The organism is Reichenbachiella sp. (assembly GCF_039941815.1).
GTDB lineage: Bacteria > Bacteroidota > Bacteroidia > Cytophagales > Cyclobacteriaceae > Reichenbachiella.
This window is the reverse complement of the sequence record NZ_JBDVDW010000027.1, coordinates 57672-114631: the sequence shown is the minus strand read 5'-3', so window position 1 is coordinate 114631 and position 56960 is coordinate 57672. Positions and strand designations below refer to the sequence as shown.

Below are 56960 nucleotides of genomic sequence, written 5' to 3'. Positions count from 1 at the left end.
GGTGTATTATCAACTCACTTGCATTCTGAAGGCCAGCATGCAGAGGAACTTTCCCTTATAGGTCCTTCTACGACGGACTGGGTACCGAATTATATCAGTAGAAATGATCCTGAGGATATCAGATATTATCCTTATATGAATGGAAACTTCGTTTTCAAACATGCGGTTGTTCGGTTTCAGCAGGTCATACAGGAAGCACTGGCACAAAATGGCTACGAGGCAAGCGATATCGATATGCTCATACCACATCAGGCCAATTTGAGGATAAGCCAGTTTATTCAAAAGCAAATGAAGCTGGGTGACGACCAGGTATTCAACAACATTCAGAAATATGGAAACACGACAGCGGCATCTATTCCGCTCGCGCTAAGTGAGGCGGTGTCTGAAGGAAAGGTGAAAAGTGGAGATTTAGTCTGTTTGGCTGCCTTCGGGAGTGGATTTACCTGGGCCTCTGCACTGATTCGTTGGTAAAATTCTTTAGATTTTTGAGTAACCTAGCACGTTAATTGTTTTGCTTTGCGCCAAACGAAAATTTTCTATATGCTGGTAAAGAAACTTATTCTCATATGCTCACTATTTACGTTGCTGCCTAGCCTATCTAATGCACAAAATTTTTATCTGGAAGTACCCCTAGATACTACCTATTCTGCAAAAGGCCAGGTGGTGAATAATAATAGAATAGGCAAATGGACTTTTGAAAATGCCAAGGCAAAGTCTGTTGTCTCTGGATATTATGAAAATGGGCAACCAGATAGTGTCTGGTATAAGTATCGAAACTACATTATCTCTGAAGCCATTCTCCTTGAACAAGGTCAAAAAAACGGACCTTACAATACTTATGACAAATATGGCGAGCTCGTATCATCATCACAGTTCAAAAATGATATCCTGGACGGAAAGTATTTTGAGTACTACGACAACGGTCAGGTAGGACTCTCTGGCTACTACAAAGCCGGAAAGAAGGATAGTATCTGGACGGAATATTCGGCCTTGGGAAACAAAAACTTCGAGCAGTTTTATGAAGAGGACCTCCCTGTAGGTACCTGGAAGTACTATCACCCCAGTGGTCGCTTGGCCAGAACGGAAACCTATGCATCCGGTCTGCTAAATGGCAAGGTCGAAGAATATCATTACAACCAGAACAAGACCCTATCCGCGGAGTATAAAAATGGGTTGCTTGACGGTAAATACGTTGAATATTTCAACGATGGTTCATTGAGCGTGGAAGGCAGTTACAAGTCAAATTTGAAAACTGGAACTTGGGTCAGCATGACCACGGCAGGTGGCATGTTTTCCATTGGGGAATATAGGGCCGGCCAGAAGCAGAAGCTCTGGAAATACTTCTATGAATCAGGAGGACTACAGCTGGAAGGTAAGTACAAAAATGATCTCAGAGATGGACAATGGATTGAGTACTATCCCTCTGGTAAACTAAAATCCATAGGGTCCTATCAGGCGGACTTTAAAAATGGACTATGGGGTCACTTTTATGAAAATGAGCAATTGATCCAGGACGAGAATTGGAAACATGGACAACTGATGGATGTAAGTGACTACTTCTCAGAACAAGGCGAAGTGCTGCCCAAAGGCTCTTTGAAAAGTGGCAACGGGACTAGAAACATATATTATCTCAATGGTGAACTGCAGATAAAAGAAACCTATCTCAATGGGTTGGCTCATGGAGCATGGATCACCTACCATGACAACGGTAAAATTGCCTCAGAGGAGTATTATCAAAATGGTGAACCTTTCGGAAAATGGAAGTATTATAATAGGAAAGGGAAATTTAAGAGCTCTCGGAGTTTTTGATTTTGATAAGCATGACTGTGGCGATAGATCGTGCACGCTGTTTTGCCATTTCTGCTTTCTCACCTTCATACCTCTTATCTATCGTCTGACAAAACACTTCTACCCAGCGATCAAAATGTGCCTGAGTCATCGGTGACTTCTCGTGCATGGCGACATGTGGTGTGATCGGGTTGCCTTTGTATTTGGCCTGATGGAATAAGGTGGTTTCCCAGAAGTCAGCAATTTTTGGAAGGTGATGATCAAGGTCCAGGCTGACTACCTCCGTAAAGAAATATCCTATCTGCGGATCGACCATGATTTTCTTGTAGAAATCAAGAATGAGTTGGTCTATATCTGCTCTGTTTAGTATGTCGTTCATAGTGTTAGGACTGCCCAAAGATAACACCGTATCCTGGACAATCCATGTAGTGCAGATGACTAAAAGTCGTTAGGTCTTTGGCATAGCTTTTAATCCAAACCACATCAAATAACTCAATATAAAGATGACCATTCCATAAATGCTTGTGATGGAAGAGACTCGAATGCCACCTGCTAATATTGCCGCCGATACAGATTCTACTTCGCTGATGTGCTGTAACGCACTGTACAAACCAATAAACTGACCCAGCAGCCCAAATATTAGTGCGAATAGGCCTATGGACTTGATCATTTCCATTTGATCTGCCGCCTTGGATTTTCGCAGTATCAGATACAAGAAAAACCCAATATTGGTGGCTAAGGTGAGCGTAAGGATGCTCATAAATAGAATACCGCCTTCAAATAATAAATCAATCATGTTGTTTCTTTTTTTGTTAATATAATATTTGTCTCAAAACTAGGCGGTGGCAGGTAGGCTACCTATGTAGAATCCGGTGCTAAACCAGTCAGTCATCGATAAACTAATGGACTGTGAAGATATTTGGCGAATTTTGAAAGAAAAAATCAATGAAGTTAAAATGGCATGCGGCTTTTTGGATTGCGGTATACGTTGCCCTGATCCTATTGTATGGCAATGCCTTCGAAGGCTATCTATACTCTATTTATTTTGTTAGCATCCTATTCCCCGTAGTGATAGGTACAGCTTACTGCTTCAATTTCTATCTCGTACCAAAATATCTTATGGTAGGCAGAAAGAAGACTTTCATACTCTATTTTGTCTATCTGCTAATCGTGGCGGCTTACTTGCAGATCGTTATGATTTTTCTCGCATTTATCTATCTGGCTAACTATCAGGTGCAGTCTATGCATCCATCTATACTTGATGTTTCCAATCTAAGTGTGACCCTTTTTGCTATTGTTTTCGCTCAAGGCTTTTTTATTCTGATCAGAAAGTATCAGAAGTCTGAGGCGAAAGTGGATGAATTGCATCTGCAACAAGAAAAAACACGACAGGGCTATTTGATTGTACGATCAGATCGAAAGCACAAAAAGGTCAATCATGGTGATATACTATATGTAGAAAGCTTTTCGGACTATGTGAAAATTCATATAGAAGATCAAAACTCACCGGTTACCACCAAAGCAAAGATCAGCCATATTGAAAACGAATTGCCAGCGAATTTTCTAAGGATACATCGATCTTTTATTGTCAATGTTGACAAAATAGCCACCTTCAATTCAGAATCCGTTACCATTGGAAATGACCAGTTGACAATCAGTCGTACTTATCAGCAAAAGGCCAAAAGCCAGCTGATTAAGTAGTCTAGCCAATTATTTTTTTCAAGTGATGGTTCATATGGACTAGGTAGTCCTCCATCAGAAACTGAAGCGTGGGCAGTTCGTCTTTTACTGGGATAGTCTTTTGCAGGTCCGAATCAGAAGTACCTTTCCAAACTACAGCGATTTGTAGGTTTAGCATTTTCCAAAGCAGCAGAATCGTATTTAAGTCTTGGGCTTGATAGTCGTTCGCTTTCACCCAAAAATCCTGATCGTAATAAAAATTAGTATGGTCTCCATATTGGATTCTTACAAATCTATGGATGTTGTTTAGTGCCGAATCTATCAAATGACCGAATACTTCTTTTTTGCTCCATTTGTCTGGAGCTGGTTTGTGATTCCAGGATTCAGTCTCTAAGGTTTCCAATTTCCTGAGCGTGCTTTCGATAATTTGATTCAATTCCTTGGATAGCAGATCAGTCATAGCGATTCATTTTTTTGTATCCAAAGATGATTGTTTTTTTTAGCCGTAAGGCACTCAATCCATGAATGAATTGAATGCCTTCTATCAAATTTTTGCATATCATCTGTCCGACTTCATGAGCAATTGCTTCAGAGAAAAGATGTGAAAATAATAAGCTATTGGTACTAGAATAGAGGGAAGAAAGATCACAGGAAACATACCGACCTCCGTATTGGCTGGCTCATTCATAAATACCCGCAGTGGGGTAGGCATGGACAGCACCGCAATCGCGAGGATGTTGGCAAGCAGGGCAAGCCCAAAAATATTCCAGCCGATAGCGAGTTTTTTGTTGAACCTGCCATTACCGAAAGCTATGTAAGCGACAAGTGGCGCGGTGAGACCCACGAGTATATCGAAATTTTTACCCTCAAAGGTCATTTGAATAGGGGTGACACCTGCCAGCAGCAACATCCAAAGCAAGATTTCGACGGGAACCCTGAATACTTGTATATTGAGGAGGTACCTAGGCGGAAGATCGCTCAGTATCTCCTTGGTAGCTGGTGATCTCATAATGAAAATCAACACGATGACGGGTATAATAACAAACAGCGCCGGTCTCGGCGGTAATGAGTCAAAGTCTGACGAGAATCCAGTCAATGACGCAATAGTGACCAACAAAATCCATAACCCCAGGAAGAGCAAAAATTTTGTTAGAATAGACTTGCGTCTCTTGGCCTCAAAATTTCTCAGACCAAAATTCAATCCTTTATAAATGAAAACTAAGCACACAAGTGTGAGTGCAACAAAAGAAACTTGAGCAATCAAATGATAGTTCATGGTAAACCTTATTTAGTACAAGCCAAAAGTAGGTAGCTAAATACAGACAAAGATGACCAAAATTGCTAATTATTAGCCTGGAGCACAGAGGGTCGTTGACCGGTCAATTGATAGATCATTCTGCTCAACGAACTGCCATTTTCGATCCCTACTTGTTGCGCAACAAGATAAAGGGGCATGTTGTTTTTTTGGATGAGTGCAATCGCTTTTTGCAAACGAACCCTCTTGAGATATTGATGAGGGGAGAGTCCGAAGATCGCTTTGAAAACCCTGAGGAAATGAAATTTTGAGAGCATTGCAACAGTGGCTAATCGGTCCAATGTAATATGCTCAGCATAGCTGGCATGAATGTAATCTATGGATAAATAGATTCTTCTGACCAGCTCGGTTTTGGTAGAAGACTTGATTTCCGAAATATTTTGGATTTGCCGAATATGAGCATTGTTGGCATAGAGTAGGTGAGCTAGTAAGTGATACAAGCTTTCCTCTTTTTTTTCGCTTTGATAAGAATCCTCAACTTCTTTGACTAACGCATTGAAATCTGCATCACGAAAATTGCTGCGGATGGACAATCCATGGTCAGTATGATTAAGAGTTGTTCGATCCAACAATCCCTCGTGAGGATTGCTCAGCGAGTGAACCACGTCCTGATAGAGTTGGTCTCCAAAATGAATGTTGAAAGTTTCGGTATTTTCTCGCTCATGGATCAACAAATCATAGTGCTGCCCACTGTTGCTTGTCACGTAAGTCTCATCACTTAAAACGATGGTTTTTTGATCACAGGTGACGACACTTTTGCCGGATTTATTTAGAAATAAAGAAAATGGGCCTTTGATGTCTTTGCGCTCTACCTGCTTGGTAGTCACATTCAAAATGGCGGTCGGCCATCCGGTATTAGGTAATGGCTTTTTATCCCACGACTCACGAAGTTCGAAATTTTGAGCGATGGCGGTCTTAAGCCAATGGATATCCGGAAATTCTTTTATAAGCATAGAATAATCAATAATACGGAAAATCCGCGAGCGGGATTAGTCGATCTGTATTTACTTGATACCAGGCAGGCCCCAGCCTCGTTTGACCGCTAAAAAACGAATGCTCATCACCACTGCTATAGATACCCAAAGACTCCAGGTTTCGGGCAGATTAGACAAGGTCAACGCATAGTACAAGGAGCCTCCTGCCAGACAGGCCGTTGCATAGATTTCTTTCCTAAAAATTAATGGGATTCTGTTAGAAAGCACGTCACGTAGTACTCCGCCAAAAGCTGCCGAAACAGCTCCCATCATAATAGCCACGCCGGGGGACAACCCGAAGGACAATGTTTTCTGCACGCCCAAGACAGCGAACAGCCCTAAGCCGATGGTATCAAACAAAAACATAGTCCTGGTGAGCCTTATAATCCACTTTTTGAATAGATAGCAGAAAACTAAAGCTGCGAGAACAGTATACAAATAGTTTGAATCTAGCATCCAGCCCACTGGCTGACTTCCGATGAGCATGTCTCTCAGCGTGCCACCACCCAATGCGGTGATCAAGGCGATTACGGCGGAGCCAAAGGCATCCATTTTCCTTTCTGAAGCAGTGAGTGCTCCAGAGATGGCAAAAACAAAAGTACCGATGATGTTGAGGGCGTATATTAAATCCACAAGTAAATATAGCTTTAGGAGGTAAAGACTTGCAAGAACTGAAACTTTTCTCCATCAAAAAAACCTAAATCACTCATTTTGGCTTTAGGTATCACAAGCAGAGCCATGAAGGACAAAGTCATGAATGGAGAGTTGAGCGGCGAACCTAATGACTTGGCAAAAGCATCAATAGCACTGTACTGCTCAGCGATCTCATAGCCGTCTTTTTCTGACATGATCCCAGCCACCGGTAGTTCTAGCAGCATTTCTTTATTATTACCAACCGCAGACACTCCACCTTTGGCCTTTATAATGAGATTGACAGCTTTGGAAATAGAATCTGCGTCTTCACCCACAGCGATTATATTGTGAGAATCATGGCCTACAGATGAAGCAATTGCGCCAGATTTCAGACCTATATTTTTGATAAATCCAACAGCTGGAGCAGCTTCCTGGTACCGGTTGACCACGGCTATTTTGAGTAGGTCCTCGGTCGTATTGGTCTGGTTAGGGTTATCGAGCAGTGCGGACTCATAGCTCAGAAGATTAGTAATCAACTGGCCATCGAGTGCCTCCATCACTTGTACCTGAGTACCTGAAATGGGCACGTTAAAATCCTCGGCTGATTTGGGTTGACAGTCAAAGTTGTTGATCACCTTGTTTTCAACACGGGTGATTTTGGATCTGCCGCTCTCTGCCATCAGTGACCCATTGATCCAGGTCTGAATGACATTAAAATCCTCCAAATTGTCTATTACTATAAAATCAGCAGGGTCGTCGGCTTGCAGCAACCCGATATTCATTTGATAGTGTTTTACAGGATTGATGCAGGCTGCCTGAAGCACCTTGAAGAGGTCGTTATTTTTTGCAAGTGCTCGTTTTACCAGCAGGTTGATATGACCCTCCACCAAATTGTCGGGATGCTTGTCGTCGGAGCAAAACATGATGTTTTCATAGTGCTCATCCAGAAGTGGAATAAGGGCCTCAAAATTTTTGGCAGCACTGCCTTCTCTGATGAGTATTTTCATTCCACACTTCAGTTTGTCCAGTGCTTCCTCCGCGGTAAAGCATTCGTGATCTGTGCTTATGCCTGCTGCAGCATAGATTTTCGCTTGCTCCCCTTTCAGCCCGGGTGCATGACCATCTATCGGCTTTCCAAGTTTTTTGGCGACCTCTATTTTGGCGAATACAGTTTCATCATTGAAAAGCACACCCGGCCAGTTCATCATTTCTGCCAGATAATTAATCTCCGGTTTTTGTAGCAGATAAGCCACGTCTTCTACATTTATTTCCGCCCCAGCGGTCTCGAAAGTCGTAGCAGGAACACATGACGGCGCTCCAAAATGAAACTTGAAGTTTACCTGCTTGCCATTTTCTATCATATACTCCACGCCTTCTACGCCAAGCACGTTGCCTATTTCATGCGGATCAGAAATGGTACCTACCGTGCCATGTACCACTGACAGTCGCGCGAACTCTGATGGCACCAGCATGGAGCTTTCGATATGCACATGCGCATCTACAAATCCAGGCAGAATATAATGCGAAGGAGCTAAGGAGATCTCTTCTACTTTAGTAATAGTGCCGCCATCGAAATGAACGACTGCGGGAAAGATTCTTCGATTTGGAATGTCAATATATTGCCCGGTGACTTGTGCCATATTATTATCATGTTGATTGAGAATCAAGATAATGAGTTATAGAATCAATAATCTATTAAAACTATAAATCATTATCTCAATACGTCTCAGTTGTATATTTTTGCGCCGAGTTTTACTCGTTTAGAGTAATAAGAAAACTCAAAGAATAAACGCAAGGCAGATGAAAATCAAATATCTGACAAAACAGGCTGTACTAAAATTTATAGACTCCGCACTGAAAGAAGACATCGGTGAAGGGGACCACAGTACCCAAGCAGCTATTCCTGATCATCTGCAACAGGAGGCGAACTTGCTGATCAAAAGTGACGGGGTCATTGCGGGTTTGCAATTGGCTGAATGGATTTTCAAAAGATTTGACCCGGAGTTGGAAGTTGTCCTACTCAAGGAGGATGGCGATGTAGTGTCCGAAGGAGAAATTGGTTTGATCGTGAAGGGCAAGGCCCAGTCTATTTTATCTACAGAACGGCTCGTGCTCAACTGCATGCAACGGATGAGCGGGATAGCTACCTACACCAGAGAATTGGCTCAAATGATAAAGCATACTCAAGCCAAACTATTGGATACCCGTAAGACTGGTCCCAACTTTAGAATCTGTGAAAAGTGGGCAGTAAATATTGGTGGTGGAGAAAATCACCGATTTGGCCTGTATGATATGGTGATGCTCAAGGACAATCACGTGGACTACGCAGGAGGAATAAAAGAAGCAGTCAAACGCACCAAGAAATACCTCGCCGAACGTAAGAAAGATTTGAAAATAGAAGTAGAAACTAGAAACCTGGATGAGGTAAGAGACGCATTGGAGGCAGGGGGAGTGGATGTAATCATGCTCGATAATATGCTGCCATCCGCGATGAGAGAAGCCATCCAATTGATCGGTGGTAAGTGTAAGACCGAAGCCTCTGGAGGCATCACAGAAAAAAATATTAAAGAGATGGCAGAAACAGGAGTAGACTACATTTCAGTAGGCGCGCTGACCCACTCTTATAAAAGTTTAGATATTAGTTTGAAAGCAGTAAAGTAGAAATAGGAATGAACGTAAAAACTAAAAAGTACCAAATGACTACTGGTACCTATGTGAAGTTGGCATTTGGGAACTTAATTAAAGATCAGTGGTGGGTAATACTCATCTATCTTGCCATATGTGCTGGTTATTTTTGGATTCCAAATCACTGGTGGATTACCGGAGCTAGCATAGCGTTGGGCTTATACATATTATTTTGGCTGATTCAGTTTGCCGGAATCTCTCAATTGGAGCAGGGAAAGTTCATGTTTGAAAAGCTTAGCTACGAAATCAATAGTCAACAAATATTGATCAAACTCAACAGCAAGCAAGGCATGCCTATGAAGTGGGACAATATCAAAAGAGTAAAAGTCACCAAGGATTATTTTCTGTTTACTATCAATAAAGCACAGCATATTCACCTACCATTTAGAATATTCAATTCCAACAATGAAATAAAATTTGTTGAGACCGTGCTCAAGAGAAAAGGATATATAAAGGAATAGATCAGATTTGAAAAGATACTAAACCACATCAGGAGCCTGATGTGGTTTTTTTTCGCCATATCTGATTGACGAAACTGCTTTAGCGCTTCCTATTAGTATTTCTGATTTTTATATTTATATCGAAAGAAGTAGCCCTTGTACGAAGACAAAAAACCAAAGCGCCATACGCCGGAAGAAGCCAAACTGAAAGCCGCCAATTTTTGTGCCTATCAGGAGAGGTCTCAAAAGGAGGTGCGCAACAAGCTTTATAATTTAGGACTCTATCCTGATGAGGTAGAAGATGTACTTGCTGATTTGATCACTGATAATTATATAAATGAGGAAAGGTTTGCCAAGGCATATGTAGGAGGAAAGTTTAGAGTAAAAAAATGGGGAAGGAAAAAAATCTTGCTCGGACTTGGGCCATATGATCTCTCCGCTTACTGCATCAAGAAAGGACTAGCCGAAATCGATGAGGACGATTATCTAATGACTTTAGAAGAAATAGTGATCAAAAAAAGTGAATCGCTCCATGAGTCAGACAATTTCAAAAAAAGAAATAAAGTGGCCACACATGCGATATATAAGGGGTTCGAATCTGACTTGGTTTGGGAGGTAGTCAAGCGTCTGGTCAACTGAACTTTTACATCTGAAATGTAGTTTAATGAGCATGCCAGACCACAATTGTAGACTATTTATTATCTTAACACACCAATTACCCGCATACTTTAATGGAAATAAAACCAGCAGTCTATAGAATTTTTGACCAACTTATTCATGTGCTCGAAAACCTGAGCAATGACGAATATAGCAGAGCATCTGTAGTACTTCATCACAACTCAATAGGGCAGCATATGCGCCATACATTAGAGTTTTTTGTCTGTCTGTTGGATGGTATGGCATCAGGTAGAATCAACTATGATGAGAGAGAAAGAGACATTTTTCTTGAAAGCAATACCCTTGAAGCTCTGAGCGCTATTGTTGAGATCAAGAAAAGGTTGGAACCGCTTAAGAAAAATATTGAATTGGAACTCGTCAGCAACATTGGAGATGAATCCTCTCAGCCACTGACAGTTGCTACCAACCTCGACCGAGAGCTACTATACAATCTTGAACATGCTGTGCACCATATGGCTCTGATCAAAATTGGACTCAATGAGGTGAACCCAGCACTTGAGCTGCCAGAAGATTTTGGTGTCGCCAGCTCTACTGTCAAATATCGCCAATCGCTAAAAGCCAGTATTTAAAATTATCTAAATGAGTGTTTTAGCGGAATCGTACGAGAAGGTCAATAACAAGTCCGCTGGAGGGGAGACCCTCTATGGAAAACTAAGCACTCATGTGGTTTGGGCAAAAATCTTCCGCTGGGAATTTTGGCCATTTTCCTTGTTCTATTTTCCGGTGATGTTTTACTGGCTGTGGCTTACCATCAGAGCAAGGTCGTTTTTTTTCTTTACCGCCTCTAATCCCACGATTGAATTTGGAGGTATGTTGGGCGAGTCCAAAGACAAGATATTTAAATTGATTCCTGACGAATACATCCCGAAGACTTATTGTTTGGAACCGGCAATAGATAAAGCCAGCTTTCTCAACCGTCTCCAACTAGAAAATTTAGATTTTCCCATCATTCTAAAACCTGATATTGGCGAACGTGGATGGATGGTTGAGCTGATCAATAATGAAGATGAACTCGCCGATTATTTGGATCGAATTAGAGTCAATTTTCTAGTGCAGGAATTTGTGCCATATGAAGTGGAGTTAGGCATCTTTTATTACAAATATCCAAACTGTGATCACGGTACCATCAGCTCTATCGTGCAAAAAGATATGCTAGCCGTGACCGGAGATGGGATCAGAACAGTCGAGCATCTGATGAACGATGACGTCCGAGCAAAAATGCACATTGAAAATCTCAAAAGGAAAACTCCGGAACTTATGGAACGGGTACCGTATGCCGCGGAGAGAGTCGAGCTAAATTCGATCGGTAATCATTGCCTCGGGACTACTTTTCTCAACGGAAATCACCTGATCAATGACAGGCTAATCAAGACCTTTGATCACATCAGCAGCCAGATCGATGGCTTCTATTTTGGAAGGTATGATTTACGATGCAGATCAATAGAGGATCTTTCAAACGAAAAAGATTTTAAAATTCTGGAGCTCAATGGTGCAGGAGCTGAGCCTGCCCATATCTACCATCCTGGCTTTTCACTACTCCAAGCTTATAAAGACATCATACATCACCTGAAGGTACTGGCTGACATCAGCATGATCAACAACAAAAGAGGAGTCCCCTACTATACATTTGGACAAGGAATACGAGAAATATTTAGGATAAATAAGTACAATCAGCAGAAAGAATCATGAGCTTGATTGCCCTATTCTTTTTTGCTTTCTTTTTTAGTTTTATTGGCTCTATTCCGCCTGGATCTATCAACATCACCACACTTCAGTATGCTTTGGAAGGAAGACGAAACGCTGGTTTGTCTTTTGCTCTGGCCTCAGCACTCACCGAATATCTGTACGCTGGTATAGCCGTACGATTTCAAATATATCTGACCTCCAACGAAAGCATCTCACAGTATTTTTCGATAATTACTGGTACCGTCCTGCTTATTCTGGGAATATATAATCTCCTAAAGAAACCTACTCAAAATCTTACTACCACCATTGGTGAACGCCGTCATGCCTTTAAAAAAGGCGTGCTGATCAGTCTAGCCAATCCACTGGCCATACCCTTTTGGTTGATGGTGACGATCTACCTGCAAAGCATGGGTTGGGTGGAGCTGACCGACCAAAATTTTTGGATCTATGTAGCTGGGGTTTCTACCGGCACATTCGTACTTCTTGCAGCTGTAATTCAGCTTGGTTCGAAATTCGCAGCCATCCAAGGCAACACCTTTATCATCTACAAACTTCCCGGCCTCATATTTATCGCTATGGGCCTTTGGAGCTTTATCCAATAATTTTTTTTGAGTTTGATGCAACTCTTCATAATTTGATCTGTCAATACTACATTTAGGAAAATAATTAATTTTGCTTAAAAATTACCAATACTACATTTAAGAGATTCAGATGAAAAAATATCAATTGGGCGAATTTGAAGAGATCGTATTGTTGACCGTTGGTGTGCTTTATGATCAAGCCTACGGTGTGGCTATCAAGGCAGACATCGAAAGCAGGTTGGAAAGAAAGGTCAGCGTGGGAGCATTGCAATCGGCTCTACGCAGAATGGAAACCAAAGGCTTTGTGGAGTCAAAATCAGGAGAGGCCACGGCAAAAAGAGGAGGCAAGCCAAAAAGGTTTTTTTATATGACCAGTTTTGGACGAGCTGCCTTAGAGTACAACCGGCAAGTAAGAGCGGAGCTGTGGAATGCGATGCCTGACATGACTATCGAAATGAAATTCTCATGATCAAAAAAATAGCAGATAGGATACTCAAAAGCTACTGCCATCCAGACTATTATCCCGACATCCAGGGAGACCTGGACGAGTTGTATTTCGATAGAAAAAATAATTCTACCGTTGCACAGTTTCGCCACCTGTTTGAAGTGATAAAACTCTTCAGGCCGGCATTAATTAGACCATTTTATAAAAACTCATTATATAACTCAACAGGCATGTTCAAAAACTATTTTAAAATCAGCTTCAGAAATCTGATCAAACAAAAAGCCTTTTCCATTATCAATATCATTGGTTTGGCCGTCGGACTTTCTGCATTTCTTATGATCAATCAATATGTAATGTTTGAGAAAAGCTATGATCGGTTTTTCTCTGACTCTGATCGTTTGTATCGACTGACTACTGATCAAGTACTTGATGGAGCAATTGGCACCCGAGATGCCATGTCGTTTGCTCCATCAGGACCAGCACTGGTCGATAGAGTTCCTGAGGTGATCAATTCGACATTAACATATCAATTCAACGAATTGGTGCTGAGGGTGGAAGATCGATCAGTCAAAGAAACAAAGGCAATTGCGGCCGACTCCAATTATTTTGACCTGTTTGACTACAAAATTCTTGCGGGTGGAGACCCCAATCAGATGCTCAAAGAGCCGTTTTCAATTGTTTTGACTGAGTCAAGGGCTAAAGCTTATTTTGGAGATCAAGATCCGGTTGGTCAAGCCATTAAAATTCTTAGCGGCTTCAATCAAAGTTTTAAGGTCACCGGTGTGATGCAAGACGTACCTGAGCAGACGCATTACAAATTCGATGTGTTGGTTTCCATCTCTAGTTTTCAGGAAGATGTTGACGAAGATGGCTGGAACTCCTTCAATTATTACACTTACTTGAAACTCGCTCCAAATACAGATATAGATGAATTGCGAGGTAAGTTTCCCAGAATGTTTGAACTATCAGGAGAGGAAGAATCAGATAGTAATCTTGAATTTAATTTACAAAAGGTAGAAGATATTCACCTCTATTCTGATTTTACCTACGAGCCTGAGGCGCATGGCAGTGCGAATACAGTGCTATTCTTAAATATCATTTCGATTCTTATCCTCATTATTGCCTGGGTGAATTACATCAATTTATCCACAGCCAAGGCCATAGACAGGGCGCGAGAAGTGGGGGTGCGAAAGGCAATTGGCGCAAATAAGATGCAACTAATTATTCAATTTCTTTTTGAATCGTTCATGCTCAATTTGCTTGCTGTTGTACTAGCTATCGTAATGGCACAACTGTCTTATTCGTACTTCAATCACCTGGTAGGAAAGGAAGTGATTGAAAACATCTGGTTAAACCAGTTGTTCTTAGTTAAGATTTTTGCCTTCGCATTTATAGGTGCAATTGTTTCGGGGCTTTATCCCGCATTTGTGCTTTCGAGTTTCCGTACTGTTGTGGTTCTTAAGGGAAGATTTAGAAATTCCGCTAAAGGTATTTTACTTCGAAAGGGATTGGTAGTCGTGCAGTTTTCTGTATCTCTGGTACTACTAGCCGCTACTTTTGTTGTGAATAGGCAAGTGAATTTTATGCAATCAGTGGATAAAGGCATCGATATGGATTTCGTCGTTGGAATGAGCCGACCCGGATATTCTTCTGGCAATCGTGAAGCGATGAGAATCAAGTTCGAACAATTCAAACAGCGCCTACTTGATCATCATGCCGTTGAAAATGTCGGCTTCACAAATTCGCTACCCGGAGGTGATTTATCAGATATTAGCTCTACTACGGGAGAAGTCCAGATTATTGGCAAAACAGATTTGATGGAAGGTACTACCTACATGCAGTGGTGTGATGATGGTTATTTTGACGCTGTAGGAATTCGTATGATTGCCGGGAGAAATTTTGATGCCGAGATGGTCAGTGATAGTGCCGCAATAATTGTCAATGAGTCGTTTTTAAAGAGACTGGGAGTCAATGACTACGAATCTGTGCTCAACGAAAAAATTCAATTTGGCGAAAATGATGACGGTCACAAATATCGTTTGATTGGGATAATGAAGGACTACAATCGTACTTCGCTAAAGAATAGAGTTGAGCCTACATCAACGTTTTACAATACCTATGCCAATCGTGTTGTAGTTCGACTTACTCCCTCCAGCTATCAAGAAGGACTGGCGCATTTGGAGGAAACTTACAAGAGTTACTTCCCTAATACTCCTTTAGAGTATGACTTTTTAGACGAGCGATTCAACAATTTATTTCAGGAAGATCAGCAGTTTGGTAATGTTATAGCGACCTTCTCACTTCTAGCCGTAATTGTTGCCTCCTTGGGCTTATTTGGCCTATCTGCTTTTATGGCCATCAATAGAGCCAAAGAAGTGGGAATCAGAAAGGTGCTAGGTGCTACTATTCCTCAGATACTGTCTATTTTTTATCGAGAGTTTATCATACTCATTGCATTGTCTTCTTTGATAGGAATTCCGTTGGTCTACTACACTATGGACGGTTGGTTGAATAATTACGCCTACCGGGTGGATTTTCCATGGATATTCGTTGGGGCCTCCTTATTGGTCGTAGGTGCCTCAGCATTTATTACGGTTGGCTATCAAACTATTAGAGTGGCTGTGAAAAACCCAAGCGAGACGCTGCGGTGTGAATAATCCATGTGTCGCATAGTAGGGATGCTTACTCTTCAGATTTCTTCAATGTATATGCGACATAAAACGATCGCAGTGCCAAGGCCAGCAACAGGGGGATCAAGGCAAAATGGATTTCCTGTGGGAGCAATTCTCTAATAACAATGAGTATGACCTGCAGGATTCCAAAGCCTAGAAAATAGAACCTAAGGCCATTGACTTTAGTCCTTTTCATTAAGAGAGCCAGTGCCAGCAAGTTTAGTGGCATCGCCCAGAGCAGGTTGTAGTTGTATTGCGACAGATGATCTGTACCAAACCATAAGAAGAGTAAAAAGCATCCTAGCAGTCCGGTGACTCCAAAGAGAATGATGTCTATAAATCTATAGGCAGAATTGTATTTTATCCCTCGATGTGTGATGAGGCCCACTATAAAAAAGAAAAGCACAAAAAAGTGAATAGGCTTAAAACCTGATTCTTCTACCACCTCACTGCTCGTACTAATGGTAGCAGACTGCCTCACCAAAGGAAGAGTCGTACTATCTGTGCTGATTGTAGCTGAGAGAAGTGCCTGTTCCAGATATAGTGGCATATATTGATAATGGTATCCACTTGCCACGGCATCTATCTCAGATCCCAGGCAGATATCTATACCCAGATCACCCCACGGCTGGTATTCCAGATATTTATCCATCAGATCCCTAAAGCTGAGCGAGTCCTCAGCAAAGCTGTAATCATACGTGACTCTATCTCCAAGCGTAAGATCGATCACATCCCTCATCCGCGTGGCGCAATTGTCATAGCAATAGTTGTAATAATAGTTAGCATTTTCTGGCTTGGCGTTGTTCACTAGAAAATCAAAAAGAGCCTGTTTGTCCGCTGGGCCCACATTCAAAATGTGTTCACGCCAGGTTCTGTCTTCAGCATAGTAGTAGTTCTTGTAGGCAGAGTAGTTGCCCGTACCGAGTTTATAATACAGTTTGCCTTTGGTAAAATTCAAATAGAAGTTGGGCTGATTGAAATCAAAAATCCCGTAGTTAAAAATCATATCTATGCGATTCAATGGATCACTCACACGAAAGGCACTATGACCAAAAGCAGAATAAAGCTCCACTTGCGTGGGGTCAAGAATGAGTACTATGATTTCGGCCTGCTCAGATAGCTGTACATTTGAATGAGCAGATTGACTCCAAAAGAGAACAGATAGAAAAATGGATATTGCAAGCCTTTGAAATGGCATAAACTCAGATTAAGATATATCGAAATAACTGTTAACCATCATAGAAGTATGCTCATCAAACTTATTTGATTTAATAATTTCAAGAGCTCTGTTTTTGTAGACGTCTTCTTGCGTGATTAAGTATGCTCTTCTCAAATAATCGATAGAAAGTAACGGTTTGGCAATTAAGCTATCCGCCATGACTCCATAATATTCGGCTTGCTCAAAAATTTGTTGAAGAAAACTATCCATTTTCTTTTCAAACGAATTATCATATTTGATATATTCAGTTCGAATAAAGTCGGAAGGTATTTTAAATTTTGGCGTTTTGATAACTACCGTTTCTTTGCCTAAAGCATTCATAAGACCAAGTTCATAATATATATTGGCGACTGTAGTTTGTTGCATGTTTTCTGAAAGAACGGCTATGCCAATAGGAGAGGATAGTGCTAGATTCCATATTTTTGATAAAAAGTCCTTTCCCGTTATTAAAGAATTCGCATCAAGTGAGTGAATTTCTTTTTGATTTAATGCAGTTTTAAGTTGAGATAAAATTTCATCCAATAGATTTGTTTTCACACCGCCTAATTGAGTCATTATAAAGGCAGATCTTGGATTATATTTAATCCTCTTGGTAAGTACGTCATTGTCGGTTGGGTTGTAAAAAATCATTAATTACGCTTGCGGGCAACAGCTACATTTTTGAAAGGGCCATCAGATTTTTTATGAGCTACAATCCTACCTTTTTCACGGTCAATTTTTACATATCTGCCTGTTTTTGGATTTTTCACCTGCACGACTTTTTTCTTTTCACTCATGTCATCTGATCTATTAGCGTATTGAAGATACAACAAAATTAGAAAGCTTACATTTATTTAACAGATTTACAAAAGATATGTTGCGGATAAATGTATAATAAGCCTTACTTTGATTCAAAATTTGTATCCCCTAAAATGCGTTTATATTAAGACAAACTCCAGTGCACATACACGATAGCCTAAATATCCTCTCTAAGCTTTCGCCTCAGAAGGTACTCAATGCATCCAGGCTCCTGACGTCCTACTATCAATCCAAGCATCTCGGGCGGTTTATCAACCCGGCACTACCGCTAAGTATGTCCATAGAGCCTACTACATCGTGCAATTTACGGTGCCCCGAATGCCCTAGCGGATTGCGTTCATTCACCAGGCCGACTGGCATGCTGGATGTAGATTTTTTCAAGGAAAAAATACTGGAGGTGCGCCATCATCTGGCCTACCTCACTTTTTATTTTCAGGGAGAGCCCTATCTGCATCCGGGGTTTCTGGATATGGTACAGCACGCCTCGGACCAAAAAATATATACAGCCACTAGTACCAACGCACACTACCTGGATATGGAGAAAGCTGAGGCTACCGTGAAATCAGGACTAGATCGCCTTATCATTTCCATAGATGGCACCAGTCAGGACACCTATGAGCAGTATCGAATAGGTGGGCAGCTCGAAAAAGTCCTCGAAGGCACCCGCAACATGGTGAGCTGGAAAAAGAAATTGAAAAGGAAAACACCACATCTGATTTTTCAGTTTTTGGTGGTAGCCCCAAACGAACATCAGATTGGCGAAGCCGGCAAGTTGGCCAAAGAAATAGGTGTAGATGAAATCCAGTTTAAAACGGCGCAGATCTATGACTATGAAAACGGCTCCGAACTGATCCCACAGAATCAGAAATACTCTAGATACGCTAAGGACGAGGCGGGTAATTTCAAATTGAAAAACCCTCTTCACAATCAATGCTGGAAGATGTGGCAGAGCTGTGTAGTGACCTGGGATGGCAAAGTGGTGCCATGCTGCTTTGACAAAGATGCCAAGCATGTGATGGGAGACTGGAACAATCAGTCCTTCCGTGAAATCTGGTACAGCCAGCCCTACGAGAAGTTTAGAAAGAGTATCCTGACCAGTCGAGACTCCATAGAGATCTGCAAGAATTGCTCAGAGGGATTAAACGTATCCTTAGGTCATGACTAAACCAGAACTATCTATGTATTTTTTGGCTTTGATCCCTGGGGGCGAGATCAAGTCGGAAATCATGGCATTTAAAGAAGAAGTGAGTCAAAAATTCAACTCAAAGGGCGCGCTAAAGTCACCACCTCATATCACACTACACATGCCCTTCAAATGGAGGACTGACCGGGAAGAAGCGCTCGTTGATCTATTGAAAGCATTCAAGTTTGAAGAATTTCCTTTGGCAATTGACCTTGATGGATTTGACTTTTTCGAGCCAAGAGTAGTCTTTGTGCATGTGGTGAAGAACGAACCTCTTCAATCACTTCATCAAGAGCTGACCGCTTATGTCAGGAAAAGTTTAAAGATTTTTAATTCAGATTATAAGGATCGTGGGTTTCATCCACATCTCACGATAGGCTTTCGAGACTTGAAAAAACCGGCCTTCTTCCAGGCAAAGGCCTATTATGAGAAACAGGATTACAGAAGAAAATTTATGGCTAAGAATATTTGTCTCTTGCGCCACGATGGTCAGCGCTGGCAAGAATGGAAGTATTTAAGTTCTTAGACAAGCATTATTCTTGGAAGGGGATGAGAATTTGTCTAGCTTTGTTATCCTGCATCATGCGTCTGGTGTTTCTCAAAAAATAGTGCTATTTTATACACATCTTTAAGGACCGGGTGCAGGATTTTTACCTCTCTTTATTGAAAATTCACTTGACCATTTGGTTCTGATTCATTGAGTTTTAGGCTTTTTGTCTCCGACGCATTGGTAATGTGCATTACATTAGACTGATCCTCAAAAATCTCCATCAGAACCTTATTGGAGACGTTTATCGATTTTACCTTTTTCACACCCTTTATCACCTGATAGCAGTACATCACAGCATCTTCTTTTTCTGACCCGAGGTAGTTGGCCGTGGCCAATTTTCCATTTATATGATAAGACGTTTTTTCGCTAAGATATTTTCCAATGAGCATATCAAGGTTTGCGGGGTCAGCTGGGTTTAGTATATCAATAGCCTGACCTGACCATGCGGAGAGCCCTTGTTCGAGATCATCCAAAAAAATACGATGAGTGATCTCCAACTGCCTTTTGTCCTCATCAAATTCGATTTCACTCACCGCCACATGGAACGCATGAGGCGCAATACCGCTCATATAATTTATCAACAAAATAAATAAATAGGTCATGATGTACTGGTTTTCCGTCGTAAGTTTACGGCCATTAGGCAGTAATGAAGAACAAAAGTAGAGATTCTTTATTGCAGCTTAAACAATATTATTTAAGTGGTACAAATCAACCAGCATGTCAGAATTTCAACTATTCTTTATACTTGGGACGGAGCATATTTTGGATATCAATGCGTATGATCACATTCTCTTTGTGATAGCGCTCAGTGCTGTGTATCAGGCAACAGATTGGAAGAAAGTTCTTATACTCGTCACCGCCTTTACTATCGGTCATTCGGTAACTCTTGCACTGGTGGCTTTGGATGTGTTCTCGGTAAACTCAGTCTGGGTAGAATTCCTGATTCCTGTGACCATTTTCATAACCGCCGCCTTCAATATCTGGCGTAGGGAGGCTTACCTATCTGCTGATATGAGTAAGCTCAACTATTATTTTGCACTATTTTTTGGATTGATTCATGGCATGGGTTTTTCCAATTATCTAAAAGGAATAATTGGCAAAGAAACTTCGATCCTGGAAGAGTTGTTCGCCTTCAATCTGGGGCTCGAACTGGGACAGGTAATTATAGTCACAGCTTTTATGGTGATAGGATATTTGATGAATAAATATATAAGTATAAGTAGGAAGGACTGGATTCTGGCAATTTCTTCGGCCGTGGCAGGGATAGCCATTACACTTATGATTGAAACGAAATTTTGGTAATATTAATTCTAACATAATGCAAAGAATACTAATAGGATTACTCGTATTAAGCCCTCTCGTAGGATTTACTCAAGGGGAGTGGAATCAGAAATTTGAGCAGCTAGGCACCAGCTTGCCCACCGCCAATTCCTACCGAAATGCCTCCGGAGCCCCGGGCAAAGACTATTGGCAGCAGCGTGCGGACTATGTCATTGACGCAGAACTCAATGACGAAAACCAGTCCTTGACAGGAAAGGAGACGATTACCTACTTCAATAATTCACCAGATCAACTAAGCTACCTGTGGCTACAGCTCGATCAAAACATGAGAAGTAAATCTTCGGATACCCCGCTCATCGTGGAAAATGAGATGACCAAAGCCATGTCAGGCCGCGACATTCAAAAAATTGTTCAAGAATATGACTTCGATGGGGGATTTAAGATCTCAAAAGTCACTGATGCCAATGGTAAGCCATTGAAATACATGATCAATAAAACCATGATGCGTGTCGATTTGCCTTCTCCACTGCAATCCGGAGAGCAGATCTCACTTAATGTTGACTGGTCATACAATATCCAGGACAGGATGCCACTTGGTGGACGATCCGGCTATGAGTTTTTTCCCAAGGATGGCAATTATTTGTATACCATCGCTCAATGGTTTCCTAGAATGGCAGTCTATGATGATATGGAAGGCTGGCAGCACAAACAGTTTTTAGGTCGAGGTGAGTTTGCACTTGAGTTCGGCAACTACAAAGTGAAATTGACCGTGCCTGCTGACTTCGTTGTAGCCTCTACGGGCGAATTGCAAAACCCAAATCAAGTGCTTACCAAGGCTCAATTGACTAAGCTTGAAGAAGCCAAACAGTCATTTGATAAGCCAGTCATTATTGTCTCCGAAGAGGAGGCCAGAAAAGCCGAGCAAAAAAGGGCTTCTGCAAAAAAAACCTGGGAGTATCATGCTAGCAACGTGAGAGATTTTGCCTTTGCAGCTTCAAGAAAGTTTATTTGGGATGCTCAAGCCGTGCAGCTTGAAACAAAGACACCACTGGCTATGTCCTACTATCCGAAAGAAGGCAATCCACTATGGGAAAAAGAGTCTACAAAGGCGGTAGCCAATACGCTAAAAACATATTCCAGACATACAGTTGAGTATCCGTATCCGGTAGCGATTTCCGTTCATTCGGCTTCAATCGGCATGGAGTATCCAATGATCTGCTTCAACTTTGGACGACCTAATGAAGACGGAAGCTACACAGATGCAGTAAAATGGGGCATGATAGGAGTGATCATACATGAGGTAGGCCACAATTTCTTTCCAATGATTATCAATTCTGATGAGCGGCAGTGGAGTTGGATGGATGAGGGGCTAGATACCTTTGTGCAATCTCTGACTGAAAAAGAACACTATCCGGCTAAGCCATTAAAAAGAGGAGAGGCAAGACTGATTGTAGACTATATGAAGGGGGATAAAGAAGGCATCAGACCTATCATGACCAACTCAGAACAAATTCTTCAGTTTGGTGAAAATGCCTACGCCAAACCAGCCGCAGCTTTGAGTATACTTAGAGAAACCATCATGGGACCGGAGTTATTCGACTATGCTTTTAAAACATATTCAGAACGATGGGCCTTCAAGCGACCAAGTCCAGCCGATTTTTTCCGTACGATGGAGGACGCTTCGGCAGTAGATCTCGATTGGTTTTGGAAAGGATGGTTCTATACCACCGATCATGTAGACCTGTCTTTGTCAAAAGTAAAGTGGTTCAAGATGGAGATACCAGAAAATGAGATCGAAAACAAAGCCAAGAAATCCAAAAAGGCTAATATATCCTCTGGTGAGAAAAATCAAAATTTGATGGACTTCGCCCAAGAGGCCGAAACTTTCTACATGACAGAGACAGTACCCTCCGCGGTCAGTAAACGGTTTAATGAATTTATGAACAAGACGGATGACCAGGGAATCATGAAAGCCAACGCGGATCGCAATTTTTATGAGCTCACCTTTGAGAATAAAGGAGGGCTGGTGATGCCAATTATCCTTCAGTGGACTTATGAGGATGGAAGTGTAGAGCGTGAGTACATTCCAGCCGAGATTTGGAAGAAAAATGAAAATGTGGTGACCAAAGTTTTTGCAAAGTTCAAGAAAGTGACCAATATTGTAATCGATCCGGAAAAGGAAACAGCTGACGTGGCTATACAAAACAATGTGTTTCCAAGAATCGAAAACAACTCTCGATTTGATCAATTTCAGAACGGAGGAGAGTAAATAAAAAATATCAAGAATAGGTTAGGTTGGGTCGCACTTTCGGGTGCGGCCTTTTTTTGTGATTATTTCGTGATCTTTTTACTGTTGATTTGTGTTGTGCTGATAGCAACGCCCCAAAATATATGAGTAAGAAAGTACTGATTATAGAAGACGACGAGAGTATCTCCGAGTTATTGTCCATCCATTTGAAGGATATGGACTGTCAGATCGAAAGCGAAAAAGATGGATTGGCCGGTTATCATGTGGCTGCAGAGAATGCATTTGATTTGATCATATTAGATATCAATTTACCCAACAAAGATGGGCTGGATATCTGTAGAGATTTGCGTGCAGGCAAAGTCAATACGCCCATACTCATGCTCACGGCTCGCTCAGAAGAAATCGATAAAATACTAGGATTGGAGACTGGTGCGGACGATTATCTTACCAAACCATTCAGCGTCAGAGAATTTACCGCCAGGGTAAAAGCCATTTTCAGAAGAGTGGAAATGCTAAAAGCGCCAACAGAGGACGAAGAGAAAGTGATCGCAAAAGGAAATATCGAAATCGATCAAAAGAAGAGAAAAGTACTGAAATCTGGCGAAAGAATAGACCTGACTCCAAAGGAGTACGACCTGCTGAACCTGCTCGCCAAAAACCCTGGCCGAAGTTATACCCGCGAAAGACTACTTTCGCTCATCTGGGGGTATGAGTTTAGCGGATACGAGCATACGGTCAATTCTCATATAAATCGGCTCAGGGCCAAAATTGAAGATGACCTCAACAAGCCCACTTATATTTTGACCACCTGGGGTGTTGGATATCGATTCAACGATGAAATAAATTAATACTCTAAGACCATCAATCATGAAAGACTCATTCTTAAGTTCTGGCAATCTTTTCCTAAAGCTTTCATTCATATTCCTGATTTTGCTCCTATCGGTTTCAGGAGTCTATTTCTATTCATCTTTTAGCATAGCAGAAAAGCATTTTGAGGAGAAAAATCAAAAACTAAATGCAGATATAGCTGGCCATATCGCATCCGAGCTCAAACCCTTTCTAAACGGCACCCTCAAAGAGGAAGCTGCTGATGAGATCATGCATAGTATGATGGCAGTGAATCCTTCCATAGAAGTATACTTGCTCGATCCGGACGGCAACATTCTAAACTATGTTGCACCATACAAAAAGGTGGTTTTGGACCGAGTCAGCCTCGAGCCTATAGAAGATTTTATAGCCAACTATCAAGACGTAGCCATTTTAGGAGACGACCCAAGAAAGGAAGGAAGACAAAAGGTGTTTTCCGCCAAGAAAGTCGAAGAAAACGGAACTACGCTGGGTTATATCTATGTGATACTGGCAAGCGAGGAATACGACTCCGCCAATGAGCAGCTTTTTGGAAGTTACATCCTGCAACTAGGTACCGTCTATGGGCTGGTAACCATTGTAGCAGCCATGTTGATCGGGGTTTTAGCCATTTGGTTGATCACCAAAAATCTGAACAAAATAATCTATACAGTCAAGAAATTTCAACAAGGGGAGATGAGCGCCAGAATAAAGGTCAGCAGCGGCGGAGAAATCAATAAACTCGCTGAGGCCTTCAACGAAATGGCGGATACGATAGTAGGCAATATCGAAAATCTCAAGTCTATGGAAAACCTCAGAAGAGAGCTGGTGGGTAATGTCTCTCACGACCTGAGGACGCCTTTGGCTGTTATCCATGGATTTATAGAAACACTCATTATCAAACAAGACCATCTCACCAATGATGAGAAGACAGCCTACCTGTCGCGTGCGCTGACTGGTACCGAGCGATTAAAAAAACTGGTAGAGGAACTTTTTGAACTGTCTAAGCTTGAAGCCAAGCAAATCAAACCATCCAAGGAAGCTTTCTTTATCAATGAACTGATGGATGACATTGCTCAGAAATACAAAATCCTGGTAGAGGAGAAAAAGATTGAAATATCGGCTGAAGGTCATGATAAACCTTTTATGGTCTATGCAGATATCAGTTTGATCGAAAGAGTCCTGCAAAACCTGATCGATAATGCGATCAAGTTTACGCCCGAAAACGGCAAGATCAAGCTTCAAATCAACGAAAAGGCTCAGGAAGTCGAAATCCAGGTTACTGATACTGGTGACGGTATTCCACAAGATCAGGTGCAGTTTGTATTTGACCGGTATCACATTGGAGACAAACGAATATCTCTTGATACTAACAGCACCGGTTTGGGACTGGCCATCGTCAAAAGAATATTGGAAATACATGACACTTCCATCGATCTTAAAAGTAAAATGGGAGAGGGGACGACCTTTTCTTTTGTACTACCGCAGCACTCCGTCTGATCTGGTACGAAGGCAATCCATTGACTTTACTTTTCTATTCTGCATGTTTTTTGAACAAAGCATAGTGTCAGGTGCCTTACGTAAAATATTGATTTAGGTAAGCCTTCTGTCAAATACCCAAATCAGTACACTTACTTTATACCGTTGTGATATTCCCGTGATACTCTCTTCTAATCTTTGTTTTAGAAATTTTAAAAACTAAGGTATAATCACATGAAAAAAGTATTATTCACATTATTAGCCGTTACTGTCGCCTTCTATTCATGCGATGACGACGATGACAACACAGGAAACTTGACATTAGATATTTCCGGATTGAGCAATTTGGGAGATGACTATTTGTATGAGGGTTGGGTTATTGTAGATGGATCACCAGTTTCTACAGGTACCTTTTCAGTAGATGATGATGGAGCGCTTTCAGCTTCAACATTTGAATTAGAATCAGCGATGTTAGATGCCGCTACTACATTTGTATTGAGTATAGAGCCATCACCAGATTCTGATCCATCACCTAGCGCTACTAAAATATTGGGTGGTGATTTTTCAGGCAACTCTGCTTCGGCCAGTATCATGCATGCAGCAGCTTTTGGAACAGGATTTAGCAGTGTCACAGGGGGGTATATTCTTGCCACACCGACTACTACTGATGATTCGGATGAAGCTAGCGGTGTTTGGTTTTTAGATAATTCCTCAGGATCTGCAGCTATAGGATTGACCAATCTTCCAGACCTAAGTAACCAAGATGGATGGACGTATGAAGGCTGGGCAGTAATTGGAGGGACTCCAGTATCTACTGGTACTTTTGATATGGCCGCTGGGTTCGATGCGAATGCTACTACCACTAGCTTCAAAGGTGATGATGGAGATGGGCCTGCTTTTCCAGGCGAAGATTTCATTCAAAACGCGCCAACAGGTATGACTTTCCCTACAGATCTCAAAGGAGCGACTATCGTGGTAAGTATTGAGCCAGTGCCGGACAACAGCACCTCACCGTTTGTATTGAAGCCTTTAGCAGGCGAAGTACCTTCAGATTTGGCAGATCATACATTCCAGACCATGGATAACATAGCCTCTTCTACTTATCCTTCAGGAACAGTTACAAGATAAAAACACACAATCTACGTTATAAAAAACCCGCAGTCGGCGGGTTTTTTTATGCCCTTTCCAGGGAATAAATATTAACTGCTTGTTGCTTTCCTTTGAGCATGATCTCCCCCATGAGTTCTTGTTTGACGCGCTCAAAATTGGCTGTCTGTTTAGCAAATAGTTCAGAGACAAGCAGACTTTTGCCCATTTGATTGCACATGGATTGAATGCGCGATCCCGTATTTAGGACATCGCCATGATAGGCAATCTCTCTTTTGATATAACCTACTTCAGCCACCGTCACAGGCCCTTCATTGATTCCGGCTTTGAACTCAGGTACAAATCCAAATTCTTTTTCGAATTTATCGGCCTTGGTGTTTAGTTTTTCCTTGAAGGCAAAAAACATTTCCATACACAATCTGGCTGCGTCAGGATCTGAAGAATCCCAGGTTAGAACCGCTTCGTCACCGACATACTGGTAGATTTGTGCCTTATGCTTGAATACGATCTCGTTGAGATAAAGAAAACAGGCCTGGATCAGATTAGAATACTTGATGTGCCCCAATTTTTCCGCATAGGCTGTAGAGTCCTTTAGATCCAAAAACATAAAAATCCTGTCTTCGATTATTGGTTTGTGGTACTTGCCGGTAAACATATTCCAGAGATTGCCCGGCCCGAATTTTTTACTCACCTCCAGTATAAAATTGACGATGATGGAGTAGAGAATAATGAATGAACTAATTGCGATGTAAAACTGATTGTCAAGAAATAAAACAACGAATTTTTCCGTCTCCTTGATTGGGGATATGCCTAGCAATTTGAGAATTAAAAAAACGCAAGTAAATACCACAACAAAGCCTATTGTATACAAGATGGTTTTAACCAACATAATTCTCCCAAAGGATTGATTCCGAAGTTTAGTATTTTCAGATAGCCAATAGATTAGGAAAAATACAGTGCCAAAGAGGAATCCAAAAAGCGAACCTTCGAGATATTGATAGCCAGAATCTATGTACTCCATAAATTGCTGATTGACGTCGGCAGTATCTATTTCAAGAAGTCTTAGGATCAAGCGTTGGAAAAACACCCCAGTGGCGGTTACGCTTAATGAAGCCAGTGTCCAAACACTGACAATAAACAACCAATCTTTAAAATTTTTATTCAAACTCATACTTCTATTAGATCATCGTGTTTTTTGTTGAACCCAGCGATACCTTGAATCCCGCCTGTGTGTACGCAGATTATACGGCTTCCGCTGTCAAACGTATTATTTTTGACTAAGTCTATAAGACCGTACATCATTTTGCCGGTATATATAGGGTCTAAGGGGATGCTGGTTTCTGCTCTAAATCTGTTGATAAAGCTAATCAGATCATGATCAAACTTGGCATATCCACCGAAATGATAGTTGTGATTGATCCTCCACCGAGAACTGTTTCCAGCCAGACTGCTAACTTCATCCTCAAGATAACTTTCACCTTTTAGGCAACTGATACCATAGGCTGTTTGGCCTTCTTCAATTCCCTGAATTATTCCGGCAAGGGTTCCGCCTGTACCTACAGGACAAATAATGTAGTCAAAATTGATGGAAATTTCTTCCGTCAATTCAGCCACTCCTTTGAGAGCCAGTGCATTAGACCCTCCTTCGGGGATCACAAAAGCAGCGTGTCTTTTTTCTAAGAATTTGAGCCAAGTAGGGTCATTGCGGTTTTTATACTGATCTCTGGATACAAATATGAGCTCCATGCCGTAGGCGCTGGCTTTTTGCAGCGTGGGATTAGACGTGCTATTGAGCTCATCCCCTCGGATGATACCAATCGCCTGGAACCCAAAACGATTGCATGCTGCTGCTGTGGCTACTATATGATTGGAATATGCACCACCAAAGGTCAATAGGGTTTTTCGCCCTTGGTTTTTTGCTTCTATTAAATTGTGTTTTAGCTTTCGCCATTTATTTCCTGAGATCTCAGGGTCGATTAAATCTTCTCTTTTGATCCAAACCTCTATTTTTCTTTCAATAAATTCTGGAAGCAGAAGGGGTGTCAGCACAGTCGGTGGTAGGCGATCAAACATGCCTCAAAAGTAGTAAGCATTAGCGAAAGCAATCTCCCAAATAGGCAGGGGATCATATTTTTTATTAATTTGTAGAACCAACATAATATTGACTGTGTTGGTTGTGAACGAACTCAATAATTGAGATCAAATTAATAACTCATCGAAATCTAAGAAATGGCCGAAAATCTTACCCGATCGATAGCGTCTAAAATAGAACAGACCAAAGCTGAACGAAGAAAAAATAGATTAAATGCCTATGAACTAGGCACTGAATTGCTGTTTAATACCAAAAAAGAATTGGACGGTTTGAAGTCAATGATTGGTGCAGAAGATGTGCGGTATCTATCAATAGGCAATCAGCTGGCAACCGAACTGCTGCAGTGTGGGATTGATTATTTCAAAGCCATCAAAGACAATTCAGATTTTTCTGAAGCTAATTCTTTAGAGATACTCAATAGCGCAAAAGAAATCAGCAGCGATGATCAAATTCTCAAGAGAATAGATGACAATATCGAAGGCATACATGATTGGGTAAGCAATCAGGCTTTGCGAGATAGCCAAAACAACATATATGATTTCAACAAGGTCTTGTTGAAAACTGCTTTTTCTTTTATGACCTGCGACGGACACATTGCGCCTAATGAAGTAGCGCTGATCAGAAAGATGGCTGAAGAGGAGAACGCCTTTGGAGATATAGATATTGATACGGAATTGGATTTTCTTATCGAAGTGATCAATTCTATGGGAATGGGTTTTTTGAAAGACTACCTAAAGGTTTTGAAAAAAGCAGACCTAAAGCAGGAACAAGAATTGCGACTGATAGAAATGGCTGTGAAAACACTCTATGCCGATGGTAGGCTGGATTATAATGAGGTCAAGTTTTTTAGGATTTTCAGGTCTCTGCTTAGTGTATCAGACGATCAAATCGTTAAGCTCAATCCAAATCTACCAGACGAATTTCTCGAAAGTGATATTTTCGGGCATAAATACCTAAGCCAGCTTTTTGATGATTATTTTGAAAAAGTAGAGATACCTACTTTCGAGAAAGTGTCTGAGCAGAGAAGGACGGAATATGTAGATCCCGATAAGTATAAACAATAAGCCAAACCTGGTGGCTGATGAACCTTATGGCCCAGTGTGTTTAAAATGCTTTTCAACAATTCCAAGCAGTTGATCTCGCGTGATCGGCTTAATGATGAAGTCTGATACATCTTGATATTTCTCGGCTTTATCTTTGTCCAGCTTGTTGAGCGAACTTGTCAACATTGAAATGACAATACCACCTTTTAGCTCCTTCGGTAATAATTTATAAGCATCCAGGAATTCAAACCCATTCATTACTGGCATGTTGATATCCAATAAAATCAGATCAGGCTTTGGATAGCTGGTTCCATTCTCAGCAAAGTCACCTTTATTTTCCAAGTAGTCCAACGCCATTTTTCCGTTATGGCATTCATGAATTTTCCCGTTGTAGTTGCATACATCTGTGAGCAGGTGCTGTTGCAAGAAGATTGAGGTGGGGTCGTCGTCCACGAGAAGCACTGTTGATATTATGTTGATGTCTAACATTATGATTTGGAATGAATAGGTAAGTGAATGATGAAAGTTGTGCCCTTATCAGGAGTGCTATGCACCTCTATTGAACCGTTATTTTTTTCTACTTGCTGTTTTACAAGATAGAGACCAATGCCCGAGCCTGGTTTGCCTGATGAAGACTCAAAGCGTTCAAAAAGCATAAAGAGCTTGTTACCATTGACTGTAAGATCAATTCCAGATCCATTGTCTTGAAAGGTAATCCTGACCATGTTCTCATGTCTTACGGATGTGATGTGAATTACCGGCTTTCGTTCTGAATGAGCATACTTGATGGCATTTGTCAGTAGATTTTTAAATATGCTAATGAGGTAGCCAGCCGAAGCATAGACTGTTGGACTCTCTGAGAAGTCGCTATAGATTTTAGCCCCGGATTGTTCTATTTCAAGCGACAAAGCCTCTTCTAATTCGGCTATGATATCAGACAATTCACAATTGTTTTGCTCTAAAGCTCCAGACTTTTCATGACGAAGTAGAGACATAAAATCTTCAAAAGTTAGAAGCCAATTATTGATTGACTCATGTACTTTGCTGAGTATTTCCGCCTGCTTGTCTTCAGGTAAGTTGTTTTTTGATTGGTGGAGAATTTCTGTTAGCGCCTTTACGTTGAGTGCCGGTCCCAGTAGATCATGCGTTATTTTATAGGTCAATGCATCCAATGATTCATTGATTTCTCTGAGTTGGCGATTGCTATCATTCTTTTTTTGATGAGATACGCCCAGCATGAATCCAGCTACTCCCAAGACTACAGGAGCAGTATCTACTACATAATGAATGACATTTCGTTGATGGATTATTGCAATACTGGTCCAAGTGAAGCTCAAATCATTGAGCAAACAATCCAAAAATTGAGAAAATAATGGAAATGAAAGGCCGAAAAGAATACCACCAATGGTATACTTTTCACGTATGCTGAGTGCTTTCATTTTCATTAGACAATCGAATAATTGGTTGCTTCTTAATCAGAAGAGCTGTTACCAAAATCAACAGAATCTGAAATGTCCTGCACCTGAGAAAGATCAAAATTTGGAAGCTTCTGTTGTTTGAAGTAGTTACTGTACAATTCTTTTATATAGATATCGGTGAGTTCATCCTTTTGAATGAAGTTTTTACCAATTTTCGGAAATTTGGCAAGAATCTTTTCATCAGGAGATTTTAGTGCTGTCCTCAATATTTTAAGGAAACTGATTTCTTCACTCTTGACCTTGTCATCTGCCGTAATGGTATGAATTGCTGACTCTAGTAATAAGATTTCCTGCTCTTCGGTCAGGCTAGAATTGTTTAATTTTTTGAAATAATCATCGAAAAAATCTAATCCTTTTAAGTTGATAAGTTCAACCATTTGATTCAATTCCTTGTCGACGTCAATTCCTTCGAGATCCACTTTTTCACGCGCCAATTCTTTGATAAAACCTATTTCTTTTGGGGCAATATGGCCATCACAGGTCATAAAAGAGAATACTGTTTTAAGAAGCAGCTTGGAAAAATCTGATTTATTTGTCATTGTATCATGTTTATTTTAGCAGCTATAAGATAATCAAAATATCTAAAACTAATACTTACCTTTGCCGACTATGCAGGAGGAATCTTTAGAAGAAGAATTATTTGAACATTTCAGAATTGTGGCTGATCCAAAGCAAGAGATTCTGCGACTGGATAAATTTCTGATGGACCGATTACCCAATGTTACACGCAATAAATTGCAGGCAGGGATAAAGGACGGTTTCATCAAAGTGAATGATCTTGAAATAAAACCAAACTATAAGGTGCACCCCGGTGATGTGGTCATAGTGGCCCTACCAGACCCGCCAAAAGACACTGATATTGTACCAGAAGATATCCAAATCAATATCGTGTACGAAGACGACGATCTGCTCGTGGTCAACAAAGAGCCAGGTATGGTAGTCCATCCTGCCTATCAAAACTGGTCTGGTACTTTAGTGAATGCACTGGCTTATCATTTTGAAAATTTGCCTACTATGCCCAACAATGACGGGCGGCCAGGTCTCGTACACCGAATAGATAAAGACACCTCAGGGCTGCTTGTCATAGCTAAAAGTGAAAAGGCCATGACCAGTTTGGCCAAGCAGTTTTTCGATCACAGTATAGAACGTACCTATTACGCACTGGTTTGGGGCGAACCATCAGATGACAAAGGCACTATAGATGTCAACCTTGGCAGAAGCCTGAAGGATCGTCGGATCACCGCAGCTTTCCCTGATGGGGACTTTGGCCGGAGAGCAGTCACCCACTATGAGGTGATCAAAAGACTGCGCTATGTATCGCTGATCAAGTGTAATCTTGAGACTGGGCGGACACATCAAATCCGTGCACACATGAAACATATCGGGCACCCTATGTTCAATGATGCTACTTATGGGGGGGACAAAATAATAAAGGGAACAACTTTTACAAAATACAAACAGTTCGTCGACAACTGTTTTAAGATTATCCCAAGGCAGGCTCTTCACGCCAAATCATTGGGTTTTATTCACCCATCAACTGATAAATTTGTTCAATTCGACTCAGAACTTCCTGATGACTTAAAAACCGTCATCGACAAATGGGAGCACTACGTCAACCACATCGAATAAATGATTGTAATAAAATATATTTGGTACTATACCATGTGGACTTTGGTGAAGATTGGACTTCATCTTTATTATTCAAAAATTAAAATCAGTGGGAGAAAAAACATCCCTAAAAACACGCCAATAATATTTGGGTCGAATCATGAAAACGCTTTTATCGATGCGCTGCTGATCACTACGAGTAATACGCGATTTGATCATTATCTAGTGCGGGCGGGCGTTTTTAATAATCGAGTAGCTAAATTTTTTCTTAATTCACTCAATTTGATGCCAGTCTATCGAGCTCAAGATGGTGTGAATCCATTAGAAGCCAATCAGCAGATTTTTAGAGCTTGTTTTGAAGCCTTGGCCAAAAAGTATGCGGTCATGTTATTTCCCGAAGGAGAGCACAATATACGACGGCACCGCAGGGTACTCAAAAAGGGGATCACGCGTATAGCACTAGGTGCTGTCAATTTTGTTGGCGGGACTAAGCAGGTGTCAGTGGTGCCCGTCGGAGTCAATTATTCGGACCATACCGGTTTTAGATCTGCAGTCCATATCGTTTTTGGTGAGCCCATTATCGTAAAGCAGCAAGAAGAGAATCCGGTGAATTACAATAAGTTGACCACAGAGATTACAGATGCAATAAGCAAGGTGCACGTCTCGCTGGATCGAGATGAATATAGCGGATTAGATGCTGTTTTTTTCCACGATCTAAATTCGCATGACCTGATAGAGCCAACAGCAATTAATCAAAGAGCCTCAGAAATACAGGATCGTTCTGAAAAGCTGAACAAAATATTTGATCAAAAAAAGGAACTTGAAGCAGCAGGTATTTCCTTTCCATTTCGCCCAATCAGTACCATGGATACGTTAGCCATGTTTTTTATAGCACCACTGGCACTCTGTGGGTTAGTACTCAATTTACCTGTACTTCTACCAGTCAATTGGTTTGTCAATACAAAAATTAAAGAAATAGAATTTGTGGCCTCTCTTAAGTTTGGTTTCGCACTAGCTGGGTTTGGAATCTGGTGGTGGCTCATGGGCTCTTGGATTTGGGACTATTCTCAGGAATGGGCTTTTGCTGTCCTTGGAGTTCTTGTGGCAATCCTCTCGCTGATTTCACTCAACGGCTTTCTCAGAAAATGGAAAAGATTCCGAACGACACGAATGGCCTTTTCTAATGAGGAATTAAAGGCGAAATATTTGACTTTCGTCGAACAGGCTAATCAGCTAAGAAATAGTTAATTATTGTAAGACAGCCGATGCAAACCTCTGTTTGTCATTGAGGTCCTTATATAATTTTGGCTGTGTGAAACCGGATTCCTCAAATAGAGAAAGCGTCTCTGCGCCAAACTGCTCATTGATTTCAAAAAAAAGCACTCCGTCTTCTTTCAGCGCTTGTCGGGATTTTTCAACTATAGTTTTATAGAACAGCAATGGATTTTCATCCGGTACAAATAATGCGAGCGCAGGCTCAAATTCCAATACGTTTTTATTCATCTCCGCCTTTTCCTTATTCATTACATAAGGAGGGTTGCTAACGATTAGATCGAATTTTGTGTCGGGTAGTTCCTGTTTAAGGATGTCCAGTTTGGCGAAAGTGGCATTTGCACCCAGTCTTGCCGCATTGTATTGAGCTATCTTGAGAGCCTCCTGGCTTATATCATAGCCGATCAGCTGAGAATGTTCTATGGCTAGTGCCAGAGCGCATGATATACATCCAGAACCCGTACCTATATCCGCCATCGTAGGAGTATTCCACCTTCTGTAATTGGCGATGATCTGAATTAGCAGTTCTGTTTCCTGCCTGGGAATCAAAACATTTTTGTCTACATAGAATCTATGGCCATAGAATTCGGCCTCCTTAAAAATGTATTGGATAGGTTCATTGTTAATGAGTCGTCTGACGAGCAGGTTGTATTTTTTCTTCTGGAGGCTATCAGGGAAAAATTGCCGATTGACAATGATGTCTGTTTTGGATAGTCTAAAAATTTTATCAAGGATAATGTAGGCGAGGGCTTGACTTTCCTGAGGTCCTAACTCTGAATTTAACAGAGCGACAGTATCTTGAAATGTATTCCTCGGAAAGTATTCCTCCATGCCGCAAAAATAATTAATCAGTGTAAATTTGATGCTATCGGCGGTGTGGATAGATTCTGGCTGTCTGCGATATTTTTAGCTGCGGAATAGACTACAAAATCCAATGAGCAAGGAGAAAGATCTTATTTATATGCAACGAGCGCTGGAATTGGCTAGCCAGGGTTTAGCTAGTGCAAGCCCCAATCCTATGGTGGGTTGTGTAATCGTGCACAATGATAAGATCATTGGCGAAGGATGGCATCAAAAATATGGCGAAGCTCATGCCGAAGTAAATGCCATTGAACAAGTCAGAAATAAAGCTTTACTACGAGAAGCGACTGCTTATGTGACACTGGAGCCTTGCTCTCATTTCGGTAAGACGCCTCCCTGTGCGGATTTATTGATCAAGCATCGGATCAAGCGAGTAATAGTTGCCAACAAGGATAGTTTTCCGTTGGTAGATGGTGGAGGAATAAAAAAACTAGAGGCAGCAGGGATTTCTGTAGAGGTAGGCGTACTTTCAGAAGAAGGCAGAAAATTAAATAAACGATTTTTCACCCGAGTTGAGAGAAAGAGACCTTATGTAATCTTAAAATGGGCACAGACGCAGGATGGGTTTATTGCCAGAGAGAATTTTGATTCAAAATGGATTAGCAATGAAAAGTCCAGAAAGCTTGTCCATAAGTGGCGCTCAGAAGAGGATGCAATTTGGGTTGGTACAAATACAGCCAAGTATGATAACCCCAGCCTCAATGTGAGAGACTGGAGAGGGAGTGACCCCATCAGAATAGTCATTGACAAACAGCTGTCTTTGGATAAGAAGTTGCACCTGTTTGATCAGGAGGTGGCTACTATTTGTTATAATCTGAAAACAAATAGCAAGGAAGAGAATCTTGAATTTGTTAAGCTCGAGGACAAAAACCTGCTGGATGAAATATTTTTTGATTTGAGACAGCGGGGGATCCAGTCTGTACTCGTTGAAGGAGGTGCATTCTTGATACAGTCTCTAATAGACAACAATTATTGGGATGAGGCAAGGGTTTTCACTGGCGATACCAGATTTGAAAAGGGGATCAAGGCTCCAGAGCTTGCTCTTGCACCTTCTGCAGAAGAAGAGATAGAAGGCGATCAATTATTAACTTATCATAACGCATAAAAAAATCCATTCCAGAGAACTGAAATGGATTTTTGATTTTACTTTTCTAAGTTTTAGCTACCGCACCCTACACATTCGAATTGTGAATTAGCTTCACCTTCCTTATCGTTGGCAGGAATGAAGTTTTTGTTCTCCTCTTTAGATACCGTAAACTTAATAGCATCCGCAGCCGCTTTGGTTCTTAAATAATACATTCCAGTCTTGAGACCTTTTTCCCATGCGTAGAAGTGCATAGAGGTCATTTTTCCAAAGTTTGGCTCTTGCAAGTGGATGTTTAAGCTTTGGCTCTGACAGATATAAGCACCACGATCCGCTGACATGTCGATAATTGCTTTTTGAGAAATCTCCCAAACAGTTTTATACAAGTCCTTAATATTTTGAGGAATCTCAGGGATATTTTGAACCGAACCATTCGATTGCATGATTCTGTTTTTCATACTGTCATCCCAAAGGTTCAAAGCAATGAGATCTTTCATCAAGTGCTTATTCACAACGATGAACTCACCTGAAAGTACTCTTCTGGTATAAATGTTAGAAGTATATGGCTCGAAACATTCATTGTTACCCAAAATTTGAGAAGTCGAGGCTGTAGGCATTGGAGCCAATAGCAATGAGTTTCTTACACCGTGTTTTTTTACTTCTTGCTTCAATGAGGTCCAGTCCCATCTTTCGCTAGGAGTGACATTCCACATATCGTATTGGAATATTCCTTTTGAAACTGGCGATCCTTTGAAGGTTTCATAGGCACCATCCACTTTAGCCAAATCTTTAGACGCGGTCATTGAGGCAAAATAGATCGTCTCAAATATTTCTTTGTTGAGCTGTCTTGACTCATCAGAATCGAAAGGCATTTTCATTTTGATGAAAGTGTCAGCCAATCCTTGTACACCTATTCCAATCGGACGGTGTTTCATGTTTGAGTTGCGAGCTTCAGGTACAGGGTAGTAGTTTACATCAATCACCTTGTTCAAATTTTTGGTGATCACATAAGTAATATCATATAGCCTTTGATGATCAAACATGCCATCTTCGGTTATATACATCGGAAGTGCGATTGATGCAAGGTTACACACTGCCACTTCATCTGGAGAAGTATACTCCATGATCTCAGTACACAAGTTACTCGACTTGATAGTACCCAGATTTTTCTGGTTTGATTTTTTATTGGCGGCGTCCTTATAGAGCATATAAGGGGTTCCTGTTTCGATTTGAGACTCAAGCACTTCAAACCAAAGGTCTTGTGCCTTGATAGTCTTTCTACCTTTACCTTCTGACTCGTATCGTTCGTATAGCTTCTCAAACTCATCCCCATAGGCATCAGCCAATCCAGGGCATTCGTTAGGACACATAAGCGTCCAATCTCCGTTTTCTCTTACACGCTTCATAAACAGGTCAGGCACCCATAGCGCATAGAACAAGTCTCTTGCTCTTAGTTCTTCCTTGCCATGATTTTTCTTGAGATCCAGAAAGTCGAAAATATCCGCATGCCATGGTTCCAGATAGATGGCAAAACTTCCTTTTCTTTTTCCTCCTCCCTGATCCACATATCTTGCAGTCATGTCGAAGTTTCTCAGCATTGGAACAATACCGTTAGAAACGCCATTAGTTCCTTTGATGTAAGATCCCGTGGCTCTTACATTGTGAATGCTTAGTCCTATACCACCGGCTGATTGAGAGATTTTTGCCGTTTGTTTTAGAGTATCATATATCCCGTCGATACTATCATCCTTCATAGTAAGAAGGAAGCATGATGACAATTGTGGCTTCGGTGTTCCTGCGTTGAACAATGTAGGAGTGGCATGAGTAAACCACTTTTCTGAAAGAAGGTTGTAAGTTTCAATCGCTGCGTCAATATCCTCCTTATGAATCCCGATTGCTACACGCATCAGCATGTGCTGAGGGCGTTCTACAATTTGCCCATCCAGCTTCATCAGATAAGAGCGCTCCAGCGTCTTAAACCCGAAGTAATCATAGCTGAAATCTCTATCGTAGATAATAGAGGAATCTAATAGGGCCGCATTCTTTTTGATAATACCATATACATCTTTTGCCAGCAACGAAGCATTTTCACCCGTTTTTGGATCGATGTAGGTATACATCCTTTTCATCGTATTGGAAAAAGACTTGCTGGTAGTCTTATGTAAGTTGGAAATAGCGATTCTGGCAGCAAGTTGAGCAAAATCAGGATGTACAGTAGTCAATGAAGCTGCAGTTTCGGCAGCTAGATTATCCAACTCTACTGTGGTCACACCATCATATATACCTGATATCACTTTCTTAGCGATATCGACAGGCTCAATGAAATTTGTGTTTAGTCCGTAGCAGAGCTTCTCAATTCTCGCTGTGACTTTGTCAAATTTGACGGATTCTCTCCTTCCGTCTCTTTTTAATACTAGCATAAGGCAATCGGGTTATTAAATATGGGGATATATATTAAAAATCTTCGTTCAAGCTAAATTTCGGGGAGTCGTCGCTCGCTTCTTTCATTACTCCTGCCTTCTGATACTCTGCCACTCTCTTTTCAAAGAAATTAGTTTTCCCTTGTAGGGAAATCATTTCCATAAAATCAAATGGGTTGGTTGCATTATAGACTTTCTCACTTCCAAGCTCCATCAATAATCTATCAGCAACAAACTCAATATACTGACACATTAGTTCGGCATTCATTCCTATGAGCTTCACTGGAATTGCGTCAGTTACAAATTCTTTTTCTATTTCTACTGCATCTTTTATGATCATCTGAACCGTCTCTACAGGTAGTTTATTGATGAGGTGATCGTTGTACAGCAAGCACGCAAAGTCGCAGTGTAGCCCTTCATCTCTTGAGATCAATTCGTTTGAAAAGGTGAGTCCAGGCATAAGTCCTCTCTTTTTCAACCAAAAAATCGAACAGAAGCTACCTGAGAAAAATATGCCTTCTACTGCGGCAAAGGCAATTAACCGCTCTGCAAAAGAGCCATTGTCAATCCACCGTAGTGCCCAGTCTGCTTTTTTCTTTACACAAGGGATGGTATCTACTGCATGGAAAAGTTTATCCTTTTCTTTATTGTCCTTTACGTAGGTGTCTATTAATAAGGAATAAGTCTCAGAGTGAATGTTTTCTATTGCGATTTGAAACCCATAGAAGAACTTTGCCTCAGTGTATTGAACCTCAGATACAAAATTCTCAGCAAGGTTTTCATTTACAATACCATCACTGGCTGCAAAAAATGCAAGTACATGGGTCACAAAATGCCGTTCACCATCATTTAGATTTTCCCAGTCCTTTAGGTCCTGACTAAGGTCAATTTCTTCTGCGGTCCAAAAACTGGCTTCTGCTTTCTTATAGAATTGCCAGATGTCATCTTTTTCGATGGGAAATAGTACAAACCTATCCTTGTTCTCTTTGAGTATAGGTTCGTCCTGCGTGATGTCTTTTGCCATTTGCTTTTACTTCATTTCTTATAAAAAAGGACAAACAATAGTCGTGACTAATGATACTGAAGCCAGTCATTATTCTCCTTTTTCGTGTCTCACACAAAGGTAAGACGGTGGTGTTCTTTTTTCTATAGGATTACTTGTTCGTTAGTGTGTCGAGTCCTTTGAACAAGCAGTACAAATATGAAAAAAAGAAGGTAAAAAGACAAGGTGATTTTAGAGTCAACATGTGGATTTGGGGGTAGTCAAAAAAAAGATTTAAACCGTTGAAAATTAGCACTTTGGAAGCCTTCATTTTAAATCATAACTTGTATTTAAATGAGCTTGAATCGAGGGTGAAAAAAAAATGAATTTTTTTTAATTTTTTTATGTCAGTTAAAATGCTAGTGAAAGGGTTTGATATGTTGCAGATAAACTTTACTTTTGCAGACCAATTTTAAAACTGGATTTATTACAAATTTATGTACGCAATAGTTGATATAGCCGGTAAGCAGTTCAAAGTAACGCAAGATCAGTACGTTTACACTCCTCGTTTGGAGGGTGAAGCTGGCGCTTCCGTAGAATTTGACCGAGTATTGTTGATAGACAATGACGGAAAGGTCAAAGTAGGTGCCCCTACAGTAAAGGGTGCCAAGGTTTCAGGTAAAATCCTTGCTCAGGAGAAAGATGACAAAGTGATCGTCTTCAAGAAAAAGAGAAGAAAAGGATACAAGGTAAAAAATGGCCACAGACAGCCATTGACTAAAGTTTTAATCGAAAATATTAAATAAGATACCATGGCACATAAGAAAGGAGCAGGTAGTTCGAAAAACGGAAGAGAGTCCCATAGTAAGCGATTGGGAGTGAAAATATTTGGAGGGCAAGAGATTGTCGCTGGAAATATTATCGTAAGACAAAGAGGAACTAAACATCATCCAGGAGCGAATGTAGGTATTGGCAAAGATCATACCTTGTTTGCATTGACCAACGGTGTTGTTGAATTCAGAAAAGGAAGACAAAACAGATCTTTTGTTTCGGTGGTTTCGCCAGAAGCAAAGTCTTAAGTCGACTTATTATAATATAAAAAAAGCCATCTCGCGCTGATATCTATCATGAGCGAGATGGCTTTTCTGTTTATCCTATCTCAAATAGTTAGGCTTGCTCCTCCTCTTCGAGCTTGCTCAATTCAAATTCCTTAAGGAACTTCTGGGCTTCGACCATGTTTTGAAACTCATAGCTTTCTACACGACCTCCGGATATGTGGATATCCATTTTAATCAGGATCACTTTAGCTCCCATATTTAGCGGGTCTTCAATCAGCTTTGTTGATTCTGTAATCTTAAAATCACTGGCTGACTTCTCATGTGACAAGTTCACAGTTTTCCTTTTGATCCGTTTGCAATAGGTGCATTTATAATGCTTGATCAGCTCACCATCTTCATGATCAGATACTTCTTTTGTGATCTCTTCCTTTTCCAGCTTGAGCGTCTGAAAACCACATCGGTCACATTCCATTGCATGCAATCGGCCTTCATACTTTTCTATATGAGTATCTCCGGTATCTTCATCTATCCATACATCATAATCTACCGAAAAAACGTCTTCTTCTGCTTGCATGCCCTCGTCAAGATAAGCGTCCTCTTCTTCCTCACTTAGCAGTTTCATTTTGTTGCCTGTCTTAGGGTTAACCCTTGGCGCATATCTATACACCTTGAGTCGCTTGGCCTGCTGGGTAGGGTAGTAAAACTTGAGCATCAATAAAGCTACATAGCCATACAACACACCTATACAAAGTGAAATGAAAAGTCTAATCCAAAACCACATAAATGAGTGAGTCAGACCCTCTGCTTCATAAGTGTTGCAAACAAAAAAAATTGCTCCTGCTATGAAAACATGTGCGCTCAGCAGAAATTTATATTCATGCTTACTGACCAGATCATATTTTGCCTTGTAGACTTTGGTGGTGGATAGTTTTATCTTGTAGAATACAAATATTAGAATACCAATGGCGGCAGATATTGGGGTAAGCAGTAACATCGCCGCTCTCCAGTTGTTAAGAAAGTTTAAAGTTGATTCACTCATGAATATGACTTGTTTATTAGTTTATGATATGAGGCCTTCGAATGAGCCAAGAAGTGCAAGGAGAATTTGCCTGCCTTGATGCACTTAAAGATAGAAAAAATTTTATATCGTAATGATTGACTCAACAGATTTTTAACAGCGCTAAACGAGATTACCTGTATTGTTTCGATAAATTATTTGGAAAAATGATGGATTCTGATCCTAGGATTGTTTCCAAATTAGATGAAATGGAAAGAAAGCTTGGAACAACATTTCATAACTGAGTTTAATAAAATAAATAAACGGTAGCTTAAATTTTAGCATTATGATAATGTTAGGTTAGATTTGATACCTAGATAATTAATTCAGTTGGATATTGAACAGATTGGATTATTTCGAGATTAGAAAGTCATCATACAGTGAAGCAAAAATTAATAGGACTTGTACTTTTAGTAATCTGTTTGGATAGTTGTATCCAAATCGAAAACACTCGTGATACACAAGTGAAAAAATCAATTGTTACTGATGTATCTGATGTAGGTTTGGAAGTAGTAGAGGAGAGTGAGCATGAAGCCATTTCTCTTCTGGGTAATAAACTTTACCCACCCGAGTTACCACAGAAAGTGTTGGATTCCCGCACGAAAGAACTATTGATTGCAGAAGAGAATTTCAACAACAATCCGGATAGCCTGGAAGCCATCATCTGGTATGGAAGAAGATTAGCCTATCTCTATCAATACAAATATGCAATTCAAATTTATACCCTGGGGCTCAGTAAGTTTCCTGAATCATATAAACTATACCGCCATCGCGGACATCGGTACCTGACACTCAGAAAATTTGACAAGGCCATTCAGGACTTGGAGAAAGCTGTATTTTATTCTAGAAAAGTACCTATCGAGATGGAAGAAGACGGTTTGCCCAACCGTAGAAATATACCGCGCAGTTCAACACAGTTTAATATTTGGTATCACCTCGGGTTGGCTTATTATTTGAAAGGTAACTTTGATAAGTCGGTATCCGCCTATAAGAAGTGTTTGGCGATTGCAGACAACGACGACATGCTCGTCGCCGCCTCGGACTGGCTCTATATGACCTACAGGAAAACTGGAAATCTGGATGCCGCTGAAGCGTTACTCGAGCCAATAAAGAAACGAATGAATGTCATCGAGAATTATGCTTATCACGCTCGACTTCTGATGTACAAGGGATTGAAAGAACCCAATCAGCTATTCAATCCTAATAAGGCTGGCAAACTTGCTATTGATGACATGACTATGGGATATGGAGTGGGCAACTGGTATTCTTATACAGGCAACGCCATAGAAGCAGCAGTTGTATTCGAACAAATGATGCAAAGCCCGTACTGGCAGGCGTTCGGATATATTGCGGCAGAAGTGGAATTAGCCAATCTCAAATCCGGCTCCTAGCCAATCTCTACCTTTACGTCATCGCTATCTGGGTGCCCAACGCACAAGAGTACGTAGCCTTCAGATTTTTCTTCCTGGGACAGCCCGTCGTCTTCATCCATTTTGACAGTTCCCTGTATACATTTGCCTCTACATGCAGTGCATAGACCGCTCTGACAGGAATATGGCATATCTATATTCTGGTCAAGGCCGGCTTCTAGTATTGTTTTATTGGCAGGGACCTCAAAATTGTACTCTTCACCTTCCAGCAATATGGTCACCTCTCGAGACCCATTTGGATCAGCGATAATAGCACTAGGAGATGTATTACCAGCCACAAAGCTTTCTTTGTATTTCTTGTCTTCAGGGATATTGAGCTCAGCTAAAGATTCCCAAACTATATTCATCAATGGTTCAGGGCCACAAGTCATATAGGCAAAATCAGAGAAGTCACCGTCTTTAAGATTCTTGATGATATTTACAATTTTCTCTTTGGTCATATATCCAACTTCCCCTGTCCAGTCATCAGGCGCCGCTTCGAGAAAGTGCACAACATCTATTCTGCCTGCATATTCTTGCTCAAGGCTCTGGATAGTTTTGAGGAAAATAATCGAATCAATATTTCTGTTGGCATATACCAGTGAAATCTTACTTGCTGGTTCTGTCTTTAGAATAGACTTGGCAATGGACATCAATGGAGTGACTCCACTTCCGCCACCAAAAAGAAATACTTGCTTTTTATGAGCCTCGTTGATGTCCAGTACAAACGAGCCCATGGGCTCCATGATTTGAATGGTGTCACCAGTTTTTACTTCATTGTTAATATAGTTGGACATTATCCCTCCATCGACTGCTTTTACAGTCACAGCTGGTAATTCGCCCAAGGCTGGAGCACTACATAGAGAGTAAGCCCTACGTACCTTCTTTCCATTTATAGTTAGAATGAGAGTAATAAACTGACCCGGTTTGTAATCCAAATCACCATTTTCGGGTTGCTCAAATACCAGAGTGACGGCATCAGCAGTTTCCTTTACTACCTCCTTTACGATCAAGTCAATATATCTTGAATCTGTATTTTCCTTTTTCTTCTTTTTCTTAAAAAAACTAAATGCCATAATATTCTATTTGATGGTGCGGTCATACCGCCATACTTATACCATGTATTTCAGACCGCAAAACTAAGCGCTATAGTGCGGTTACCAAAATCATTTGATAGACTTAATCGATGAGTGCATTGGGTTTACATTCGCATCAGAAATCTCACAATTTCCACAACCCTTTGGGCAATTATTTTTGGCTGTGAAATCAAGATATATTTTTCGAGCTACAAAGAATGCGGCCAGAGCGAATAAAACCAGTGTAAAAAATTCCTGTATCATTGACTGCAAAATTACCAGTGCTTTTTGATAATTGCCAGCATTTCTTCGTGTATCATATTGGCCGCTAAAATTTCACGTCCAAATAGGTAATCATCTCCTCCTGAAAAATCTGTGACCACTCCCCCTGCTTCCAAGACAATCAGTGCTCCTGCGGCAATGTCCCAAGGGTTAAGATTATATTCAAAATACCCCTCATATCGACCCAATCCAACATAAACAAGATCTATGGCTGCGCTGCCTAGTCGTCTTAGTCCGTGCGCATTTTTCATGAGTTCCATTAGTATAGCCTGATACTCTGACATTCTATCGAAGTCGTAGTAAGGAAAACCAGTAGCCAGTAGGCTATTGCCTAAGGTAGGTAAGTTGGAAACATGAATAGATGTGTCATTGCAAAATGCTCCGCCTCCTTTGTAGGCATGAAAACAGTCGCTTCTTCCAATGTCATAGACTACTCCACTCAAGATCTCCGTCCCTTTAGCCAAAGCTATACTGGTAGAGTAGATAGGCAGACCATGAATAAAGTTAGTGGTGCCATCGAGCGGATCAATGATCCATTTATAGGTGGCCTCAGATTCCTTTTCGGTACCTTCTTCGGTAATAAAACCAGCTTCAGGTAAAATCTCCTTGAGTCGTTTTACGATCATCATCTCCGCCTCCTTATCTACATAAGAAACCAGGTCATTTTTTCCTTTGATTTCTACATCTTGGTAGTTGAAGGTTTCGGATTCCTTTTTGATAAACGCTCCACATTCGAGCGACAATGAAACAACTTTCTGAGTGATATTCTTTAAATTCATTTACCTGCGATTATTACTACAAGCTCTCCTTTTATTTTCTGATCTCCAAAATGATCAATTATTTCCTGGATGCTGCCATTCACTGTTTCCTCATATAATTTAGTTAATTCTCGAGATACGGAGGCTTGTCGGTCGTATCCAAGAGTTTCCCCGAATTGATGAAGTGCCTTGATCAGCCGGTGCGGGGATTCATAAAATATCATAGTTCGTGATTCTTCTATCAGTGAGTGCAGTCTGGTCTGACGCCCTTTCTTCTGAGGCAGAAAACCTTCAAACACGAATCGATCAGAAGGTAATCCTGAAGCTACAAGTGCAGGTACAAAAGCAGTTGCACCTGGTAAGCACTCTAGCCGAACACCGGCTTTGAGGCACTCGCGCACCAGTAAAAACCCTGGGTCGCTAATCGCAGGGGTGCCTGCATCAGAGACCAGAGCCATTATTTTCCCAGCCTTCAACTCTTCAACAAGACTTGCGATTTGTTTATGTTCATTGAAAATATGATAGCTTTTTAGCTGGCTCTTGATCTCATAGTGCTTGAGCAAGGTGCCAGTAGTACGGGTATCCTCCGCAAGGATCACGTCTACTGTTTTTAATACTTCAAGGGCTCTGAGCGTAATATCAGCCAGATTGCCAATTGGAGTAGGCACCAAATAAAGTGATGCGTTATATTCCATTAGCTCACTAAAGTGTCAATGATTTTGGCTAATTGTCTGTCTTTTTCGGTGACAATATTGCCTGCATCATGAGTGGACAGGGTGATAGTTACCTGATTGTAGACATTGGACCAGTTTGGATGATGGTTGGCCTTTTCCGCCTCTATTGCCACTTTAGTCATAAACCCAAAAGCCTCAGTAAAATTCTTGAATTTGAAGGTTTTGGTGAGTGTATCGTTTTGTTCTTGCCACATATCAGTAAAAATAAGAAGATAGTTTACCAATAATATAAACTTTGAGAAAGTTCCTAAAATTGAAGAGAGGAAGTTTTGTAGGCTTTATTATCATTGCGCCATGCAAGTACCTACTATAGAATGGCTTGGCCTGCAAATTACAGAGCCGATGACCTGGATTACTAATTGGCTGGTTGCCATTGCCTGTTTTGTATTTGGACACAGGCTATTTTATGATGAAAAAGCAGATTTGTCACAAAAATTTTGGGCACTTTTTTTCTTTTTTATCGGGTTAGCATCTATCGCTGGTGGTACGGCCCATGGTTTTATCAATTATGTGGGTCCCAAATTTCATCAAATGGCTTGGTTGCTCAGCGGCATTTCTATTTTCTGTGCCCAACTGGCAGTATTACCTATGATCGAAAATTCTAAGGTTCGTGTTTTTGTTAGAATCTTCTCCTATGTGCAGTTGATGGTCATGTCAGCTTCAGTATTAGTTTTTCAGCATTTTTCTAGTGTATTAATTGATTCAGTTGTAGGCCTGATAGGCGTAGTTATTCCGATTTCTATTGCGCACTATTTAAAAAATAAAGACAGAAGATCGATATTGATAATTGTAGGTGTGCTTAGCAACCTCATTCCAGCAGCAATTCACTTGATGAAAATATCTATCAACCAATGGTTCAATTTCAATGACATCAGCCATGTGGTAATGATTGGATGCTTTTATATCATGTATCAGGGTGCGAGTATCAAATCTTTAGAAGAAGTGTCTTCAGCGACAGCGTCTGAAGTAGCCAATTAAGACCTTAATAAGTCGGGCAACCAGCTGATCAGTTCAGGGTAGAGTATGACGGCTATGAGCAATAGTAATTGGATGATTACAAATGGAATAATGCCCTTATACAAATGGATAGTTTTAATCTCGGGTGGAGCCACACCTTTTAGATAAAAAAGAGAAAACCCAAATGGAGGGGTAAGAAAGCTAGTTTGAAGATTGAGGGCAATTAATATTCCAATCCATATCAAGTCGATTCCCATACTTGCGAAAATTGGTGCAGCCACGGGGATTATTATAAAAATGATTTCAATGAAGTCAATAAAAAAACCAGCAACGAAAATCACCAACAGTACCACTATTAAAAAAAGATCTGGAGATAGCCCCCCCTGAGTAATCAGATCTGCCAACAACCGATCTCCCCCCATGGCTCGAAAAACCAAGGAGAAGGAAGTGGCTCCCACAAAAATCATGAACACCATGCAGGTCAGAAAGGTAGTGTCGCGCATGACTTCTTTTAATATTTTCAGATTTAACTTTCCTTGAATGGCAGTCAGCGCAATAGAACCAATTGCACCAACAGCTGCTGCCTCAGTGGGAGACGCTATTCCCGCGAATATGGACCCAAGCACTAGGAGGATAAGGGCAAACGGTAATACAAATGCAACGATTATTCTTTTGACAGCACCTTCTGACCAGAAGTCCTGATATTCATTTTTCGAGATACTTGGAGCAGCATCTGGTCTTAGATAGGAGACACCTACAATATAGATGATATAGAGGCCGACCAATATGACTCCGGGTACTATGGCTGCTGTGAATAGGTCGCCTACGGAGACGTTGAGCACGGTACCTAAGAGGACCAGCACAACAGATGGTGGAATAATTTGCCCCAATGTGCCAGACGATGCGATGGTTCCTGTAGCCAGAGTAGGTGAGTAACCACGCTTGAGCATGGTTGGCAAGCTAATCATACCCATCGTGATCACTGTGGCTCCGACAATTCCAGTGGAGGCAGCGAGCATGCCACCTACTATGACTACCGATACTGCCAATCCGCCTTTCATTCGTCCAAACAAACTAGCCATCGTTTCGAGAAGACTTTCCGCTAAGCCAGATTTCTCTAGCATGATACCCATGAACACAAAAAGGGGTACAGCAATCAGGACGAAATTGTGCATCGTCCCATATATTCTTAATGAAAGTAGGTAAAAGAAATCAATATCATAAATCAGCACTCCAGCGAGAATGGAGAGCCCACCTAATGTAAATGCAACCGGATACCCGAAGAGAATTAATGCAAAAACCAGCGCAAAAAGCAAGAGTGGGAGATAATCCGATATCATTTAATTTCTATGTTCAAAATGGTCGATAGGGCTTTCAGTCCTTGAGCTATGGCCTGGATCAGTAGTAGTAAGGCGCCAAGAGGAATAGTGGATTTCACAATGAACCGATGTGGAAGCCCACCTGGCTCGGGGCTGGATTCTGAGATATACCACGCATCAATTACAAATGGAATCGAGGTCTTGATCATAACTATACAGAATGGAATCAAGAATATCATGGTGCCTATCAGATTGACCCATGCCTTTTTTGTGTCACTGAATCTGGAATAAAAAACATCCACTCTGACATGCTTGTCATGTTTGAGGGCATAGGCGGATCCTAAGAGAAAAAGAGCAGCAAAAAGATGCCATTCGAGCTCTTGGTTAGCCGAACTACTCCAACTAAAGGCGTACCTCAGTACAACATCTACGCCAATAAGGGCTACAAGTATAAGGCTAATCCAAGATACATACTTGCCTGTCTGCTCTGTAAAATGATCAATATAATTTGCTATCTTCTGCATAAAATTCTGTCTGCAAAATAGCCAGTTTTTTTATGAAAACAACGAGCGGGCTTACTCTTAGGCAGAACGTTGGGAATGGTTTCCTGATCAACTCAGATAGATTCGTTGCACACATTTTAATGACCAATTTACTGTCTAAGTGGTCCGATTAATGTCCCAATCATTCCCCAGATTTGTTGAATTCAATTTATGGACCAAATAGTGGAGCCCTCTGCAACAATGGTTTACAACGATGGGGTTTATTCTTCATCGTTGTTTTCATGTTTAGTCAATTAATTTATCACCCAAATAGTACAAGGCGTCATAATTTCTATCCTCGCTGTATGCCTTGATTTGAAGCTCTTACGGCAGGTTGAATAGAGGCCATGAAGGTGATGAAAATGATGGTGATGGCAGTAAAAAGAAAATCGCTTGGGATGATTTCGACAGGATAAGCTTGTATGACAGAGGTGGCCACGCCCATAGAAATAATGCCATAAGTTTGCTGCAGCCAAGATACGGAAAACCCAAGGATGAGTCCACTGCCTGCTCCGATGAAGGCGATGATAGCACCTTCGGCAAGAAATATTTTTCGTACTAATTTCTTAGATGCACCCATAGCGAAAAGACTGCTGATATCTGGTTTTTTCTCAATGACCAACATGGACAACGAGAAGAAAATATTGATAGATGCTATACCAACGATCATAGAGAAAATAATGAAAACGAACAGTTTTTCAATTTTCAACACCTTGTAGAGATCGGCATGTTGCTGATCACTATTAAGAATAGTAAAGTCATTTCCCAAGGCTTTAGAAAGACGACTTTGTATTTTTAATATGTCCTGTTCATCATCCACCATTAGCTCAAGAGAGGTGCGTTTACCTTCGTAGCCAAATAGTTTCTCAGTAAATGCGATGGGTACAAATACATAGTTGTCATCATACTGCTGTTCCAGAGCAAAGACACCGCCGGTCATGATATTTGCTCGGTTATAGTACTTATATGGGTCGATTCCTCCAGGTTTCACATTTTTAGGATAGAAAAATTGCAAGGCCAAAAAATCATTACGGAGTGATACTCCAAGGTTAAACTGAATGCCTCTGCCGATGATGGCGTAAGATGTGTTTTGATCCTGAAACTTAAGTTCTCCCTGCCGAATTGCATTTTTCATCCGACCCTGTTTGATAAAGTTGTCACTCATGCCTTTGATCTTCACGATCATCTGTGCATCACTATATCTTACAAGCGCATTGTCTTCTATTACTTCGGTGATATCTAATACTCCATCTACACCCAAGATTTTTTCTTCAAGTTCCTCTGTGAAAAGAAAAGACTTGCCTTCTGCTGGCAAAACTTGAAGTGGTGCATCGAAGGTGCCATATATTGATCGCAGCAAACCCTCCATGCCGTTGAACACAGACAATACAATAATGAGTGCCGCTGTTCCAATAGACACTACCAACATTGAGATAATGGCAATGATGTTGATGAAATTTTTCTTCTTTTTAGAGAAAAAGTATCGCTTCGATATAAAAAATGGGAGATTCAACTGCTAGTCTTCGCTTTCGTCTTCTTTAGGCGCGGGAGGGATGTTAAGTCCAGATAAAATGTCTTCAATTTTTTGCGCATTTTCTTGAGTATTGTCTATATGAAAAGTTAAGTCAGGTACAATTCGAACTTGTTTACCAATTTTTTGACCCAGTGCTTTTCGAATTTCACTTTTCTTAGATCTGATCAGATCCAAAAATGCTTCCTCATCCGGCACCATCATTAGGCTCAGATAGACCTTGGCTATGCCAAGATCAGGACTCACCTCCACGTCAGTGATTGTGATGAAAGCATTACCAAACCAGTGTCTGGTGTCTCTCTGAAACAGTTCGCTCAGGTCTTTTTGTATTAACCCGGCATATTTTAATTGTCTTGTACTACTCATATCTCTGTACAAATATCCTGATTAATCCTGTATTAATTGTTTTGCTCTCCGAATAATTGATGAAAATACTGATAATCAACATTTTGCCGCGTATCCAGAATTGATGAAATTATTTCTATTCGAGATATCTACTTGATTGATTATCACCTAATAGGCCATAATTACTTAAGGCTTAATTGTCGTTAATTTATATTTTATTTTAATAAAACTGTAATTTCGTCCATGATGTGTGAAACGATATACATGCAGAACTATCAACTCAATAAATAGTATAACACTTGCTTACTATATTTAAAACTAATGATCCTTATCGACTCGTAGGTGTACTCCTGCTGCTACTGGTTATTAGAATTCCCATGTTTGTTTCGGGTGTTCCTTCCATTTTGCCTGAACTGAAGTGGATGCTAATAGGCGAAAGACTAGGGAGTGGTGATTACACCATGTATCAGGATGTTTGGGACTACTCAGCTCCACTAGCCGTATTCACTTATAAGTGGCTTTTTGTATTATTTGGTAAGTCACGGATCCCATATTTCACTTTATCGCTGATATTGGTCGTCATTCAATCCGCACTATTCAATAATGTAATGTTGCGAAATAAAGCCTACAACAGCAGCAACTATGTACCAGCATTTATATACATGATTTTTATGAATGCCTTTTTTGATTTTCTCACACTGTCTCCGGTTCTGCTAAGTATGACTTTCGTGCTGCTCGCGATGAATAACTTATTCAAGCGAATGGACAACCAGACCAAAGATGAGTTGTTCATTTTTACCGGTGTCTATCTTGGTCTGGCTGCCATGTTTTACTTGCCATCTATATGTTTCTTTTTAGTCACCATATTATCATTGATTCTATACACAGGTTCGATACTTAGAAGAATGATGTTGCTCGTCTATGGTTTTAGTATGGTGGTAGGGTTGGTTGCGCTGTATTTTTATTGGTATGACGATTATTTGATATTTCAGCATCACACATTCCAATCGCTTTGGGTTATAGAGACTATCCAGTATCTCAGTTGGTTGGATTTGATGATAGTATCAGCAGTGCCGCTTCTAATTCTGATTTTTTCGTTTTATAAAGTTCGTAAGCTTGGAAAATACATCAACTTTCAGGAAAAAATACAGCAAGTCATGCTCATGTTCCTACTGGTAGGTTTTTTAGCCATGATGATGGCAAGAGAAGTGTCCACCTATCAACTTATTTTCTTTGTGCCTACTGTGGCTTTTTTTGTAGCTCACTATCTGCTTTTGATCCGCCATTGGCTCATGGCTGAAATAAGTACTGGTTTGGTTATAATTCTGGTGTTGTTTAACCATTTGTTATTTTCAAATCAGTGGCTTCATATTGACCAATTCGTGAGCTATGATCTTCTAAAAGTTAAACAGAGTAAATACGCGAATCTGGTAGAAAATAAGAAAATACTTGTGTTGGGAGACGAACTACATCATTACCAAAAAGCCAGTTTGGCCACTCCCTACTTGAATTGGCATCTTTCTAAAATTCAGATCCAACGACCTAAGTTTTATGATAATAGTGCAGAAATATTTGTGAATTTCAACAAGGATCTTCCAGAAGTAATCATAGACACAGAGAATAGCATTCCCACGATATTCTCAATAATGCCAACGATTGCAACCAAATATATTCATCATGAGTCTTATCCCGAAATCTACCTCAGAAAAGAGTAAGGTAGGATTCTTCCTTGCGGACCAGAAGGGGCCATCCGGGTGTGTTTAGCAGGAAATCTTATCGACTCTGTTTTGGTGTCTACCTCCTTCAAAATCTGTAGATACAAAGGTAAGTACCATCTGCTTGGTGTCATCTAGTGATACAAATCTAGCTGGTAATGCGATGATGTTCGCATCGTTGTGCTGTCTGGCAAGTGCCGCCAGATCATTTTGCCAGCATAGTGCAGCTCTGATACCTTGATGCTTGTTGGCAGTCATTGCTACGCCGTTGCCACTACCGCAGATGAGAATTCCGAGGTCTTGAGTTCCTTTTTCGACTGACTCTGCAAGTGGGTGCACATGATCAGGATAGTCAACAGAATCTGTTGAGTCGGGGCCAAAATCCTGAACTTCATGTCCTGCATCTTGAAGGATGCTGATGATTTCTTTTTTGTATTCGTATCCGGCGTGATCTCCTCCAATAGCAACTTTCATTTGTTTGGGTTTTTGATTCTAAAGTTAATTTAAATCTCTGGAAATGTTTTTGTAGGTACGGTTTGATATGGCAATGCTAAATTGGTACAGGCCGATCAGCGGAATAGCTATAAGGATCTGGCTAAATGGGTCTGGTGGCGTAAGCATAGCTCCGAGCAAAAAGATGGCTACAATTCCATGCTTTCGGTAGTTCTTCATAATATCCGGAGTGAGCAAACCTGCCTTGGTTAGAAAATATACAACCATGGGTAGCTGAAAAAGCAATCCACAGGCCAAGACCAAGGTAGTAATAGTTGACACATATGAAACAATATCAAATTCATTTAGCACCGAAGCATGGACTTGATAGCTGGAGAGAAAATTTACCGTGAGAGGAGTAATAATATAGTATCCAAACATCACTCCGATAATGAAGAGCAGACTGACATAGAACACAGCTCCCCGAGCCACCTTTCTTTCTTTGATGTATAACCCGGGGCTAATGAACCTCCAGATTTCCCAAAATGCATATGGAAAAGCAACAATGATCCCAAGCGCAAAAGATGCAGTAATATGCATTGTAAACTGGCCAGTCATCAATCTACTCTGCGCATTAAAAGGAATACTATCGATACAGAGTGCTTCAGAGTGAAGAATATCAGACAGCTGGCAAAGCATCTGAAAAGTCCAGAAGTCAGGAGTGGTTGGCCCAAATATCAAAGTCCCGAATACAAAGTCCTTTGAAACAAATGCTACGACTGTACATAAAGTAATTGCAGCGAAGGCGCGAATGACATGCCAGCGGAGCTCTTCCAGATGGTCCAAAAAAGACATCTCAGGCTCTTCGATGTTTTGAAGCTGATCTTGGGGCAGTTGCTGCATCTAATAATTTATACCAATGAATCTAAATGAGTGTATAACGGAAAGTCAGCCATCCAATGATTTACTTGTCCTCTAACGGCAGTTAGGTTCTCTTCGTTTTCAGGATTCATCAAGACTGTATCTATCAGTTCAACGATTTTGACCATGTCCATTTCTTTCATCCCTCTGGTAGTCACTGCTGCAGAGCCTATTCTGATTCCCGAGGTGACAAATGGAGACTTGTCATCATATGGTACCATGTTTTTATTAACAGTAATATCAGCTTTCACAAGTGAATTTTCAGCCAGTTTGCCGGTAAGGCTTTTCGATCTCAAATCGATGAGCGCACAGTGATTGTCTGTACCTCCTGATATCACGTCATATCCTTTTTGCATGAAAGCCTCGGCAAGTGCATGGCCATTTTTCTGGACCTGCACGATGTACTCCATGTAGTCATCAGAAAGCGCTTCTCCAAAGGCAATAGCCTTGGCCGCTATGATATGCTCAAGGGGTCCTCCTTGAGTACCTGGAAATACACCTGAGTCAAGCAGAGCTGTCATTTTTCTTAACTCACCTTTTGGGTTCTTTAGGCCGAAAGGGTTATCAAAATTTTCTCGCATCAAAATCATTCCTCCTCTGGGACCGCGAAGGGTTTTGTGAGTAGTGGTGGTGATAATATGGCAGTACTCCAGCGGGTCGTTGAGGAGTCCACGAGCGATAAGCCCGGCAGGGTGTGAGACATCTGCCAAAAGGATGGCACCTACCTCATCTGCTACCGCTCTAAATCGAGCGTAGTCCCAATCTCTGCTGTAAGCTGAGGCGCCACAGATGATCATTTTAGGCTTCTCCCTTTTAGCAACTTCTTCAAGCTGATCATAATCAATTCTGCCTGTTTCCTTGTTCACACCATAGAAATGTGGTTCATACAACTTACCTGAGAAGTTCACATGCGAACCATGGGTTAAATGGCCACCGTGTGAGAGATCAAAACCTAAGATTTTGTCACCTGGATTTAGGCAGGCCAGCATCACTGCAGCGTTGGCCTGTGCACCGGAATGAGGTTGCACATTGGCCCAAGAGGCACCAAATAGTTCTTTAGCTCGATCTATTGCAATGTTCTCAGTTTGATCAACAATTTCACAGCCGCCGTAGTATCGCTTGGCAGGTAGCCCTTCAGCATATTTGTTGGTAAGTACACTGCCTGCCGCTTCCATTACCTGTGCTGATACAAAGTTTTCTGAGGCTATTAATTCCAGCCCATTTTCCTGACGCTGTCTTTCCTTTTCAATTAAGTCAAAAACTTGTTGATCTCTTTGCATGATATTATATTTTCTATGTGGCGCAAAAATACGAGAAGGCATGATCTAAACAAAGAAAAGTGCTCTGGTGCATAAGAAATTTGCGAGATTGGAAAAATTTGAATTGAAATTTGAAAATATCGTATGATTCCTATCATATCGCCCCTCGATTTTGCTAATTATTGGTTATATTTTCCGCCCCAAAGCGCTTTACTTTATTGGTTATTTTTATTAATAGTTTGATTCACGACTAAGAAACCTAAAATGAGTCTCCGCTAGTGGGAGGTTTATCTGCAAAAAAGCGAATGACTGAAATAAGAATCGGTAAAAGCCTGCTAAGTATTGTTAAAACTCCAATTTTAAGAATTGACAGGACAGGAAAAATTCTAGAATGTCATGTTCATGAGGATTTTGATGCCCTTCCTTTCAGCGGAAGCCTGCTAGGTAGAAATATAGATGAATTCGAATACGCTCCCAATGGAATTGACGTCATCAGATTTTGTCTTGATCACAATAAATCAGAAACCACCTATTTCTCCATACCTTCAAGAGATGGGGCAGAGAAATACTTTGAAGTAGAGATAGAGCCTGGTGGGACAGATGAGGTCATTGCCATTATTCGGGAAATCACAAATAGAAAAAGGCAGGAAGCTGAACTGATTCAATACTACAACCTCATTCAAAACATCTATCAAGGTACGGCATCTTCGACCGGACGAACTTTTCTTGATCACCTTACTCACCAGCTTTGTAAGGCATTCAATGGCGATTATTCTTTCATTGCACTTTTCGAGCATGGTAAAATCAACACCGTTTCTCGGGCGAGTTACAATCAAATGTTGGAAAATGAGACCTATGAACTAAAAGGGTCTCCATTTGAAAACATGCCCAAAGAAGAGATTATAAATATCCCCGCAGATTGTACCACGCTTTACCCATCCTTTAAACCATTTCAAGATCAAAAAGTGCAAGGATTCATTGGAGTGCCGATTTACTTTGTTGACAATCAGAAGGAGGTAGCAGGAATCATGTGCGTGATGTTTCAAAAGTACTATCGGACCTTTCAGCATTATGACAAGATTTTGCGGATATTTTCAACCAGAGCAGCTACTGAGCTGGATAGAATTAGACACACCTTGCAGCTAGAGGCCAGTGAAGAAAAATTTAAAGCTCTCTATTACAATACTCCTGCACTTTTCAACTCTATAGACGCGGAAGGAAAAATTACTGAAGTAGGGGAGTATTTTTTAGAAGTCACCGGCTATTCGCGAAAGGAGGTCATCGGTATGATGGCTTCCGATCTTCTCACACCTGAGTCGAAGGACTATGGCATGAACAAGATATTTCCAAATTATGTAAAGACCGGTTTTTGCAAGGACATCCCTTTTCAATTTCTTAAAAAAGAAGGAGAAGTCATGGATGTACTTTTCTCATCAGTGGTGGTAAAAGACGATCAAGGAAACTTCGTCAAATCGCTAACCAGTCTTCAGGATGTCACAGAGATCAACAAGCGCAAAAGGGATATAGTCAAGAGCGAATCGAAAGTATCGGAAGACGCTCAACGCCTTCAGTCTCTTTTCGATCATTCACCAGTCGGTATAATCATTCATTCTAAAGGCGTAATCAAAAAGGTCAATGCTGAGGCGGTCAGGCTGACCAGAGCCAAGTCGGCAAAGGAAATTGTGGGGAAGAGTCCAATGGATTTTATTCATCCCGACTCACAGGATGTGGCCAAAAAACGCATTCGAAACATATACACCAAAAAGACAGCGCACAAGAATGAGCAGAAATTTCTTTGCCTCGATGGGACCACCATATGGATCGAAGCCATGGGAACCTTGATTTCTTATGAGGGCGAACCCGCAGTGCAGATTGCTATATATGATATCACCGATAGAAAAGAAGCACAAGAAAAGATATTAAAAGACGAGAAAAAACTAATTCAACTGAATAGTCACCTGACCAGGCAAAACAATCAGCTAGAAGAATTTGCACACATAGCCTCTCATAATTTGAGAGCACCTATTACTAACATGATGTCACTGATTCAGATCAAAGAGAGCGATCCAGCTGCTGATACTGATGTATTTGTATGGGAAAATCTGAAGAAAGGAGTTGCAAATTTGGATGAAACGATTGTGGAACTCAATGAGGTGGTGAAAACCTCTTGGGAATTGGATAAAAGAAGAAGAAAAGTAAACTTATCCACTGTACTCAAGAAAATACTCGGAAGTATAAAAAATGAACTTATAGAGAAGGAAGGAGAAGTACAAAGTGATTTTTCTGCCTTCGATGCGATCATATACCCAAAAGTTTATTTGGAAAGTATATTGATAAATTTGATTACCAATGGGTTGAAATACAGAAACCCAGACCGTCCGCCAATAATTAAACTTAGTACCTGTATAAAAGATGGTGCGAAGTGCCTTCAAGTAAA

59 protein-coding genes (2 of these 59 cut by a window edge) are annotated in these 56960 nt (G+C 40.8%); 28 read left to right on the top strand and 31 right to left on the bottom strand.

Features of this window, described 5'->3' with window-relative positions; translation table 11 throughout:
• Positions 1–471: the final stretch of a beta-ketoacyl-ACP synthase III gene (locus ABJF11_RS06340; RefSeq protein WP_348118984.1), read on the top strand. 540 nt of this gene lie to the left of the window's left edge; 471 of the gene's 1011 nt are visible here — the last part of the coding sequence; the start codon falls outside the window, past its left edge; it ends in the stop codon at positions 469–471.
• A 69-nt stretch (positions 472–540) separates the two neighbouring features.
• A complete protein-coding gene (locus ABJF11_RS06335; protein WP_348118849.1) occupies positions 541–1809 on the top strand; it encodes a toxin-antitoxin system YwqK family antitoxin in 1269 nt (422 codons plus the stop codon).
• Here the strand turns inward: ABJF11_RS06335 and ABJF11_RS06330 are convergent.
• Both ABJF11_RS06330 and ABJF11_RS06325 read right to left on the bottom strand, forming a co-directional pair.
• Positions 1787–2167 carry a group III truncated hemoglobin gene (locus ABJF11_RS06330; RefSeq protein ID WP_348118848.1) on the bottom strand — a complete coding sequence of 127 codons (381 nt, stop codon included), beginning with the start codon at positions 2165–2167 and terminating at the stop codon, positions 1787–1789. The genes ABJF11_RS06335 and ABJF11_RS06330 overlap by 23 nt on opposite strands.
• Before the next feature lie 69 nt (positions 2168–2236).
• Positions 2237–2584 (bottom strand): MotA/TolQ/ExbB proton channel family protein, encoded by a 348-nt coding sequence (locus ABJF11_RS06325; RefSeq protein ID WP_348118846.1) that lies wholly within the window; start codon positions 2582–2584, stop codon positions 2237–2239.
• Between the two features lie 149 nt (positions 2585–2733).
• On the opposite strand from ABJF11_RS06325, the gene ABJF11_RS06320 reads away from it, so the two are divergent.
• Positions 2734–3489 carry a LytTR family transcriptional regulator DNA-binding domain-containing protein gene (locus tag ABJF11_RS06320; protein WP_348118845.1) on the top strand — a complete coding sequence of 252 codons (756 nt, stop codon included), beginning with the start codon at positions 2734–2736 and terminating at the stop codon, positions 3487–3489.
• Between the two features lies 1 nt (position 3490).
• Here ABJF11_RS06320 and ABJF11_RS06315 read toward each other — a convergent pair whose 3' ends face one another.
• From ABJF11_RS06315 to ade, 5 genes are all read right to left on the bottom strand, one after another.
• A complete protein-coding gene (locus ABJF11_RS06315; RefSeq protein WP_348118844.1) occupies positions 3491–3928 on the bottom strand; it encodes a DinB family protein in 438 nt (145 codons plus the stop codon).
• A gap of 99 nt (positions 3929–4027) precedes the next feature.
• Positions 4028–4744 (bottom strand): hypothetical protein, encoded by a 717-nt coding sequence (locus ABJF11_RS06310; protein ID WP_348118843.1) that lies wholly within the window; start codon positions 4742–4744, stop codon positions 4028–4030.
• Between the two features lie 65 nt (positions 4745–4809).
• On the bottom strand, positions 4810–5736 hold the full coding sequence (locus ABJF11_RS06305; RefSeq protein WP_348118842.1) for an AraC family transcriptional regulator: 927 nt from the start codon (positions 5734–5736) through the stop codon (positions 4810–4812).
• Between the two features lie 51 nt (positions 5737–5787).
• Positions 5788–6390: a trimeric intracellular cation channel family protein gene (locus ABJF11_RS06300; protein WP_348118841.1), complete on the bottom strand. Its 603-nt coding sequence runs from the start codon at positions 6388–6390 to the stop codon at positions 5788–5790.
• A 14-nt stretch (positions 6391–6404) separates the two neighbouring features.
• Positions 6405–8030: an adenine deaminase gene (ade, locus tag ABJF11_RS06295; RefSeq protein ID WP_348118840.1), complete on the bottom strand. Its 1626-nt coding sequence runs from the start codon at positions 8028–8030 to the stop codon at positions 6405–6407.
• A gap of 160 nt (positions 8031–8190) precedes the next feature.
• Here ade and nadC point away from each other — a divergent pair, with 160 nt between their 5' ends.
• The 8 genes from nadC to ABJF11_RS06255 all read left to right on the top strand — a co-directional run bounded on the left by nadC (position 8191) and on the right by ABJF11_RS06255 (position 15562).
• Positions 8191–9051, top strand: coding sequence for a carboxylating nicotinate-nucleotide diphosphorylase (nadC, locus tag ABJF11_RS06290; RefSeq protein ID WP_348118839.1), 861 nt, complete (start codon positions 8191–8193; stop codon positions 9049–9051).
• A gap of 8 nt (positions 9052–9059) precedes the next feature.
• Positions 9060–9536, top strand: a complete 477-nt coding sequence (locus ABJF11_RS06285) for a YcxB family protein (protein ID WP_348118837.1) — start codon at positions 9060–9062, stop codon at positions 9534–9536.
• A gap of 135 nt (positions 9537–9671) precedes the next feature.
• Positions 9672–10154: a regulatory protein RecX gene (locus tag ABJF11_RS06280; RefSeq protein ID WP_348118835.1), complete on the top strand. Its 483-nt coding sequence runs from the start codon at positions 9672–9674 to the stop codon at positions 10152–10154.
• Between the two features lie 92 nt (positions 10155–10246).
• Complete coding sequence (locus tag ABJF11_RS06275) at positions 10247–10762, top strand: DinB family protein (protein WP_348118834.1); 516 nt, start codon at positions 10247–10249, stop codon at positions 10760–10762.
• A 10-nt stretch (positions 10763–10772) separates the two neighbouring features.
• Positions 10773–11882, top strand: coding sequence for a hypothetical protein (locus tag ABJF11_RS06270; protein ID WP_348118832.1), 1110 nt, complete (start codon positions 10773–10775; stop codon positions 11880–11882).
• Entirely contained in the window at positions 11879–12481 is a 603-nt protein-coding gene (locus tag ABJF11_RS06265) for a LysE family transporter (protein WP_348118831.1), read from the top strand. Before ABJF11_RS06270 ends, ABJF11_RS06265 begins: the two co-directional genes overlap by 4 nt.
• A 109-nt stretch (positions 12482–12590) precedes the next feature.
• Positions 12591–12929 carry a helix-turn-helix transcriptional regulator gene (locus ABJF11_RS06260; protein WP_348118830.1) on the top strand — a complete coding sequence of 113 codons (339 nt, stop codon included), beginning with the start codon at positions 12591–12593 and terminating at the stop codon, positions 12927–12929.
• Positions 12926–15562, top strand: a complete 2637-nt coding sequence (locus tag ABJF11_RS06255) for an ABC transporter permease (RefSeq protein ID WP_348118829.1) — start codon at positions 12926–12928, stop codon at positions 15560–15562. The genes ABJF11_RS06260 and ABJF11_RS06255 overlap by 4 nt, the downstream gene beginning before the upstream one ends.
• A 25-nt stretch (positions 15563–15587) precedes the next feature.
• Here the strand turns inward: ABJF11_RS06255 and ABJF11_RS06250 are convergent, their stop codons facing one another.
• Genes ABJF11_RS06250 through ABJF11_RS06240 form a run of 3 tightly spaced genes read right to left on the bottom strand, consistent with a single transcriptional unit; the run spans position 15588 to position 17572 of the window.
• Positions 15588–16775, bottom strand: coding sequence for a DUF4105 domain-containing protein (locus tag ABJF11_RS06250; protein ID WP_348118828.1), 1188 nt, complete (start codon positions 16773–16775; stop codon positions 15588–15590).
• Positions 16776–16784: 9 nt separating this feature from the next.
• Positions 16785–17426 carry a hypothetical protein gene (locus ABJF11_RS06245; RefSeq protein WP_348118827.1) on the bottom strand — a complete coding sequence of 214 codons (642 nt, stop codon included), beginning with the start codon at positions 17424–17426 and terminating at the stop codon, positions 16785–16787.
• Complete coding sequence (locus ABJF11_RS06240) at positions 17426–17572, bottom strand: hypothetical protein (protein WP_348118826.1); 147 nt, start codon at positions 17570–17572, stop codon at positions 17426–17428. The genes ABJF11_RS06245 and ABJF11_RS06240 overlap by 1 nt, the downstream gene beginning before the upstream one ends.
• A 161-nt stretch (positions 17573–17733) precedes the next feature.
• Between ABJF11_RS06240 and ABJF11_RS06235 the strand changes: the two genes are divergently transcribed.
• A complete protein-coding gene (locus tag ABJF11_RS06235) occupies positions 17734–18759 on the top strand; it encodes an SPASM domain-containing protein (protein ID WP_348118825.1) in 1026 nt (341 codons plus the stop codon).
• Positions 18752–19303, top strand: coding sequence for a 2'-5' RNA ligase family protein (locus ABJF11_RS06230; RefSeq protein WP_348118824.1), 552 nt, complete (start codon positions 18752–18754; stop codon positions 19301–19303). The genes ABJF11_RS06235 and ABJF11_RS06230 overlap by 8 nt, the downstream gene beginning before the upstream one ends.
• Positions 19304–19437: 134 nt before the next feature.
• Here ABJF11_RS06230 and ABJF11_RS06225 read toward each other — a convergent pair whose 3' ends face one another.
• Positions 19438–19896: a DUF6702 family protein gene (locus ABJF11_RS06225; protein ID WP_348118823.1), complete on the bottom strand. Its 459-nt coding sequence runs from the start codon at positions 19894–19896 to the stop codon at positions 19438–19440.
• Between the two features lie 148 nt (positions 19897–20044).
• Here ABJF11_RS06225 and ABJF11_RS06220 point away from each other — a divergent pair, with 148 nt between their 5' ends.
• The 5 genes from ABJF11_RS06220 to ABJF11_RS06200 all read left to right on the top strand — a co-directional run bounded on the left by ABJF11_RS06220 (position 20045) and on the right by ABJF11_RS06200 (position 26309).
• On the top strand, positions 20045–20629 hold the full coding sequence (locus ABJF11_RS06220; protein WP_348118822.1) for a HupE/UreJ family protein: 585 nt from the start codon (positions 20045–20047) through the stop codon (positions 20627–20629).
• 16 nt (positions 20630–20645) lie between these two features.
• Complete coding sequence (locus ABJF11_RS06215) at positions 20646–22877, top strand: M1 family metallopeptidase (protein WP_348118821.1); 2232 nt, start codon at positions 20646–20648, stop codon at positions 22875–22877.
• Between the two features lie 122 nt (positions 22878–22999).
• Positions 23000–23704, top strand: a complete 705-nt coding sequence (locus ABJF11_RS06210) for a response regulator transcription factor (RefSeq protein WP_348118819.1) — start codon at positions 23000–23002, stop codon at positions 23702–23704.
• Positions 23705–23723: 19 nt separating this feature from the next.
• On the top strand, positions 23724–25202 hold the full coding sequence (locus tag ABJF11_RS06205; RefSeq protein ID WP_348118818.1) for an ATP-binding protein: 1479 nt from the start codon (positions 23724–23726) through the stop codon (positions 25200–25202).
• A 213-nt stretch (positions 25203–25415) separates the two neighbouring features.
• Entirely contained in the window at positions 25416–26309 is an 894-nt protein-coding gene (locus ABJF11_RS06200) for an anti-sigma factor (RefSeq protein ID WP_348118816.1), read from the top strand.
• 46 nt (positions 26310–26355) lie between these two features.
• Here ABJF11_RS06200 and ABJF11_RS06195 read toward each other — a convergent pair whose 3' ends face one another.
• The gene (locus tag ABJF11_RS06195) at positions 26356–27459 is read right to left on the bottom strand and encodes an adenylate/guanylate cyclase domain-containing protein (RefSeq protein ID WP_348118814.1); all 1104 of its coding nucleotides are present in this window, start codon (positions 27457–27459) and stop codon (positions 26356–26358) included.
• Positions 27456–28361: a pyridoxal-phosphate dependent enzyme gene (locus ABJF11_RS06190; protein WP_348118813.1), complete on the bottom strand. Its 906-nt coding sequence runs from the start codon at positions 28359–28361 to the stop codon at positions 27456–27458. The genes ABJF11_RS06195 and ABJF11_RS06190 overlap by 4 nt, the downstream gene beginning before the upstream one ends.
• Positions 28362–28517: 156 nt before the next feature.
• Here ABJF11_RS06190 and ABJF11_RS06185 point away from each other — a divergent pair, with 156 nt between their 5' ends.
• Positions 28518–29444, top strand: coding sequence for a TerB family tellurite resistance protein (locus ABJF11_RS06185; protein ID WP_348118812.1), 927 nt, complete (start codon positions 28518–28520; stop codon positions 29442–29444).
• Between the two features lie 24 nt (positions 29445–29468).
• On the opposite strand, the gene ABJF11_RS06180 is transcribed toward ABJF11_RS06185, so the two are convergent.
• Genes ABJF11_RS06180 through ABJF11_RS06170 form a run of 3 tightly spaced genes read right to left on the bottom strand, consistent with a single transcriptional unit; the run spans position 29469 to position 31440 of the window.
• Positions 29469–29912 (bottom strand): response regulator, encoded by a 444-nt coding sequence (locus tag ABJF11_RS06180; RefSeq protein WP_348118811.1) that lies wholly within the window; start codon positions 29910–29912, stop codon positions 29469–29471.
• Positions 29912–30868: a HAMP domain-containing sensor histidine kinase gene (locus ABJF11_RS06175; RefSeq protein WP_348118810.1), complete on the bottom strand. Its 957-nt coding sequence runs from the start codon at positions 30866–30868 to the stop codon at positions 29912–29914. The genes ABJF11_RS06180 and ABJF11_RS06175 overlap by 1 nt, the downstream gene beginning before the upstream one ends.
• 26 nt (positions 30869–30894) lie before the next feature.
• On the bottom strand, positions 30895–31440 hold the full coding sequence (locus ABJF11_RS06170; RefSeq protein WP_348118809.1) for a hypothetical protein: 546 nt from the start codon (positions 31438–31440) through the stop codon (positions 30895–30897).
• Positions 31441–31510: 70 nt separating this feature from the next.
• On the opposite strand from ABJF11_RS06170, the gene ABJF11_RS06165 reads away from it, so the two are divergent.
• On the top strand, positions 31511–32530 hold the full coding sequence (locus ABJF11_RS06165; RefSeq protein WP_348118808.1) for an RluA family pseudouridine synthase: 1020 nt from the start codon (positions 31511–31513) through the stop codon (positions 32528–32530).
• Positions 32531–33757 carry a lysophospholipid acyltransferase family protein gene (locus tag ABJF11_RS06160; protein WP_348118807.1) on the top strand — a complete coding sequence of 409 codons (1227 nt, stop codon included), beginning with the start codon at positions 32531–32533 and terminating at the stop codon, positions 33755–33757.
• Here the strand turns inward: ABJF11_RS06160 and prmC are convergent, their stop codons facing one another.
• Positions 33758–34612 (bottom strand): peptide chain release factor N(5)-glutamine methyltransferase, encoded by an 855-nt coding sequence (gene prmC / locus ABJF11_RS06155; RefSeq protein ID WP_348118806.1) that lies wholly within the window; start codon positions 34610–34612, stop codon positions 33758–33760. It lies immediately after the preceding gene.
• Positions 34613–34715: 103 nt separating this feature from the next.
• On the opposite strand from prmC, the gene ribD reads away from it, so the two are divergent.
• Entirely contained in the window at positions 34716–35747 is a 1032-nt protein-coding gene (ribD, locus tag ABJF11_RS06150; RefSeq protein WP_348118805.1) for a bifunctional diaminohydroxyphosphoribosylaminopyrimidine deaminase/5-amino-6-(5-phosphoribosylamino)uracil reductase RibD, read from the top strand.
• A gap of 53 nt (positions 35748–35800) precedes the next feature.
• On the opposite strand, the gene ABJF11_RS06145 is transcribed toward ribD, so the two are convergent.
• A complete protein-coding gene (locus ABJF11_RS06145; RefSeq protein WP_348118803.1) occupies positions 35801–38146 on the bottom strand; it encodes a ribonucleoside-diphosphate reductase subunit alpha in 2346 nt (781 codons plus the stop codon).
• 34 nt (positions 38147–38180) lie between these two features.
• On the bottom strand, positions 38181–39170 hold the full coding sequence (locus ABJF11_RS06140; protein ID WP_348118802.1) for a ribonucleoside-diphosphate reductase small subunit: 990 nt from the start codon (positions 39168–39170) through the stop codon (positions 38181–38183).
• Between the two features lie 455 nt (positions 39171–39625).
• Between ABJF11_RS06140 and rplU the strand changes: the two genes are divergently transcribed.
• Positions 39626–39934 carry a 50S ribosomal protein L21 gene (rplU, locus tag ABJF11_RS06135; RefSeq protein WP_348118801.1) on the top strand — a complete coding sequence of 103 codons (309 nt, stop codon included), beginning with the start codon at positions 39626–39628 and terminating at the stop codon, positions 39932–39934.
• A 6-nt stretch (positions 39935–39940) separates the two neighbouring features.
• On the top strand, positions 39941–40207 hold the full coding sequence (rpmA, locus tag ABJF11_RS06130; RefSeq protein WP_348118800.1) for a 50S ribosomal protein L27: 267 nt from the start codon (positions 39941–39943) through the stop codon (positions 40205–40207).
• 88 nt (positions 40208–40295) lie between these two features.
• Here rpmA and ABJF11_RS06125 read toward each other — a convergent pair whose 3' ends face one another.
• Positions 40296–41225, bottom strand: a complete 930-nt coding sequence (locus ABJF11_RS06125; protein ID WP_348118799.1) for a hypothetical protein — start codon at positions 41223–41225, stop codon at positions 40296–40298.
• Between the two features lie 398 nt (positions 41226–41623).
• Here ABJF11_RS06125 and ABJF11_RS06120 point away from each other — a divergent pair, with 398 nt between their 5' ends.
• Entirely contained in the window at positions 41624–42634 is a 1011-nt protein-coding gene (locus ABJF11_RS06120; protein WP_348118798.1) for a tetratricopeptide repeat protein, read from the top strand.
• On the opposite strand, the gene ABJF11_RS06115 is transcribed toward ABJF11_RS06120, so the two are convergent.
• The 4 genes from ABJF11_RS06115 to ABJF11_RS06100 all read right to left on the bottom strand — a co-directional run bounded on the left by ABJF11_RS06115 (position 42631) and on the right by ABJF11_RS06100 (position 45696).
• Complete coding sequence (locus ABJF11_RS06115) at positions 42631–43728, bottom strand: ferredoxin--NADP reductase (protein ID WP_348118797.1); 1098 nt, start codon at positions 43726–43728, stop codon at positions 42631–42633. The genes ABJF11_RS06120 and ABJF11_RS06115 overlap by 4 nt on opposite strands.
• Positions 43729–44003: 275 nt before the next feature.
• Positions 44004–44789 carry an inositol monophosphatase family protein gene (locus ABJF11_RS06110; protein WP_348118796.1) on the bottom strand — a complete coding sequence of 262 codons (786 nt, stop codon included), beginning with the start codon at positions 44787–44789 and terminating at the stop codon, positions 44004–44006.
• Positions 44786–45463 carry a 16S rRNA (cytidine(1402)-2'-O)-methyltransferase gene (gene rsmI / locus ABJF11_RS06105; protein ID WP_348118795.1) on the bottom strand — a complete coding sequence of 226 codons (678 nt, stop codon included), beginning with the start codon at positions 45461–45463 and terminating at the stop codon, positions 44786–44788. Before rsmI ends, ABJF11_RS06110 begins: the two co-directional genes overlap by 4 nt.
• Positions 45463–45696: a 4a-hydroxytetrahydrobiopterin dehydratase gene (locus tag ABJF11_RS06100; protein WP_348118794.1), complete on the bottom strand. Its 234-nt coding sequence runs from the start codon at positions 45694–45696 to the stop codon at positions 45463–45465. Before ABJF11_RS06100 ends, rsmI begins: the two co-directional genes overlap by 1 nt.
• Positions 45697–45796: 100 nt before the next feature.
• Here ABJF11_RS06100 and ABJF11_RS06095 point away from each other — a divergent pair, with 100 nt between their 5' ends.
• The gene (locus tag ABJF11_RS06095) at positions 45797–46480 is read left to right on the top strand and encodes a hypothetical protein (RefSeq protein WP_348118793.1); all 684 of its coding nucleotides are present in this window, start codon (positions 45797–45799) and stop codon (positions 46478–46480) included.
• On the opposite strand, the gene ABJF11_RS06090 is transcribed toward ABJF11_RS06095, so the two are convergent.
• From ABJF11_RS06090 to ABJF11_RS06075, 4 genes are all read right to left on the bottom strand, one after another.
• Complete coding sequence (locus ABJF11_RS06090) at positions 46477–47799, bottom strand: TRAP transporter large permease subunit (protein ID WP_348118792.1); 1323 nt, start codon at positions 47797–47799, stop codon at positions 46477–46479. The genes ABJF11_RS06095 and ABJF11_RS06090 overlap by 4 nt on opposite strands.
• Positions 47796–48302: a TRAP transporter small permease subunit gene (locus tag ABJF11_RS06085; RefSeq protein WP_348118791.1), complete on the bottom strand. Its 507-nt coding sequence runs from the start codon at positions 48300–48302 to the stop codon at positions 47796–47798. The genes ABJF11_RS06090 and ABJF11_RS06085 overlap by 4 nt, the downstream gene beginning before the upstream one ends.
• Before the next feature lie 310 nt (positions 48303–48612).
• Positions 48613–49833 carry an FtsX-like permease family protein gene (locus ABJF11_RS06080; protein WP_348118789.1) on the bottom strand — a complete coding sequence of 407 codons (1221 nt, stop codon included), beginning with the start codon at positions 49831–49833 and terminating at the stop codon, positions 48613–48615.
• A 3-nt stretch (positions 49834–49836) separates the two neighbouring features.
• Positions 49837–50217: a ribosome-binding factor A gene (locus ABJF11_RS06075; protein WP_348118788.1), complete on the bottom strand. Its 381-nt coding sequence runs from the start codon at positions 50215–50217 to the stop codon at positions 49837–49839.
• Between the two features lie 278 nt (positions 50218–50495).
• On the opposite strand from ABJF11_RS06075, the gene ABJF11_RS06070 reads away from it, so the two are divergent.
• Entirely contained in the window at positions 50496–51911 is a 1416-nt protein-coding gene (locus ABJF11_RS06070) for a hypothetical protein (RefSeq protein ID WP_348118786.1), read from the top strand.
• Between the two features lie 45 nt (positions 51912–51956).
• On the opposite strand, the gene rpiB is transcribed toward ABJF11_RS06070, so the two are convergent.
• From rpiB to glyA, 3 genes are read right to left on the bottom strand one after another with little or no spacing between them, the layout of a single operon-like run.
• Complete coding sequence (rpiB, locus tag ABJF11_RS06065) at positions 51957–52385, bottom strand: ribose 5-phosphate isomerase B (RefSeq protein WP_348118785.1); 429 nt, start codon at positions 52383–52385, stop codon at positions 51957–51959.
• Positions 52386–52409: 24 nt separating this feature from the next.
• Positions 52410–53246 (bottom strand): twin-arginine translocase subunit TatC, encoded by an 837-nt coding sequence (tatC, locus tag ABJF11_RS06060; protein WP_348118784.1) that lies wholly within the window; start codon positions 53244–53246, stop codon positions 52410–52412.
• 8 nt (positions 53247–53254) lie between these two features.
• Complete coding sequence (gene glyA, locus ABJF11_RS06055; protein ID WP_348118783.1) at positions 53255–54544, bottom strand: serine hydroxymethyltransferase; 1290 nt, start codon at positions 54542–54544, stop codon at positions 53255–53257.
• Between the two features lie 284 nt (positions 54545–54828).
• Here glyA and ABJF11_RS06050 point away from each other — a divergent pair, with 284 nt between their 5' ends.
• Positions 54829–56960, top strand: the 5' portion of a protein-coding gene (locus tag ABJF11_RS06050; protein ID WP_348118782.1) for a PAS domain S-box protein. The gene runs 202 nt beyond the window's last position; only the first 2132 of its 2334 coding nucleotides appear in the window; its start codon is at positions 54829–54831; its stop codon lies beyond the right edge, outside the window.

What these genes read in the sequence shown, in the direction of transcription:
- ABJF11_RS06335 (WP_348118849.1), top strand. Translation starts at nt 541, where the DNA reads ATGCTGGTAAAGAAACTTATTCTCATATGCTCACTATTTACGTTGCTG.
- ABJF11_RS06330 (WP_348118848.1), bottom strand. Translation starts at nt 2,167, where the DNA reads ATGAACGACATACTAAACAGAGCAGATATAGACCAACTCATTCTTGAT.
- ABJF11_RS06325 (WP_348118846.1), bottom strand. Translation starts at nt 2,584, where the DNA reads ATGATTGATTTATTATTTGAAGGCGGTATTCTATTTATGAGCATCCTT.
- ABJF11_RS06320 (WP_348118845.1), top strand. Translation starts at nt 2,734, where the DNA reads ATGAAGTTAAAATGGCATGCGGCTTTTTGGATTGCGGTATACGTTGCC.
- ABJF11_RS06315 (WP_348118844.1), bottom strand. Translation starts at nt 3,928, where the DNA reads ATGACTGATCTGCTATCCAAGGAATTGAATCAAATTATCGAAAGCACG.
- ABJF11_RS06310 (WP_348118843.1), bottom strand. Translation starts at nt 4,744, where the DNA reads ATGAACTATCATTTGATTGCTCAAGTTTCTTTTGTTGCACTCACACTT.
- ABJF11_RS06305 (WP_348118842.1), bottom strand. Translation starts at nt 5,736, where the DNA reads ATGCTTATAAAAGAATTTCCGGATATCCATTGGCTTAAGACCGCCATC.
- ade (WP_348118840.1), bottom strand. Translation starts at nt 8,030, where the DNA reads ATGGCACAAGTCACCGGGCAATATATTGACATTCCAAATCGAAGAATC.
- nadC (WP_348118839.1), top strand. Translation starts at nt 8,191, where the DNA reads ATGAAAATCAAATATCTGACAAAACAGGCTGTACTAAAATTTATAGAC.
- ABJF11_RS06285 (WP_348118837.1), top strand. Translation starts at nt 9,060, where the DNA reads ATGAACGTAAAAACTAAAAAGTACCAAATGACTACTGGTACCTATGTG.
- ABJF11_RS06275 (WP_348118834.1), top strand. Translation starts at nt 10,247, where the DNA reads ATGGAAATAAAACCAGCAGTCTATAGAATTTTTGACCAACTTATTCAT.
- ABJF11_RS06270 (WP_348118832.1), top strand. Translation starts at nt 10,773, where the DNA reads ATGAGTGTTTTAGCGGAATCGTACGAGAAGGTCAATAACAAGTCCGCT.
- ABJF11_RS06265 (WP_348118831.1), top strand. Translation starts at nt 11,879, where the DNA reads ATGAGCTTGATTGCCCTATTCTTTTTTGCTTTCTTTTTTAGTTTTATT.
- ABJF11_RS06260 (WP_348118830.1), top strand. Translation starts at nt 12,591, where the DNA reads ATGAAAAAATATCAATTGGGCGAATTTGAAGAGATCGTATTGTTGACC.
- ABJF11_RS06255 (WP_348118829.1), top strand. Translation starts at nt 12,926, where the DNA reads ATGATCAAAAAAATAGCAGATAGGATACTCAAAAGCTACTGCCATCCA.
- ABJF11_RS06250 (WP_348118828.1), bottom strand. Translation starts at nt 16,775, where the DNA reads ATGCCATTTCAAAGGCTTGCAATATCCATTTTTCTATCTGTTCTCTTT.
- ABJF11_RS06245 (WP_348118827.1), bottom strand. Translation starts at nt 17,426, where the DNA reads ATGATTTTTTACAACCCAACCGACAATGACGTACTTACCAAGAGGATT.
- ABJF11_RS06240 (WP_348118826.1), bottom strand. Translation starts at nt 17,572, where the DNA reads ATGAGTGAAAAGAAAAAAGTCGTGCAGGTGAAAAATCCAAAAACAGGC.
- ABJF11_RS06230 (WP_348118824.1), top strand. Translation starts at nt 18,752, where the DNA reads ATGACTAAACCAGAACTATCTATGTATTTTTTGGCTTTGATCCCTGGG.
- ABJF11_RS06225 (WP_348118823.1), bottom strand. Translation starts at nt 19,896, where the DNA reads ATGAGCGGTATTGCGCCTCATGCGTTCCATGTGGCGGTGAGTGAAATC.
- ABJF11_RS06220 (WP_348118822.1), top strand. Translation starts at nt 20,045, where the DNA reads ATGTCAGAATTTCAACTATTCTTTATACTTGGGACGGAGCATATTTTG.
- ABJF11_RS06215 (WP_348118821.1), top strand. Translation starts at nt 20,646, where the DNA reads ATGCAAAGAATACTAATAGGATTACTCGTATTAAGCCCTCTCGTAGGA.
- ABJF11_RS06210 (WP_348118819.1), top strand. Translation starts at nt 23,000, where the DNA reads ATGAGTAAGAAAGTACTGATTATAGAAGACGACGAGAGTATCTCCGAG.
- ABJF11_RS06205 (WP_348118818.1), top strand. Translation starts at nt 23,724, where the DNA reads ATGAAAGACTCATTCTTAAGTTCTGGCAATCTTTTCCTAAAGCTTTCA.
- ABJF11_RS06200 (WP_348118816.1), top strand. Translation starts at nt 25,416, where the DNA reads ATGAAAAAAGTATTATTCACATTATTAGCCGTTACTGTCGCCTTCTAT.
- ABJF11_RS06195 (WP_348118814.1), bottom strand. Translation starts at nt 27,459, where the DNA reads ATGAGTTTGAATAAAAATTTTAAAGATTGGTTGTTTATTGTCAGTGTT.
- ABJF11_RS06190 (WP_348118813.1), bottom strand. Translation starts at nt 28,361, where the DNA reads ATGTTTGATCGCCTACCACCGACTGTGCTGACACCCCTTCTGCTTCCA.
- ABJF11_RS06185 (WP_348118812.1), top strand. Translation starts at nt 28,518, where the DNA reads ATGGCCGAAAATCTTACCCGATCGATAGCGTCTAAAATAGAACAGACC.
- ABJF11_RS06180 (WP_348118811.1), bottom strand. Translation starts at nt 29,912, where the DNA reads ATGTTAGACATCAACATAATATCAACAGTGCTTCTCGTGGACGACGAC.
- ABJF11_RS06175 (WP_348118810.1), bottom strand. Translation starts at nt 30,868, where the DNA reads ATGAAAATGAAAGCACTCAGCATACGTGAAAAGTATACCATTGGTGGT.
- ABJF11_RS06170 (WP_348118809.1), bottom strand. Translation starts at nt 31,440, where the DNA reads ATGACAAATAAATCAGATTTTTCCAAGCTGCTTCTTAAAACAGTATTC.
- ABJF11_RS06165 (WP_348118808.1), top strand. Translation starts at nt 31,511, where the DNA reads ATGCAGGAGGAATCTTTAGAAGAAGAATTATTTGAACATTTCAGAATT.
- ABJF11_RS06160 (WP_348118807.1), top strand. Translation starts at nt 32,531, where the DNA reads ATGATTGTAATAAAATATATTTGGTACTATACCATGTGGACTTTGGTG.
- prmC (WP_348118806.1), bottom strand. Translation starts at nt 34,612, where the DNA reads ATGGAGGAATACTTTCCGAGGAATACATTTCAAGATACTGTCGCTCTG.
- ribD (WP_348118805.1), top strand. Translation starts at nt 34,716, where the DNA reads ATGAGCAAGGAGAAAGATCTTATTTATATGCAACGAGCGCTGGAATTG.
- ABJF11_RS06145 (WP_348118803.1), bottom strand. Translation starts at nt 38,146, where the DNA reads ATGCTAGTATTAAAAAGAGACGGAAGGAGAGAATCCGTCAAATTTGAC.
- ABJF11_RS06140 (WP_348118802.1), bottom strand. Translation starts at nt 39,170, where the DNA reads ATGGCAAAAGACATCACGCAGGACGAACCTATACTCAAAGAGAACAAG.
- rplU (WP_348118801.1), top strand. Translation starts at nt 39,626, where the DNA reads ATGTACGCAATAGTTGATATAGCCGGTAAGCAGTTCAAAGTAACGCAA.
- rpmA (WP_348118800.1), top strand. Translation starts at nt 39,941, where the DNA reads ATGGCACATAAGAAAGGAGCAGGTAGTTCGAAAAACGGAAGAGAGTCC.
- ABJF11_RS06125 (WP_348118799.1), bottom strand. Translation starts at nt 41,225, where the DNA reads ATGAGTGAATCAACTTTAAACTTTCTTAACAACTGGAGAGCGGCGATG.
- ABJF11_RS06115 (WP_348118797.1), bottom strand. Translation starts at nt 43,728, where the DNA reads ATGGCATTTAGTTTTTTTAAGAAAAAGAAGAAAAAGGAAAATACAGAT.
- ABJF11_RS06110 (WP_348118796.1), bottom strand. Translation starts at nt 44,789, where the DNA reads ATGAATTTAAAGAATATCACTCAGAAAGTTGTTTCATTGTCGCTCGAA.
- rsmI (WP_348118795.1), bottom strand. Translation starts at nt 45,463, where the DNA reads ATGGAATATAACGCATCACTTTATTTGGTGCCTACTCCAATTGGCAAT.
- ABJF11_RS06100 (WP_348118794.1), bottom strand. Translation starts at nt 45,696, where the DNA reads ATGTGGCAAGAACAAAACGATACACTCACCAAAACCTTCAAATTCAAG.
- ABJF11_RS06095 (WP_348118793.1), top strand. Translation starts at nt 45,797, where the DNA reads ATGCAAGTACCTACTATAGAATGGCTTGGCCTGCAAATTACAGAGCCG.
- ABJF11_RS06090 (WP_348118792.1), bottom strand. Translation starts at nt 47,799, where the DNA reads ATGATATCGGATTATCTCCCACTCTTGCTTTTTGCGCTGGTTTTTGCA.
- ABJF11_RS06085 (WP_348118791.1), bottom strand. Translation starts at nt 48,302, where the DNA reads ATGCAGAAGATAGCAAATTATATTGATCATTTTACAGAGCAGACAGGC.
- ABJF11_RS06075 (WP_348118788.1), bottom strand. Translation starts at nt 50,217, where the DNA reads ATGAGTAGTACAAGACAATTAAAATATGCCGGGTTAATACAAAAAGAC.
- rpiB (WP_348118785.1), bottom strand. Translation starts at nt 52,385, where the DNA reads ATGAAAGTTGCTATTGGAGGAGATCACGCCGGATACGAATACAAAAAA.
- tatC (WP_348118784.1), bottom strand. Translation starts at nt 53,246, where the DNA reads ATGCAGCAACTGCCCCAAGATCAGCTTCAAAACATCGAAGAGCCTGAG.
- glyA (WP_348118783.1), bottom strand. Translation starts at nt 54,544, where the DNA reads ATGCAAAGAGATCAACAAGTTTTTGACTTAATTGAAAAGGAAAGACAG.